The organism is Streptomyces sp. SA15, from assembly GCF_002291145.1.
GTDB lineage: Bacteria > Actinomycetota > Actinomycetes > Streptomycetales > Streptomycetaceae > Streptomyces.
Genome location: NZ_NTGE01000092.1, coordinates 1 through 43,909 on the forward strand (window position 1 = coordinate 1; position 43,909 = coordinate 43,909).

The window sequence follows — 43,909 nt, forward strand, 5'->3', positions numbered from 1 at the left end:
GGGTATCAACATATCTGGCGTTGACTTTTGGCACGCTGTTGAGTTCTCAAGGAACGGACGCTTCCTTTGTACTCACCCGAGAGACTCTCTCGCGGCTTTCCTCCGGGCGCTTCCCTTCGGTCTTGCGTTTCCGACTCTATCAGATCCTTTTCCGATCCGATTTCCTCGGTGCCTTCCAGGTTCCCGCTTCCGCGTTTCCCTTTCCGGCGACTCCGACTTTATCAGAGACTCTGAGTCGGAATTCCCGCCCCCTCGGGGACTGGTTCCGGCGCACGAGGTGGCCGGTTCCCGTTCAGGCGGAGCCGTAAACGTACTGGAGCGGGGCGCCTCGATGCAAATCGAGGCGCCCCGCTCCGGGTTCGCGCGTACGAGGGCCGACGGTCCGTCAGACCTCCACCACCACCGGCAGGATCATCGGCCTGCGGCGATAGGTGTCCGAGACCCACTTGCCGAGGGTCCGCCGCACCAGCTGCTGCATCTGGTGGGGCTCGACCACGCCGTCCTGAGCGGAGCGCTCCAGGACCTCCGTGATCCTCGGGATCACGTCTCCGAACGCCGAGTCCTCGATGCCCGAGCCGCGGGCCTGCACGTGTGGGCCGCCCGTGATCTTTCCGGTCGACGAGTCGATGACCATGAAGACCGAGATGATGCCCTCGTCGCCGAGGATCTTGCGGTCCTTCAGGGCCGGCTCGCCGACATCGCCGACCGACAGGCCGTCGACGTACACGTAACCCGCCTGGACCTTGCCCGAGATCTTGGCCTTGCCCTCGATCAGGTCGACGGCCACGCCGTCCTCGGCGATGACGATCCGGTCGTGCGGGACGCCGGTCAGGGCGCCCAGCTCGGCGTTGGCGCGCAGGTGGCGCCATTCGCCGTGGACCGGCATCAGGTTCCTGGGCCGGCAGATGTTGTAGAAGTACAGCAGTTCGCCGGCCGAGGCGTGGCCCGAGACGTGGACCTTCGCGTTGCCCTTGTGGACGACGTTCGCGCCCCAGCGGGTCAGGCCGTTGATGACGCGGTAGACCGCGTTCTCGTTGCCGGGGATCAGCGACGACGCGAGGATCACCGTGTCGCCCTGGACGATGCGGATCTGGTGGTCGCGGTTCGCCATGCGGGACAGGGCCGCCATCGGTTCGCCCTGGGAGCCCGTGCAGACCAGGACGACCTCGTGGTCGGGCAGGTCGTCGAGTGTCTTGACGTCGACGACCAGGCCCGGCGGCACCCTCAGGTAGCCCAGGTCCCGTGCGATGCCCATGTTGCGGACCATCGAGCGGCCGACGAAGGCGACCCTGCGGCCGTACTCGTGGGCCGCGTCCAGGATCTGCTGGATGCGGTGGACGTGGCTGGCGAAGCTGGCCACGATGATCCGCTTGCGGGCGCCCGCGAAGACCTGCCGCAGGACGTTCGAGATGTCCCGCTCGTGCGGGGTGAAGCCGGGAACCTCGGCGTTCGTGGAGTCGGAGAGAAGGAGGTCGATGCCCTCCTCGCTCAGACGTGCGAACGCGTGAAGATCCGTGAGGCGGTTGTCCAGCGGGAGCTGGTCCATCTTGAAGTCGCCGGTGTGGACCACCATGCCGGCGGGCGTGCGAATGGCCACCGCCAGGGCGTCGGGGATGGAGTGGTTGACCGCGACGAACTCGCAGTTGAAGGGGCCGATGCGCTCGCGGTGTCCCTCCGCCACCTCGAGGGTGTACGGGCGGATGCGGTGCTCCTGGAGCTTGGCCTCGATCAGGGCGAGGGTCAGCTTGGAGCCGATCAGCGGGATGTCCGGCTTCTCCCGGAGGAGGAACGGGACGCCGCCGATGTGGTCCTCGTGGCCATGTGTGAGGACGATGCCCTCGATGTCGTCGAGGCGGTCCCGGATGGACGAGAAGTCCGGCAGGATCAGGTCGATTCCGGGCTGCTCCTCCTCGGGGAAGAGCACTCCGCAGTCGACGATCAGCAGGCGGCCTCCGTACTCGAAGACCGTCATGTTTCGGCCGATCTCGCCGAGGCCGCCGAGTGGCGTGACCCGCAGGCCGCCTTCGGGGAGCGGCGGGGGCGGGCCGAGTTCAGGATGCGGATGACTCAAAAGACTCTCCTCAACCACACGCGCCACGTACCGGTGGGCACGTGGCGCGCATGACGTTCGTGCAGAAGCAGTTGTCGTTGGGGACGCAGGCACCGGTGGCCTGCTTATTCAGTTGTGAAGTCTGGTGGCGCGACGCGGCGCGCGAAGTCTGTTGCTAGAGCTGTACCCCGCCTGCGGCAAGATCGATCTTGAGCTGCTCGATCTCCTCGTGCGTGAGCTCGACCATGGGGGCGCGTAGCGGTCCGGCGGGCAGGCCCTGGAGGGCGAGCGCCGCCTTCGTGGTCATGACGCCCTGGGTGCGGAACATGCCGGTGTAGACCGGGAGCAGCTTCTGGTGGATCTCGGTGGCCTTCTGGACGTCGCCGGAGACGAACGCCTCGACCAGGGCGCGCAGGTCCGGGGTGACCACGTGTCCGACGACCGAGACGAAGCCGACCGCGCCGACCGAGAGCAGCGGCAGGTTCAGCATGTCGTCGCCGGAGTACCAGGCGAGGCCGGAGCGGGCGATGGCCCAGCTGGCGCGGCCGAGGTCGCCCTTGGCGTCCTTGTTGGCGACGATCCGCGGGTGCTCGGCGAGGCGGACGAGCGTCTCGGTGTTGATCGGGACGCCGCTGCGGCCGGGGATGTCGTAGAGCATGACCGGGAGCTCGGCGGCGTCGGCGATGGCCCTGAAGTGGCGGTACAGGCCCTCCTGCGGGGGCTTGTTGTAGTACGGCGTCACGACGAGGAGGCCGTGTGCGCCCACCTTCTCGGCGGCTCGGGCCAGCTCGATGCTGTGGTGGGTGTCGTTGGTGCCGACGCCGGCGACGACGTGGGCGCGGTCGCCGACGGCCTCCAGGACGGCCCGTACGAGATCCGATTTCTCCGCGTCACTGGTGGTGGGGGACTCGCCGGTGGTGCCGTTGATGATCAGGCCGTCGTTGCCTGCGTCCACCAGGTGGGCGGCGAGCCGCTGCGCGCCGTCGAGGTCGAGTGCGCCGTCCGCCGTGAAGGGCGTGACCATGGCGGTGAGGACCCGCCCGAAGGGGGTCTGCGGAGTGGAGGTCGGAGCCATGGGTAACACGCTACTCGTTGCTCAGGGCGGGGTCTGCCCTCGGGGTAGGCGACAAGTCGTGACAAAGATGGAGCCCGGCACTGCCTGCTCGGGGGTTCAAGCAGTGCCGGTCCCTTTGATCAGGCTAGATGAACTTCTCTAAATGCCGCAATACGGACACTTCACGAGGCTGATCCGTACATCTGTGCGCGAGGGGAGAACGGACGTGCGTTATGGCGCCACACGGCCGTTCGCATTGAAGGCGGCGTGGGTGAGCGGCATGAGCTCGGCCCACTCCGCCTCCATCTTCTCGCCGACCATCTCGATCTCCCGCTGCGGGAAGGACGGGACCTTCGCCAGCTCGTGCTGGGTGCGCAGGCCGAGGAAGTGCATCAGCGAGCGGGCGTTGCAGGTGGCGTACATCGAGGAGAACAGGCCGACCGGGAGGACCGCGCGGGCGACCTCGCGGGCGACGCCCTGCGCCAGCATCTGCTGGTAGGTCCGGTACGCCTGGCGGTACGACTCTTCCATGGCGTGTCCGACGAGCTCGTACTGCTCCGGGGTGCCCTCCACGAACACGTACTTGCCCGGTCGCCCCTGCTGGACCAGCTTCCGCGACGTGTCCGGCACGTAGAACACGGGCTGCAGCTCCCTGTACCGACCGGACTCCTCGTTGTACGACCAGCCCACGCGGTGCCGCATGAACTCGCGGAAGACGAAGATCGGGGCACTGATGAAGAACGTCATCGAGTTGTGCTCGAACGGGCTGCCGTGCCGGTCGCGCATGAGGAAGTTGATCAACCCCTTCGACCGCTCCGGGTCCTTCTTCAGCTCGTCCAGGGACTGCTCCCCGACGGTCGACACACGGGCCGCGAAGAGCACGTCGGAGTCCGCCGCGCTGTGTTTGACCAGTTCAACGGTGACATCGCTGCGGAGGTCGATCTTGAAATCGTCGTCGGGGTTGGGGGTCACGATGCGGAGGGTCCTTCCCGTCTTGTCTCTTGGTTGTCTCATGGCTTGTCTCTCGGCGACGCCACTCTACGGCCCACCAAACGGGACGTTCACTGTCGTGCCCGAGTGAAGTTGGTGAAAACGGGCACCTTTTGAGCCGCTCGCTCGTCTGTGTTGGTGACAGCGATTCGTTCGAGTCCCTGAGAGGAGAAGCACCCCATGTTGCGTCGGCGCGAGCCCGTACCGTTCGCCTTCCTCGCCGAAGCCGACAGGTTCCGCAGCAATGTCACTCCCCCACCCCGTGAGCGGGCGTCCATGAGTCAGATAGCCGGGCGCTGGCTCCTGGGGCTCACGATCGTCGCCGCGCTCGTGGGCTCTCTGGTTCTGGGGATGCCGGCGCTCTCACCCGACCAGTCGTCCGCGCAGACACAGCAGTCCCAGGCGTCCGAGGGGCGCTGAGCCGGGGCTGGCTCCATCCGGACCCCGGGAGTGGTGGGCGGGGACACGGGTCGATAACCTCACCGGGCACAGCCCACGCATGGATTGAGTGAGGACCAGCCGTGCCCCTGCCCTTCCTGACGGCCGACCGCGCCTTCGAGGCAGCCGACGACGTCGCGCTGCCCTTCGACGACCGCGACCGCTGGCGGCGCCCCTACCGGCCCGGCCCGTGGCGCGTGGGCGTGGCCGCGATCCTGCTGCTGCTCGCCTCGTACGTGCTGTTCGCGGCGGTCATCATCGCGCTGACGGGCTCGGTGTCCGAGGCCGGTGTGGTCTTCTGCATCGCGCTGGCCGTCATCGCGGGCGCCCTGCGGCTGCTGCGGATGGGCGTGTGGGTCAGCGCCCGCGGGCTGCGCCAGGTGGGGTTCCTGCTCACGCGTACGGTGCCCTGGGAGCGGGTCGTCACCGTGCGGACGGTACAGCGGCCGGTGCGCTGGCTCGGACTGCCGCGCACGGTTCAGGGGCAGGCACTGGTCGTCGTACGGCGGGATCGGGCCGCGGATGACATGCCGGCGCTGCTGACCACGCACAATGCGGACTTCCTGGCGCGTCCCGGCTCCTTCGACCGGGCCGCGGACTCTGTCGAGGCCTGGGCCGCGGAGTGCGGGCGGGGCGTCTGACACCCCGGTTGCGGTGATCTCCCCGCGACCACCGCAACCATCAGTTGAGGAACCACGACGGCGATCAACCAGGTCCGCGAGAGCGGCGCCGGTTCAGGCGCAAAAAGGGGCCTTGCCGTCGTGCAGGGCTATGGCCCGCTGCATCGCTTTGCGGGCGCGCGGGGTGTCGCGGGCGTCGTGGTAGGCGATGGCGAGGCGGAACCAGCTGCGCCAGTCGTCGGGCGCCGCCTCCGTCTCGGCCTTGCGCTTGGCGAAGACCTCGTCGGCCGATGCGCGGTCGATTCGGCCGCTGGGGGTGCGCTTCAGCTCGTCGACGGGCAGGCCGCCCTCGGAGTCGAGCTCGGCGGCGAGCTGGTTGGCCTTACGGACGAACTGAGTGTTCTTCCACAGGAACCACAGGCCGATCACCGGCAGGATCAGCACCGCGACCCCGAAGGTGACGGTGAGGAGCGTGCCGGACTGGATGAGCATGACGCCGCGGCTGCCGACCAGGGCGAAGTAGAAGACCAGGACGGCGGCCGTTATGGCGTAGGAGAGCTTCGCGCGCATGGCTGTCGGGGCTCAGTTCAGGTCGAGGAAGTGTTCCAGACCGAAGGTCAGGCCCGGGGTGGTCACCACGCGGCGGGCGCCGAGCAGGATGCCCGGCATGAAGCTGCTGTGGTGGAGGGAGTCGTGGCGGACGGTGAGGGTCTCACCCTCGCCACCGAGGAGGACCTCCTGGTGGGCGAGCAGGCCGCGCAGGCGGACGGCGTGGACGGGGATCCCGTCGACGCTGGCACCCCGCGCGCCGTCCAGGGCCGTCACCGTGGCGTCCGGCGCCGGGGCGGTGCCGGCCTGACGACGGGCCTCGGCGATGAGCTGGGCGGTGCGGGTGGCGGTTCCGGACGGGGCGTCCACCTTGTTCGGGTGGTGGAGCTCCACCACCTCCACCGACTCGAAGTAGGGCGCGGCGATCTGCGCGAACTTCATGGTCAGGACGGCCCCGATGGAGAAGTTGGGCGCGATGAGCACGCCCGTCTCCGGGGACTGGGCGAGCCAGCCCTTCAGCTGCGCGAGGCGCTCGTCGGTCCAGCCCGTCGTACCGACGACGGCGTGGATGCCGTGCCGTACGCAGAAGTCGAGGTTGTCCATCACCGAGGCCGGCGTGGTCAGTTCGACGGCGACCTGGGCGCCGGTCTCGGCCAGCGTCTCCAGCTTGTCGCCCCGGCCCAGAGCGGCGACCAGCTCCATGTCCTCGGCGGCCTCGACCGCCCGTACCGCCTCGGAGCCGATCCGGCCCTTGGCACCGAGGACCGCCACGCGCAGCTTGCTCATGTCCTTGCTTCCTTACCGATGACGTACCGATGACGGGTGTCAGGTGACGGGTGTCAGGCGACGGCGTCGTGCAGCCGGGAGGCCTGCTTGTCCTTCAGCGGGCCGATGACCGACAGCGAGGGTCGTCGGCCCAGGATCTCGCGGGCGACCAAGCGGACGTCGTCCGGGGTGACCGAGGCTATCCGGGCCAGCATGTCGTCGACCGACATCTGCTCGCCCCAGCACAGCTCGCTCTTGCCGATGCGGTTCATCAGCGCGCCCGTGTCCTCCAGGCCCAGGACCGTGGAGCCCTGGAGCTGGCCGATGGCGCGGCCGATCTCGTCGTCCGAGAGGCCGTGCTCGGCCACGTGGTCGAGTTCGTCGCGGCAGATCTTCAGTACGTCGTGCACCTGGCTCGGGCGGCAGCCCGCGTACACGCCGAACAGGCCGCAGTCGGCGAAGCCGGAGGTGTACGAGTACACGCTGTAGGCCAGGCCGCGCTTCTCCCTGACCTCCTGGAACAGGCGGGAGGACATCCCGCCGCCGAGGGCCGTGTTCAGGACCCCGAGGGCCCAGCGGCGCTCGTCCGTGCGGGACAGGCCGGGCATGCCGAGGACGACATGGGCCTGCTCGGTCTTGCGGCCGATCAGGTCGACGCGGCCTGCGGTGCGCAGGGCACGCCGGCCCTCGCGCGGGGCGACGGGCGTGGCGTCGAGGTCCTTGAAGGCGCCCGCGTTCTCGAAGGCGGCACGGACCTGTCGTACGACCTTGTTGTGGTCGATGTTGCCGGCGCACGCGACCACGAGGTGGGTCGGGTCGTAGTGCTTCTTGTAGAAGCGGCGGATGCGGTCGGCGGTGAGGGCGTTGACCGTGTCGACCGTGCCCAGGACGGGGCGGCCGAGGGGGTTGTCGCCGAACATGGTGTGCGCGAACAGGTCGTGCACGCAGTCGCCCGGGTCGTCCTCGGTCATCGCGATCTCTTCGAGGATCGCGCCGCGCTCGACGTTGACGTCGTCCTCGAGGATCAGCGAACCCGTCAGCATGTCGCAGACGACGTCGATGGCGAGGGGCAGGTCGGTGTCGAGCACGCGCGCGTAGTAGCACGTGTACTCCTTCGCCGTGAACGCGTTCATCTCGCCGCCGACCGCGTCGATGGCGGAGGAGATGTCGAGCGCGCTGCGTCGCGTGGTGCCCTTGAAGAGCAGGTGCTCCAGGTAGTGCGTGGCGCCGTTCAGGGACGGCGTCTCGTCGCGGGAGCCGACGTGGGCCCAGATACCGAAGGTGGCGGAGCGCACAGAGGGCAGGGTCTCGGTGACTACGCGGAGGCCGCCGGGAAGGGTGGTTTTGCGGACCGTACCGATGCCGCCCGCGCCTTTGATGAGGGTTTGGGTACGGGCGACGGCCCGCGCCTCCGAAGAGGTGCGGGCCGTCGCCGTGGAGCTACTGGACGTCACTGGTCGGCGTCGTCCTTCTTGTCGTCGGCGGAGTCTTCCTCGCCCTCGATCACGGGGATCAGGGAGAGCTTGCCGCGCGAGTCGATCTCGGCGATCTCGACCTGGACCTTGGCGCCCACGCCGAGCACGTCCTCGACGTTCTCCACGCGCTTGCCGCCGGCCAGCTTGCGGATCTGCGAGATGTGCAGCAGACCGTCCTTGCCGGGCAGGAGCGAGACGAACGCGCCGAAGGTCGTGGTCTTGACGACCGTGCCCAGGTAGCGCTCGCCGACCTCCGGCATGGTCGGGTTGGCGATCGAGTTGATCGTGGTGCGGGCGGCCTCGGCGGCCGGGCCGTCGGAGGCACCGATGTAGATGGTGCCGTCGTCCTCGATCGTGATCTCGGCGCCGGTGTCCTCCTGGATCTGGTTGATCATCTTGCCCTTGGGGCCGATGACCTCGCCGATCTTGTCCACGGGGATCTTGACGGTGATGATCCGCGGGGCGTTCGGGGACATCTCGTCCGGCGTGTCGATCGCTTCCATCATCACGTCGAGGATGTGGAGGCGGGCGTCACGGGCCTGCTTCAGGGCCGCGGCCAGGACGGAGGCCGGGATGCCGTCCAGCTTGGTGTCGAGCTGGAGGGCGGTCACGAACTCCTTGGTGCCGGCGACCTTGAAGTCCATGTCGCCGAAGGCGTCCTCCGCACCGAGGATGTCGGTGAGGGTGACGTAGTGCGTCTCGCCCTCGATCTCCTGGGAGATCAGGCCCATGGCGATACCCGCGACGGGGGCCTTCAGCGGCACACCGGCGTTCAGCAGCGACATGGTGGAGGCGCAGACCGAGCCCATCGACGTCGAGCCGTTGGAGCCGAGGGCCTCGGACACCTGACGGATCGCGTACGGGAACTCCTCGCGCGTGGGCAGCACCGGCACGAGCGCGCGCTCGGCGAGGGCGCCGTGGCCGATCTCGCGGCGCTTCGGGGAGCCGACGCGGCCGGTCTCACCGGTGGAGTACGGCGGGAAGTTGTAGTTGTGCATGTAGCGCTTCCGGGTCACCGGGGAGAGGGTGTCCAGCTGCTGCTCCATGCGGAGCATGTTGAGGGTGGTGACGCCCAGGATCTGGGTCTCGCCACGCTCGAACAGCGCGGAACCGTGCACCCGCGGAATGGCCTCGACCTCGGCGGCCAGCGTACGGATGTCCGTGACGCCGCGGCCGTCGATGCGCTTCTTCTCCTTGATGACGCGCTCACGGACCAGGGACTTGGTCAGCGAGCGGTACGCGGCGGAGATCTCCTTCTCGCGGCCCTCGAACTGCGGGAGCAGCTTCTCGGCGGCGAGCGCCTTGACGCGGTCGAGCTCGCTCTCGCGCTCCTGCTTGCCCCCGATGGTGAGGGCCTGCGAGAGCTCGTCCTTGACGGCGGAGGTCAGCGCCTCCAGGACGTCGTCCTGGTAGTCGAGGAAGATCGGGAACTCGGCGGTCGGCTTGGCGGCCTTCGCGGCGAGGTCGGCCTGGGCCTTGCAGAGCACCTTGATGAAGGGCTTCGCGGCGTCCAGACCGGCGGCGACGACCTCCTCGGTCGGCGCCTCGGCGCCGCCCTTGACCAGCTGGATGGTCTTCTCGGTGGCCTCGGCCTCGACCATCATGATCGCGACGTCGCCGTCCTCCAGGGTGCGACCGGCGACGACCATGTCGAAGACGGCGTCCTCGAGCTCGGTGTGCGTCGGGAACGCGACCCACTGGCCGTTGATCAGCGCGACGCGGACGCCGCCGATCGGGCCGGAGAAGGGCAGACCGGCCAGCTGCGTGGACGCGGAGGCGGCGTTGATCGCCACGACGTCGTACAGGTGGTCGGGGTTGAGCGCCATGATCGTGGCGACGACCTGGATCTCGTTGCGCAGGCCCTTCTTGAAGGACGGGCGCAGCGGGCGGTCGATGAGGCGACAGGTGAGGATGGCGTCCTCGGACGGCCGGCCCTCACGGCGGAAGAAGCTGCCGGGGATCTTGCCGGCCGCGTACATCCGCTCCTCGACGTCCACCGTCAGGGGGAAGAAGTCGAGCTGGTCCTTGGGGTTCTTGGATGCGGTGGTGGCCGACAGCACCATGGTGTCGTCGTCCAGGTACGCCACGGCGGAGCCGGCGGCCTGCCTGGCCAGGCGGCCCGTCTCGAAGCGGATGGTGCGGGTGCCGAAGGAGCCGTTGTCGATGACGGCCTCGGCGTAGTGGGTCTCGTTCTCCACTAGCGTTTTCTCCTCGTCTTCGTCCCTCCTCGCCCGTGTTGGCGGGGGGACGGTGGCGGAGAAGCGCTCCGTCTGGTGCGGGCCGGTCTTCGATCGAAGCACCCGGGGCTCACTTTCCCCCGGGGGCCACTACCGAGGACCGGCGGCGGCGAGGCGCGCTTCTCCTCGTTCGTCTTGTGATGTCGCCCTGCCCCTGTGGGCTCGCGCCATCACGCTGCGTCGTACGTATTGCGTTGTGCTACCACACTACAAAGCGTCAGTGACACTCCGCACGTTTCGCTTGTGCGGCAGCTGTGCGGCAGCGCTTGAGTGCGGCAGGACTCTGCGTGGGCAGAGCCCGTATGTCCTGCGTGCGAGCCTGTATGTACAGCAATGCGAGCCTGTGTGTACAGCAAAAGGAGCGGTCCCCATACCCCGGGAACCGCTCCCCTCAAGGCGTCCTACTTGGCGCCCGCCGCACCGCGGCGGATGCCGAGACGGTCGACCAGCGCACGGAAGCGCTGGATGTCCTTCTTGGCGAGGTACTGCAGCAGGCGGCGGCGCTGACCGACCAGAATCAGCAGACCACGGCGGGAGTGGTGGTCGTGCTTGTGGGTCTTGAGGTGCTCGGTCAGGTCGGAGATCCGACGCGACAGCAGAGCGACCTGGACCTCGGGGGAGCCGGTGTCACCCTCCTTGGTGCCGAACTCGGTCATGATCTGCTTCTTCGTAGCGGCGTCGAGCGACACGCGTACTCCTCATAGTCTGTGAAATGCCACCGAGTGCCCCCGGTCTGCATCGCGGGGGAGCTTCCGTTACTCGGGAGGCGGGGATCCGCTGGGCGCGGCCTCCAGGGCCTGAGGCTCCGGGGGCGCGTACACAAACGGCCATCGCACAGCTTACCAGCCTGGAACGATGCCTCTGTCCGGGGGCGGGAGCGGGCTGCCGGGGACGGTCGCAGGCGGCGTCTGCACCGTACCGGCGCTGACGTGACGGGACCGTACCGGCGCTGACGTGGCGGGCCTCCGTACACAGCGGCACGGCCGCCCTTGTCGGACGGGAGTTCGACGCGGCCGCCGGTGTCACGGGCACGCATCCGCGAACCCCTGACCAGGAGGAACGACGGCAAGTAGGGTGGCCGCACAGCTCGTTGGCACAGCAGAAAGGACCGAGCCGCGATGGCCGAGGCCGAGGACAAGGAACAGCTCAAGGCGCGCAAGGAGCGGGAGAGGGACGAGCTGTACGCCCTCGACATCTCCGGCGTCGAGTGGCACAGCGCGCCCGGGACCGAGGAACACGAGGAGCGCGTCGAGATCGCCTACCTTCCCGGCGGGGCCGTGGCCATGCGGTCGTCGCTCGATCCGGACACCGTCCTGCGGTACACGGAGGCGGAGTGGCGGGCGTTCGTGCTGGGCGCGCGGGACGGGGAGTTCGATCTGGAGCCAGCGCCGCACAGCGGAGGGCTTGCCGCGGAGTGACGGACGGGGGCGGGTGACCGACAGGGGCGGGACCGGTGGGCGCCGGTTCCGCGTCCGTCGCCCCGCCTTGTCGTCTCTTGTCAGATCCGGTCTTGTCAGATCCGGAGGCCTCGGTACAGCACAGCCGCGTGCCCTGGTCCACGTCACGACGACCGTGGCGCGGACCAGGGCACGCTTGGCGATCCCTTCGCTGCCGGTGGCATTCATCGACCGCCGGGGCAGCTCACGGCAGGGTCAGCTCGTCATCGACCGTGCCGTCGCGTACACGTCGAAGACGGCCAGTGCCAGCGGCACCAGGGTCAACAGCACGAAGCCCTCGGCGATCTCCAGGAAGCGTCCCCAGAACGGGGTGAGGCCGCCGCGGGAGACGATCAGGCCGATCGCCGTGACGAGCGCGGCCACCGCCGCGATCGCCGCGACGAGCCAGATCGTCCGGATGTCGAGGTCGGTGCGGTCGCCCGTGAGGGCGTCGCGGACGATCGAGTGCGGCGGGTTGAGCGCCAGCCCGAGGCCGAGCAGCACGAGGCAGGCGAGACCGCCGGCCAGGACAGGGGCGACCTGGGCGGTGTAGCGGAAGAGGTGGGCGCGCATCAGCAGGGCCACGCCGGTCGCGAGGGCGAGGAGTTGGCCCCAGACGTTCGAGGAAAAGCCGAGGACGGCCGAAGAACCGACCGCGATCAGCGCGCAGCCGCCCACCAGACCGACCAGGAGTTCGTGTCCGCGCCGCGCCTTCGCGGTGACCCGCTCGGCGTCGACCGGCTCCTGGGGGGTGGGGTCGGTGTCGTACGCGCTGCGCGGGGCGGTGTTCGGGGTGTCGAAGCCGATCGGGAGCCGGGCGAAGCGCATCGACAGGCCCGGCAGGAAGGCCAGGCCTCCGACGGCGATCGGGGCGCACAGGGCACCGATCTCGGAGGGCGTCCAGTCGGCGAGGGTCGCCGCGAACAAGGCGAGCAGCCCGATGGCGGAGGCGAAGACGAAGGCGACGAACGGGCCGTCCCCGCTCGGCGAGCACAGGGTGAGCAGGACCGAGGCCAGCAGCACGGCCGCACAGGCGAGGAGGAACTGCAGCTTGCCGATGCCCTGTCCGTCGGCGAGCGGCAGGAGACCCGAGCCGGCCACGCCGACGTTGGGGAGGGCGCCGAGTCCCAGGGCGATGGCCGAGGCCCGGTCGTCGTAGACCCGGGCGCGTACGCACGCGAGGACGACCAGGAGGACACCGGCGACCCCGGCGAGGATGCCGGGCAGGCTGTGCATGTCGTGGAGCGGGTCGCCCATCCAGGCCACGAAGGCGAGCAGGACCGGCAGTACGCCTCCTCCGACGAGGCCCGCGGCGCGCGTCAGGTCGCCGCTCCACAAAGTGCGTTCGCTGGTCACGGCGGAGGCGACCGCTTCGGAGACGTCGTCGAAGACGGCGGGGGGCAGCGACTCGGAGAAGGGGCGCAGCGTGAGGAGCTCGCCGTCGAGGATGCGCTGGGCGGCGAAGGAACGGGAGCTGTCGAGAACGGTGCCGTCCCGGCGTACCAAGTGGTAGCCGACGGGTGCGCTCTCGGCGGGGCTCTGCTGGGAGAGCCTGAGAATCTCCGGATAGATGTCGGCGACGGGGATGTCGTCGGGCAGCGCCACGTCGATCCGGCTGTCGGGCGCGACGATGGTGACCCGGCAGAAACCGAGACCCGTACCCGCCCCGGCAGGAGTTCCCGTACCGGGTCCTCCCCCGGTGGCTGCCGCGGAGGCCGTCATGCTCACCTGCTGCTCCCCCTCAGTGATGATTCTGTGCCTACGGTATGGAAATCCAGCGTGACTTTTCCCGCCCCCTGCGACCGATGAGGCGGCGAGGTGGCGAGAACGGTGCCGTCGTGCCGTCGCAGGGGTTCCGCATCTCGCCAGATCGCACGGAATGCCCCAATACTCCAGCTCAACTCGCGTGTGCTGACGCGAACATCCGGCACCCTACCGCCCCCTTGTGTCAGCTGAAGTCAGTAGGATCGCGCGGCGGCCTGCGTCCGCCTGACACGGGGCGGCGGACGGACTCTCGGGCCGGCCGAGGGAATGGATGACAGTGAGCCACATCGTCGTGAAGCGCCCGCCTCGGGTGCTGCCGTCCGAAGTGTCCACGCAGGAGATCGTCCTGCAGCCTCCGCCCGAACTGCCGCGGGGCAACCAGGACAGCGTGCTGATGCAACTTCTGCCGACGCTCGGCATGGGTGGCTCGGTGGTCTTCTTCTTCACGAGCGGGCAGCCGTTCATGAGGATCATGGGCATGATCATGATCGCTTCGACGATCGCCATGTCCATCGCGATGGTGGTCCGCTTCCGCCGTGGTAACCAGGGCCAGTTGGCGGACATCCGCCGCGACTACCTGAGTTACCTGGCGCAGACCCGGCGCAGGGCCGTCGACACGGCGAAGGCGCAGCGCGACGCGCAGTACTTCCTCCACCCCTCCCCCGAGCAGTTGTGGGCCCTGGTCGCCGAGGGCAGCCGGGTGTGGGAACGCCGCCCCGGCGACGAGGACTTCGCCCAGGTCCGTATCGGCCTCGGCTCGCAGTCCCTGGCCAGCGCCCTGGTCGCCCCCGAGACCGCCCCGGTCGAGCAGTTGGAGCCGCTGACCGCGGGTGCGATGCAGCGCTTCCTCGCCGTCCACAGCACCTTGGACGACCTGCCGATGGCGGTCTCGCTGCGCGCCTTCTACCACGTCACGATCAGCGGCGAGCCACAGTCCGTACGGTCCTCCGCGCGGGCCATGGCCGGCTCGCTGGCCGCGCTGCACTCCCCCGAGGACCTGCTCATCGTGGTCGCGGCGGGCCGCGAGGCCCTGCCCCACTGGGAGTGGGCCAAGTGGCTGCCGCACGTCCAGGCGCCCGGTGCCGTGGACGGCGCGGGCAGCCGCAGGCTGATCGACAGCGACACCCGCGAGCTGGAGAACCTGCTCGCCACCCGGCTGACCGGCCGTCCGCGCTTCCACCCGAACGCGGCGCCCCTGCCGGAGGAGCCCCACATCGTCGTCGTGCTCGACGGCCTCTCCCTGCCGCCGGACTCGGTCCTGGCCAACCCCGAAGGGCTCCAGGGCGTCACCGTCCTCGAGGTCGTTCCGGGCGAGCTGACCACGGGAGGCGGCGAGCTCTCGATCGTCGTACAGCCGGAGGTACTGCACCTGGAGTCGGGGCACGGTGTGGTCTACGAGGGCACCCCCGACGCCCTCTCGTACGAGTCCGCCGAGGCCCTCGCCCGGCAACTGGCCCCGCTGCGGATGGCCTCCGGCGGGGACGACGACGAACCGCTGCTCGCCAACCTGGAGTTCACCGACCTGCTGAACCTCGGTGACGCGGCGTCCGTCGACACCCAGCGCACCTGGCGGCCGCGTTCGCTGGCCGAGCGGCTGCGCGTGCCGATCGGCGTCGGCGAGGACGGACGTCCCGTGATGCTGGACCTCAAGGAGGCCGCGCAGGAGGGCATGGGCCCGCACGGCCTGTGCGTGGGCGCCACCGGCTCCGGCAAGTCGGAGCTGCTGCGCACGCTCGTACTGGGCCTGGCGGTGACGCACTCCTCGGAGACGCTGAACTTCGTCCTCGCCGACTTCAAGGGCGGCGCGACCTTCGCGGGCATGGCACAGATGCCGCACGTGGCGGCCGTCATCACCAACCTCGCGGACGACCTCACCCTGGTCGACCGTATGGGCGACTCCATCCGCGGCGAGCTCAACCGCCGCCAGGAGATGCTGCGCGACGCGGGCAACTACGCCAACATCCACGACTACGAGAAGGCGCGCGCGGCGGGCGCGGCCCTGCAGCCGATCCCCTCCCTGGTGCTGGTGATCGACGAGTTCAGTGAGTTGTTGACGGCGAAGCCGGACTTCATCGAGATGTTCGTGCAGATCGGCCGCATCGGCCGTTCGCTGGGTGTGCACCTGCTGCTGGCCTCGCAGCGCCTGGAGGAGGGCCGTCTGCGCGGCCTGGAGACCTACCTGTCGTACCGGGTCGGTCTGCGGACGTTCTCCGCCGCGGAGTCCCGGGCGGCGATCGGCGTACCGGACGCCTATGAACTGCCGAACGTCCCGGGCTCCGGCATCCTGAAGCACGGCACGGGCGAGATGGTGCGCTTCAAGGCGGCGTACGTCTCCGGCGTGTACCGCTCGGGCACGCAGCGGGCGGCGCTGGGCGGCGGCCCGCTGCCGATGGACCGGCAGCCGGTGCTGTTCACGGCGGCCGAGGTACCGGTGCAGTACGTACCGGTGCCGCAGCAGCGCCCTTCGGCTTCGGACGGTCCGGAGGTCGACGACGCGCTCGCGGACACCGTGCTGGACGTGATCGTGCGCCGGCTGGAGGCGCAGGGCCCGGCGGCCCACCAGGTGTGGCTGCCGCCGCTGGACAGCCCGCCGTCGCTGGACGGGCTGCTGCCCGGGCTCACGGCGGTGCAGGGCCGCGGACTCACCCAGCCCGGCTACGACGGCGCCGGCCGCCTGGTCGTGCCTGCGGGCCTGGTGGACAAGCCGTACGAGCAGCGCCGCGACCCTCTCTGGCTCGACTTCTCCGGCGCGGCCGGCCACATGCAGATCCTCGGCGGTCCGCAGTCCGGCAAGTCCACGCTGGTGCGCACCCTGATCTCGGCGTTCGCGCTCACGCACACGCCGCACGAAGTGCAGTTCTACGGCCTCGACTTCGGCGGTGGCGGCATGGCGGCGGTGGCCGGACTGCCGCACGTCGGCGGAGTCGCCTCGCGCCTGGATCCGGAGCGGGTGCGGCGCACAGTGGCCGAGGTGTACGGCGTGCTGACCCGCCGCGAGGAGTACTTCCGCTCGTCCGGCATCTCGTCGATCGCGGACTTCCGGGCCAGGCGGGCCCGAGGCGACATCTCGGTCACGGACCAACCGTGGGGCGATGTCTTCCTGGTCATCGACGGCTGGGGCAACTTCCGCGCCGACTATGAGGCGATGGACCAGGTCATCCTCGACATCGCGGCGCGTGGTCTCGGTTACGGCATCCACCTGATCCTCACGGCCTCACGCTCGATGGAGGTCAGGGCCAACCTCAAGGACCACCTGATGAACCGCCTGGAGCTGCGGCTCGGCGACACGATGGACTCCGAGCTGGACCGGAAGGTGGCGGCAAACGTCCCGGCGGGCGTGCCGGGCCGCGGACAGGCCCCCCAGAAGCTCCACTTCATGGCGGCGGTGCCGCGCATCGACGGTCTGACCTCCGACACGGATCTGGCGGACGCCACGGCGGCGCTGGCGACCGAGGTATCCCGGCACTGGCAAGCGCCCGGCGCCCCCGAAGTCCGCTTGCTGCCCCGCGAGTTCCCGGCCGAGCAGCTCCCTCCGGGCCATCGCTTCCCGCGCCGCGGTGTCGCCTTCGCCCTCGACGAGGACAACCTCGAGCCGGTCTTCGTCGACTTCGAACAGGACCCGTTCTTCCTCGTCTTCGGCGAGAGCGAGTCGGGCAAGTCGAACCTGCTGCGGCTGCTGATCAAGCAGGTGACGGAGCGGTACTCGGGCGACGAGGCCAAGCTGTTCGTCATCGACAACCGCCGCTCGCTGCTGGATGTCACCCCGTCCTCCCACCTCGCCGAGTACATCCCGATGTCCAACGCCATGGACCATCACATGGCCGCCCTGGCCGACCTGATGAAGCGCCGCACACCGACGGCCGACGTGACGGCACAGCAGCTGCGGGATCGGAGTTGGTGGCGCGGACCTACGGTGTTCGTCGTCATCGACGACTACGACCTCGTGGCCACGTCGAGCGGGAATCCGCTGGCGGGATTGACGGAGCTGTTGCCGTTCGCCCGGGACGTGGGGGTGCGGTTCGTCATCGCGCGGTCTACGGCGGGTGCTGGGCGGGCGTCGTACGAGGCGTTCATGCAGCGGGTGAAGGAGCTGGGGGCGCAGGGGGTTGTGCTGGCCGGTGATCCGGGTGAGGGGGACCTGCTGGGTGGGGTTCGGCCTCGGCCTATGCCTGCGGGGCGGGGGGTCTTTGTTTCTCGGCGGCGGGGGAAGCCGTTGGTGCAGGTGGGGTTGGTGGCGGAGAGGGTTTACTGAGGTGCGGCGGGGGCTTGTTGAGTTTTCGTACTTGGCGTACTTCGCGTCGGGAGGGACGTTCTGATGGTCGGGGTAGGAATCTTCATGCTTCTGCTCGCCCTCTGGCTCGGCGGAATGGGCCTGGTCGACCAGAAAGCACTCTGGTGGCGCTTCCAGGCACGCCGTTTCAGCGACCCGGAGGCGAACGAGCCGTCGGAAGCGGGGTACAGGGCCCGGCGAATTCTGCTGCTCTCACTCGCGGCGGCAACGGTCGTGATGGCCGTGTGGTGGTTCACCAGCATTGACTACATCGAGTCTGGTGGGCTTGATGACTGAGACCAGTGGACCACTCACAAGGGCTTGTAAAGGGTACGAGTAGCAGCTCGAACGGGAGAGTACGTCTGAGTACGTCTGGCTACGCTGACCAGCGCGCGATCGTCCGGGAACAGGCGGAGCGCAATCGTCCGGAAGTCGGCCGGGCGAAGACATGGGGGAAGGGGCACACCGATGGCGTGGGATGAGTGGGAGCAGCTGAAGTCGCAGGCAGCTCAGAACGGGTCGACCCAGATGCAGCTGAACCAGCTGGACCCCGGCAGCGGCGGACGGCCTGCGCCGGATCCCAGCACGTACGGCAACCTGAAGGTCAGCCAGAAGGACCTGGCGAAGATCGGCCAGAGCGCCTTCGATCTGTACGACGACCTGTGGAACAAGGGGCGCAGAGCGGTGCCCAGTAGCGAGAGCGCCGCCGGGACCCTGACGAAGGGCGGCTTCGCCCTCGGCAGCGCCCTGCAGCACGTCGCGCTCCGCTGGGACGAGCAACTGTCCTCCCTCCGGGACGCGTGCGCACACATCTCGAATCACATGAGAGTCACCAAGAACCTGCACGCCGATGACGACGACTACATCCGTCGGCAGATGAGCAGCATCGACCTGCTGGACGCGGGCTTCGACGAGCGTGTCGGTCCTCCTGGCAAGCAGAACTCGATCTACGGCGAGCCGGATGACAAGAAGGGCAAGAACTGATGGATTTCGACGCCCTTCGGAACGCCGACTTCAGCCAGCTCGACGATGCCGTCGACGACTGGTCGACGATGGTCAAGGACCTGGAGACGCTGAAGGAGGAAGCCGAAAAGGGCCTCCGAGGCACCGCCAACAAGGCCGAGTGGGCGGGTGTAAACGCCACCGTCTCCAAGGAGTTCATCGGCAAGACGACCGAGGAATTCAAGGACGCGCATGGCCAGGCAGACTCCATTTACAAGATCCTCATGGACACCCGGAATGAGCTGAAGCTCTACAAGGGGCAGCTTGTCGACGCCATTGAGCGCGGCCGCCAGAAGAACCTGACGGTCATCGGTTACGAGGGCGGCTTCACCGTCACCACGAATGTCCCGCCAGAAGGCCGTGCCAAGCAGGACGAGGACAACAAGGGCGAGATCATCGCACTTCGGGACGAGATCCAGAAGATCCTCGACAAGGCCACCGAGAGCGACAAGTCAGCTAGCACGGTCCTCACGGCCATTGCCGACCAGAGCAAGCTGGGCTTCTCCGACGCCAACTATGGCAGTCGGGACGAGGCAGCCGAGGCGATCAAGACAGCTGACGAGCTGGCCAGGCTGGCGAAGAAGAAGCCCGAGGACCTGACGGTCGAGGAGTTCGACCGTCTCAACAAGGGGCTGAAGGACTACGCGGACGACGAACTGTTCTCGGAACGCTTCGCCACGAGCCTCGGACCGGAAGGAACTCTCAGCTTCTGGACCGGCATCAACGACCCGCACAGCGCCTGGGAACTGGGACAGAAGCGGGTCGACCAGTACGACGACCTACAGAAGAACCTCAGCCTCACCCTCGCCACAGCGTCGCAGAGCGACAACGCCGGTATGACGGAGTGGAAGTCCAGGATGACCGACCTGGCCGACAAACCCGTGGGCCGCAACGGCGGTTTCCCCCTCGGGGCGCAGGTCATGACCAACCTGATGCGGTTCGGCGACTACGACGACCGATTCCTCGTCAACTACGGCGACAAGCTGATCGAGACGGAGAAGAAGTTCACGGACAACGGACGCCACGGCGCATGGACCCGTACGGGTGGCGACCCACTCCTTAACCGCACGGGTACCGACTCGGGTTGGGACCCGATGACGGGCTATCTCAAGGGGCTGTCCAATAGCCCGGATGCGGCAACGGAGTTCTTCAACGGCACCTTCGTCACGAAGGACGAGGATCACGACTTCAAGCAGGATCTCGATGAGGACGGCAAGGAAGCGAAGCGGGAGCTGAGCAACTTCGACTACCTCTTCGAGGAGCGGGACTGGCCGCAGGACGTGGACGACAAGGGCGAGGACAGCATCGCCGGGCGGAACAATCTGGCGCTGGCGTTGGAGGCGGCTACTACGGGGCATCCGGCGGGGGAGACGCCCACAGTGGATACGCCTCCGCACAATCCGGAGCAGGCCAGGCTTATGGAGAACCTGGTGGGATCGATCTCAGAGAACCCCGGGCGGCTGACCGATAACGGGTACATGTCTGACAGCATGGGCCAGATCGCTTCTGAGTACCTGGCTGACATCAACCGTGCTACGGCCGACGCTCCCGAAGGCAATGACAGCGTGGCCCGTCTCTTCCCGATTTCTGGGACACCCGCTGAAATGCAGCACGTTGACGTCACCCGCTTCCTTGTCGCCGTCGGGCAGGATCCGGAAGGCTACGCCGCTGTCGAAGTCAGTCAGAAGACCTACATGGCCAGGCTCATGGACCACCACCTCAACCCAGACCTCCCAGCAGACCAACGCTACGACCAGAGCGCCGAGGCCACGGTGAAGGAGATCGCGCGCAGGTCGGGCGAGATCGGTGGCACGCTCGCGCTCGGACGAAATGAAGCTGTTCTAGGGCCTGCAAAGGAAGCCGATGGCGACTTCGAAAACGCCGTCAACCAGAAGAAGAACTTGATCTCGGGCACTGTTGGCACGCTCGTCGGCGTGGGCACATCCTTCATCGCCAGCCCCGCAGTCGGCGCCGGCGTCGGCGGGGCTGCGGGCACTGCCACCAGCATGGTGTTGGAGCAGTTCTACAGGGATTCCGAACCCGAGTTCACCAAGGAACTGGGTAGGGACATCGGCGAGCGCTGGGAGAACTCCAAGGATGCCAACACGGCGATGGCTCACAACGCAGCTGTCGCGGCGGCCAACGCCCACCACACGCCGTACGCCGACAGCGTGGACGAGTGGACGCGCATCGGCACCGCAGACGGCTTCAACGACGCATCCACTGCAGGCCACCAGATGGCCAGGGACCTTGAGACGGAGATTCCTGACTGACCGGTGCCTTGGAGCCTGGCACGCCGGCTGGGTTGATTCCTGCATCGCACTGACTAAGCGTCTCTCAACGTCCAAGTAAAGGGACCCCGTGAAAAAGATTCGCAACGCCGCGCGGCTGAGAGCTCGCGCCGTTCTCACCCTTGTCACCGCAATGACCGCGTTGCTGCCCATCGCCGGGTGCTCGTCTTCTGACAAGCAATACACGGTCCCCGAGTCGCTCTGCGGGATAAAAGTCCCTCAGAATGCGCTGACGTCAGTTCTTCCGAACGGCGAAGAGCTCACGGAACATCCGGAATCCTCCGGAAGCACCAAGCGCTGCCGCATTCATGTTGACGGCGAGTCAGTCCTTTCCGCCAGCACAGAGCGCTGGGAAGACGAGACGACGGCAAGCGATGTCGCCCAGTCTGCGCTCGGAGTTGACCCGCAGGATCAGCAAAGCGACGGCGGCCGATACATCTACTCGTCGACTGGAGCCGTCGGCAAGGTCGACTGCGCCAAGGCGGAAGAGGCTCACGAGCCGCTGTGGGCTTCTGTCAGGGTCACACATGACGATACGAAGGATACGGACATGCTCAAGCTCATCAGGGCTTACGCAGAGGCTGTTAGCTCTTCAGAGGAATGCACCCAGTGACGGCGCCTTCCTGCCGCGCACGCCGACACGGGTACCTTGCCACTCTCGCTATGCCCTTGACGGTTCTAGTCGGCTGCGGTGGAGACGCTAACGAGGAATTACCCCTCAGCGTGCAGGAAACAACGTCGGTGCTGCCGGACGGCAAAGCCATTCCAGGATGGGATGTTGCGGCCGAGCCTTCGGCCTACGCGCAAAAGAAGGCTCTTGAATTCGGTCTGACCTCTTGCTATACGAAGGAATCCTGCGACAACGTCCACATCGCGGGCCGGTCTATGTTCATGAAGGCACAGAAGCCCGGGATCACATTTTCGATCATGACCTATCAAGACGCAGAGACTGCGCAGTCGGCCTACGACCCGGTATGGGAGGCTTGGAATGACCGCGTCCCTGACGCTAAGAGAGTAGACCTCGGGAAGATCGGGGAACGCAACGACGCAGTGACCGGGATGGATATCTCGGGCGTCCCTGGGTCGAAGTCTGTGCTCTCACAAGTGCGAGTGGGCAGCGTCATTCTGCTGACGCATGGTGCGGCAGTACCGAAGGTCGAGTTGTCGGATTCCCTGATAGGCAAGTGCGCCACCGCCTTCGCCGAACGTGCTCGGCAGGCGCAAGACGGCGAGACGCCGTCGGCCGGCCTTGAGAACGTCTGACGGGATACGTTCCGACGACTGCTGACGGGAGCCCGCGAACAGTCGTCACCGAGCCGTACACGACGAAGTGTCCGCACCCATGGTGGGTGCACCCCTGACCGGTGCCTTGAAGCCACGGCCCCGACCCACGTCTCGACGTAGGTGGCCTCGAGACAAACCGGTGTCCGCAGCGCTGCAGGTTGTGCTTGGACCAGACCGCAGCCGCGAGAACGGGCGCGGGTCGGTGCTTCGCTCGCACCCATTTGCTGAGCGGGACGCCCTCGCCGTCCCGTCCACCGCTGGACAACCCGCCGTCGCTGGACTGGCCCCGGGCACAAGGCGGGTATAGGGCCGCGGGCTCACGCGCCCCTCTAGGAAGGCGACGACCGCCTGGTCGTACCAGCAGGCCTGACCGGGCCAGGCTCTCGGTCACCTGGCAGGGCGCGCCGGTCGCGCTCGCCCCGACCAGTGGACAAGCCGTACGAGCAGCACCTCGGCCCTCCATGCGTCGACTTCTCCGGTGCGGCCGGCACATGCAGATCATCAACGGCCGCAGTCCCGCAAGTCGACGCTACTGCGCACCCGATCTCGACGTTCGCGCTCACGCGCCGTATGAAGGCTCCGAAACTGTGGAGCTCTGATGTGGCCCATGGGCAATTTCACCGATTCTGGTTGCATCCGCTTCACGGAACTGATCGGTTGTACGTCAAACAGGAAGCGGCCCTTCACGTGACGGACCGCGGCGACAGCAACCGGGGGAAGGTGCCGCACGTGGCATGGGACGAGTGGGAGCACCTCAAGGCACAGGCGGCCGAGAAGCAGTCGGCCGGAATGCAGCTCAACCAGCTTCCCGCCGACCCGGGCAGAGGCGGCGGAGCGGGTGCCGGCGACTTGGTGGTGAACCAGGACGACCTGGGTGCCGTCGGCCACGAAGCCTTCATCCTGCACGACCACCTGAGCAAGCAGGCTGACATCGCGGGCGCTGGAGTGAACAAGGACGGCGCCGGTTCCACGATGCAGGCCGCAGCCAGCCTCAAGAGCCATGGCTTCGCCATGGGCTCAGCCATGGAGACGACGGTGGAAGTCTGGACTACGCAGGTCAAGTCCGTGCTGCAGGCGTGCGCGCACATCTCGAACCATCTGAACTTCAGCAAGAAGCTTCACAGTCAGGACGACGCGCTCATCGCTGCTGATCTGCGCAACCGGGACGGTACGGCCGAGTCCGTGTCGCGGCTCAACGACTACTTCAAGTAGGGGCGACGATGACTCTCAAGTACACCGACCTGGTGGACGTCGACCTCGGCAAGCTCGGGACCGCCGTATCGGACTGGAAGAAGGCTGTCACCGATCTCAAGACCCTGGCGGAAGACGCGAGAAGGGGACTGCTGGCGAAATCGGAGTCAGCACGCTGGGCGGGCGTGAACGCCACCGTGACCCGGGAATTCGTCAAGAAGACGACGAAGGAGTTCGCAGACCTGCACTCCGAGGGGAACAGCGTCTTCCAAGTCCTGGACGACGCGCAACAGGAGCTGGCTGAGTTGCAGCGGAAGGTCAGGACGCTGGTCGCGGAGGCCGAGAAGAAGCGCTATGTGATCACCGACAACGGCGACACGACCGTCACCGTGGTCGAATACGTCGGCCCCGGTGAGCCGCCCAAAGACGGCGCGCAGGAGGAAGCGCAGCGTTACGCCGACCAGATCACCGCGAGCCTCGGACGCGCCAACGACATCGACCAGTCGGTGAAACTGGCCCTCACCCGCGCCCACGGCAACGACCCGAACAACGCGGGGCACAACACGTACGAGTCGCTCAACGACGCTCAGGCCGAGCGCGCGGTCGAGCTCGCCAAAAAGGGCGACAAGATGAGCGACCAGGAGCTGGCCGAACTCAACCGCATCATGAAGTTCAACGGCCGCGAGGAAGATGGTGAGTTCGCGACCGAGTTCTACGAGGGGCTCGGCGGACCGGAAAAGGCCCTGGAGTTCTACGGGCAGGTATCCACCAGTGGCACCGAGAAGGAGGCTGGCCAGACCCGTCTCGACGCCGTTCGGGAGCTCCAGAAGAACATGGGCTACACCCTGGCCAATGCCACTGAGCCGGACGCCCCCCACGGCGTGGACAAGAAGTACCACCTGCCCGCCAGTTGGGGGGCAGAATTCCGCAGGCTCGGTACTCAGCAGATCGAGTGGCAGCAAGGCATGATGAAGAAGCCGTATGGCTACCAGATTCTGGGAGGAATCCTCAGGTACGGGAACTATGACCCTAGCTTCATCAATCCCATTGCCGAGCACATCACCCAGCTTCACCAGCAGGACCCGGGTAAACTCCTGACACATGTTGGCAGCGGCGAGGGCGAGAACTACGGATTCAACCCCTCGGGCAAACTCGGCTCAGGCGAAGACCCCATGAACAGCGTCCTTGAGGCTCTGGGGCACAGCCCGGACGCTTCGGAAAAGTTCTTCACCGATGCCCCAACCGCCTACAACGAGGACGGTACAGTCAATTCCAAAGGGAAGGTCGAATTCAAGTCGTATCTCGACCTCTTTACGGATGAGGACTTCCTGTGGAATGCCGACTCGAACAACGCCTACCTCTACGGCGACGAAGACAAGCTGGAGGCCGCTCGGAACATTGGTCCGCAGGCGCTGGGGCACGCACTTGAATCGGCCACCACCGGCCGCCCGTATGACAGCGATGACTCCGGAGACGCTGTGCGCCACACGGCAGAGCGGGCGAACCTGGCCAGTGAGATCGTCAAGAAGTTCGGCGAGAATCCCGAGCTGATCCGGCACAACGAGAACGGGAAGCTTGAAGGAGGGTCGGGCCCCCTCTACGCCATGCGTGAGAGCCTCGGTGACATCACGGCCGAATACATGGGTGACTTCCAGACAACGCTCGCCGGCACGAACAACGACCGCTTCGGCACATTCGGCGTGTCCGCGCAACTGGACCCGACCACCGCGGAGCGGTTCCTTGCCGAGGTCGGGCAGGATCCACACGCATACGCGGCCATCACCAGTGCTCAGCAGGCGTACACGGCGAACGTCGTCAATGACGTCATGAATGGGCACAGTGACTCAACCGTCCCGGCCGCAGAGCAGCTACGCAACGCCACTCGCCCGGGCGGCATCATCGCCGGCATCATGAGCGAGTCCCGGGCTGACGCCGTACTGGACTATCACTCCGCGTCCGACCAGGAGTTCAACGATGCCGCCGCGGAAAAGCAGAAGTGGGTGGACCGTCTGCTCGGCATGGGCGTCGACAAGGCGGCGGAACGCGTGCCGATTCTCGGTGCTCCGATCGGATGGGCTTCCGAAGACATCCAGGAAAGCATCATGAAGAGCATCGAAAGGGATACGTCGGATCAGGCCGAGGGCGATGCGACCCGCACCTATCTGAAGGGACGCGAAGCTGTCATGGACTCCGCGCGAACCGCCGTCGAGGCTGCGGCACGGAACGGCAACTACAACTGGGACACCGTGCAGGACCTTCAGGATTCCGCCTCGAATGGCGCCGATGATGGTCACACCACTGGCGCCAAGATGGAGAGTTCCGGAGACGGGTCATGAGACGAACCGACCTGATGAGCGCGCTTGTCCTCGTCTCGCTCCTCGCCCTCTCCGGATGCTCCGGCGAGGACAAGAGCTACTCGACACCGTCCTCGATTTGCGGAGTATCGGTCGACAAGGATGCCCTCAAGGGGCTGCTGCCTGCCGGCAACAAACTGACTGTGAAGGCATCGGCGAACCACGAAAAACCGGAGACCCGGTTCTGCAATGTGATCGTCGACGGAGACATCGAGCTGTCCAGCGAAGGTGCTTGGCGGAAGGCCGGATACACCGCCAAGGACGCGGCAGAGGACGCGCTGGCCTTCAACTACCGTGCGACCGGCGGGGGGAGATACGCCGTGTGGGACGACGGGGCCGCCACAGTCTTCGACTGCAGGAACTCCGCACAGGACGCGGCGCGGTTCTCCGTCGAGTTCCACGTCGTACACCCACAGGGGAAGATCGAGGGCAAGGTGGAGAGGTTCATCGGCGACTACGCGGAGGCGTACCGGAAGACGGTGTCATGCGAAGAATGACCGTCCGCCCGCAGCGGAGAATCGTAACCGTCTGTGCCGCCCTGGCACTCCTGTCGGCCTGCGGCCAGAGCAGTGCGAACGACAAGGCAGCCGCACCGCTCAGTGAGCAGCAGACCAAGACCGTGGTGCCTGACGCGAAGGCCATGCCAGGCTGGGAGGTGACCAACCCGCCAGATGCGTACTCCTTGGAGAAGGCCCGGTCCGCTGGACCGGATCCGTGTCCGAAGGAGCTACGGAAAGGCTGCGAGGGCATCCGCTACGCGGGATCGTCCGAATTCTCCGGCACGAAGAAGCCGAACGTCTCATTCACGGCCATGGCTTACCAGAACGAGGCGGCTGCCAAAGCGGCGTACGACGTCTTCTGGGCTTCGTACGTCAAGTCGCTCGCGAAGCCCGAGAAACTGGACATCGGCGCGCTCGGCGATCGCCGCAACGCTGTCGTCGGTGTCGGTGGCTATGAAGGTGAAGAGGCCGCAATCGCCCAGGTCCGGGTTGGTACGGTCATCGTCTCTCTTACTGCTGGAGTTGGTCGGAGCACCCGTCTTGACCACGCTCTCGTCAAGAAGCTCAGCGCTGTCTTCGCGGACCGCGCGCGGGAGGCTCAGGCCGGAGAGAAGCCGTCGGCCGGTGTCGATACGGGATGACGGCGAATGGCATTCGCGCCCAGGCGCTGTCGAGCCGCCCCGTACACGATTCTGGCCCGCTGATGACGGGCACCGGCGCAGCTTCGTAGCGCGTCGCGCCGAAGCGGCGAATCTTGCACTGTCAACCCGATCCCTCATAGGTTGATTTCGTGGGCTTCTTCGACAAGCTGACCGGAACCAAGCACCCCGCCGATGGTGTCGCGCCGTGCCCCGCCGACGAGGTTCGGGCAGCCGTGCTCGGCGTCAACCGGCCCGATGCCCCGTTCGTCATCCGCGACGGCGCCCCGGAGGACGCCGACCTGGTGGCGGAGTGGCGCATGGCGGAGCCCGCCTGGCAGGCCGTCTTCGTCGAGTCGCAGCTGACCCGGAAGGTCCGGATTCGGATGCGCCTAGTCCCGGAAGACCATGAGGTGCGCGCCCTCGAGGAATCGTGGGAGGTCACCCGGGTCGGGAATCCGCCGGCTCAAGATTTCAGGGGCGTACTCACGCGGGCCCGACAGGACCGTCACCCGCCACTACACGGTCCAGCGCGGGGAAGGCGGCGGCCTCGAAGCGACGGAGACTTTCCGCTTCAACAGCGCGCACCTGCGCGACCCCCTGCAGAACGCCGTTCTCAAGTCGGGCTGGACCTGGCGAGGTGTGGTCTTCGGCAGCCTGTGAGGTTGGCCAGCCGTTGTTACAACGGCTAACCGTCTGAGCCGAGTTGTCGGTGGGTGATCAGGCAGCTTGATGAAGAGAGCGTTTGGCGGATCTGTAACAGCTCCGAGGCCCCGCAGTTCATGCCGGTCGCCGGTGGAGGAATCCGCCCGTTGCTCCCAGCTGCTTTACCGCATCGCCGTACGGCCCGCACCGACTTCGAACCACAGCAGTTTCCCCTTGCCGCTGTCGAGCAGGCCGTCACCGAGAGCCCAACCACCCCACGAGTCGGCGTACTCCTGGATGAGGAACAACCCACGCCCACCGACGGCGTCCTCCGGGGCACGCGCGACACGGTCGCCGAGCGGCTTGTCGAAGGGGGCAGGGATGTGGCAGCTCGTATCCCATACGCCGACCCGCAGCCGCCCATCCCCAAGCGCAGTCAGCCGCAGGGAGGCGGGGCCCTTGGTGTGCCGGTAGGCGTTGGTAACCAGCTCTGATGTCAACAGCTCGACCGCGTCTAGCACTTCGGGCATGCCGTGTCCGTTCAGCGCTGCTCGTACGGTCATTCGTGCGACGCGTGCGGCGCGAGGGTCGTGAGGCAAGCGGAGGGCGTAAACCCAGGTGTCGGGCGGGGATACGGTGACCATGAAGGGGCTCCTGGAGGAAGAGGAAGGGACTTGGCTTCGCTCAACGGCTGCGCCCAGCGACGGCATTGCCCGGGCCGGTGCACGTCGCGGCGTATGGGCGCGGGCAGTTGGCTGCGTGACACACACCATAGAGCGTGCGATGTGATACTTAACATCGAACGAGCACTAGACTTCACAATTCCCTCCTGTGGGTGACCGCGGGAACGCCATGACGAGAGAGAACCCAGTGCCACCCAGCGCTACCCCCACCCTGCGCCAGCAGCGACTAGGTGCCGAGCTGCGCAAGCTCAGAGAGCATTCGGGGCTGACCTCGACTGCGGCCGCACAACTGCTCGGCCTCAAGCAGGGTCAGCTCAGCAGCATCGAAGCAGGCCGCTACGCCGTCAGCGCCGACCGCGTACGCACCCTGGCCCGTGCGTACAGCTGCGCCGACCCGGAGCTGGTCGAAGCCCTCACGGCGATGACCGGGGGCCGCACTCGCGGCTGGTGGGACGACTACCGGGAATACTTGCCCGTCGGGTTGATCGACCTTGCCGAACTTGAGCACCATGCGACTGCGTTGCGCGTGGCCCTGTCCCTGCACATCCCTGCACTGCTGCAAACTGCGGATCACGCACGAGCCATGCTTCAAGAGGCAGTTCCGCCCTTCCGCCCGTACGAACTTGAGCACCGCCTCTCGTACCGCATCAAGCGGCAGGAAGTCCTCCACCGCTCAAACCCGCTCCGCTATACGGCAGTACTGCATGAGGCGGCTCTGCGCATGCAGTACGGCGGACCGGAAGTTGCCGGCGCACAGCTCGCCCACCTTCTTGACCTGAGCGAGCAGGACAACATCACCATCCGCGTCATCCCCTTCACCTCGCCCCATTTCCCTGGGAACGGGCAATCCTTCGACTACGCTGCCGGGCCGGTCTCCCAGCTCGACACGGTCCAGCTGGACACCCACCACGGCGGGTGCGAATTCCTGGACGCGGAGGCCCAGTTGGCGAAGTACCGCACCGTGCTGGACCGAATGGAGTCGTGCGCTCTTGAGAACTCCGAGTCACGCAAGATCATCGAGAACGTTATGCAGAACCTCTGAAAGGGACGACATGCACACACTTGCCTGGCAGAAGTCGACCTACAGCCCGGACGGCTCGAATTGCGTCTACGTCGCCGCCGCCTCCACCGGCACCATTCACCTCCGTGAAAGCGACGAGCCGGAGGTCACCCTGGCTACGACTCCCGCCGCTCTGCACGAACTGATACGCATATTCAAGACGACACCGAAGCCGCACTGACGCATGGCGCCCGCATCCCGCACCCTTGAAGATATCCAGTGCGATGACGTTGCGAGCCTCGTAATGCAGGCGTTGAAGGCCGGCTGCCGTCGGTCGCCGGATCCACCACTCCGCTGACGGCCGACGATCTGGTCTACCCGTTCCGGGTTGGCCCTTGCCGGTCACGAGAATCTCCTGGGGGCGAACCAGGCCGTAGACACGCTACGTGCTTCGCCCACACCAGGGCGGTCGAGGCGGACACCAGGGTGGCGGACGCCGCAGTGCCGTCTCCGTCTGGTCCTTGGCCGGCCCACTGTCACGGCTGGGAAAGCCTGCCGGAACACGGCCCTGCGGGAGCCCGGGTGCCGGGCACGACACAGGGTGGGCACCTCCCGTGCGTGCCCACCCTGGTTCCGCAGACTGCGCGTTCCTACTGGAAGTAGCTGGCGCCCTTCAGGTCGCCGCCTCGGTAGTCACCGCCGGCGGTGTGGACTCGCTGCGAGATGTTGACCAGCGCCTGGTGGATGCCGCGCGCGTGCGTGTCCCACTCCTTGGACTTCTTCTGGAACTCCTCGAACGCCTCGCCGCCCCAGCCCGAGGACACGTTGAGCACGGCCTGCTTCAGGGCCTCGAGGTCCTCCTCGAGCTTCTTGGCCTGATTGCCGAGCTCGGTGGCGAGCGCATCCATGGTGCCGTAGGTAACGGCAAGTTCGTCGTAGTGGACTCCGGACATGTTTCCCTCGCTTCTGTGAAGATTTCAGCCGGACTGCGCAGCCCGGACAACGGTGCGGCTCAGTGCCGCCGATGGCTCCTCAGTAGCTGTTGAGCGCCGAAGTCTTTCCACCGAGATCGTCTACCGAGATCTGCTTGAGGTCGGCCTCGATCTGGTCTTCGAGGTTGCGCTTGTCGGTCTTGTTCATGTTGATGCCCTCGAGGAAGTCGTCGAGCATCTTGCCGATCGCGACCATGTGCTGGTTGATTTCCGTCTGCTTGGTGTTGAACGCCTGGGCGCCCTGTCCCCTCCAGGCCTTCTCGATCATGTCGATCGTGCCCTGCAGCTTCGCGAGCGATCCCCTGATGTTGTCGTATCGATCGATGACCTCAGTCTGAAGCCTCTGTACGTCGCTGTCATTGAGCTTGCGGTCGACCATTTCGGCACTCCTTTTCGTGAGAGCTGTGGTTCGTTTCTGCGCGCATCACCGCGCCAGAATGGTTGGGTGGGACTGGTCGTGGTGCGTGCGTCGTCATGCGCTGCGCCGTGAACGAACCACCGCGAAGGCGCCGCCGCCGATCACCAACACTGCCGCCGCGGCTCCGAGGGCCACCCACATAGTGGTGTCGTCGGAGGAGTTCGAGCTTGATCCTTCCGCCGAGGCCGCGCCGACTGAAGTGTCCTTGGGTGCTTGTGACGAGGTTGATGCGGAAGGGGACGGTGAGTTGTCGTCGGTGACGCCCGTCGCGTTTTCCTTGGCGAGTGGGTCGGTGTTGGCCGACCCGGGGTTGAAGTCGCTGTTCTCCAGCACCTTGCGGGGGCGGATCAGGCCGTAGCCGAGGTACGTGCTCGGGTCGTCCTTCGCCCAGTCGCGTCCAGCGGTGTCTATCAGGCTGGCGAGGACCTGGTTGGCCGTCCACTTGGGGTGGGCGGACCAGATGAGGGCGGCAGAGGCGGAAGCGATGGCTGTTGCTTGGCTGGTGCCCTTGCCCGTGCAGTACACGCGGAACGTCTCGTCGCACCAACTCGGGATGTTGAGGCCGGGAGACGCCAGGTCTACGTAGTTGCCGTGATCCGAGAACTTTGTGACCGTGCCGTTCTCGTCCGAGGCTGCGACTCCTACGACATATGGGTAGGCAGCCGGATAACCAACGAGACTTCGCCTCTCCCCATCGTTGCCAACGCCGGCAAACATCAGCTTGCCCTTGGATTGGGCGTACTTGATTGCCGCCTCGCCCTCAGAGCTGTCACCGGGACTACCGAACGACATGTTGATGATTTTGGCGTCGCTGTCAGCGGCAGCCCTGATCGCCTGGGCGGACGTCGCGGTCTTCTTTCTCTCCGCCTTGTCCTTCAACTCGTCGAGCCTGATCCGATAAGGAACGATCTTTGCTCCGGGAGCAAGACCTTTCAGACCGTCACCGGCCCCAGTGCCAGCGATCAGCTCCGCCATGGTCGTTCCGTGGCCGTCGTAGTCCTTTGCCGCGCCGTACGCCACGGCCTGCGGTACCTCGTCGACGAGTACCTGCCCCTTCAGAGAGGAGGTGTCAGGGTTGACGCCCGTATCAATAACAGCAACTTTGACGCCCTTGCCGGTACTCGCCTTCCACATCTCGTCGGCCTTCATCGCCGACAGGTACCACTGTTGGGACTGGACGTCTGCCGCTGCCGCACTTGGAGCCAGACCCGTCGACAGGACGGCCAAGGCGCCAAGTGCTGAACAGACGGCGGACGCCCGTCTTCCGATTCGTCCCACGGAAGGCGCGCTCCACCCGCCGCGCCGGCTGATCCCTGACACCATGCCTTTGTCTGTCCTCGCTCTTGTCCGGTCAGTCGGTCGACGACGCCTCGTCACGCCGCTCGTCGCGGCGCGAACGTGTCCCGCCGGAACCCTGGTTGCCCGCAGAGCCCCGCACCGTACCGGGGCCGCCGGGCGTGTTTCCGCTGTTCCTGCTCCCCGGAGCTCGTCCCTTCGGCGTCCCGACCACTCCGTCAGGGCTGCCCACGGGGCGGCGAGCCGCCTGCGCCGCGCTCGTCGTCGAGCCGGGGGCACCAATCACCCCACGCTGGCCGGGCCTCTCGCCCGTCGCGCGCGAAGCGGATGCGCCCTCACCGCCGACGACCGTGCCTCGCGGCAACCTGGAACCGTTGGCGCCAGGTGCGGCCCCGGTGACAGGCCTCCCGCCGACAACGCCATCGCCGGTACGCGCAGCGCCTGGACGCCCGGGGTTCGTGGCGCCCATGCCAGTGACAGGACCTCGCGGGACACCGCCGCCACGTCCGGCCGCCTGTCCCCCCGCCTTCGGCACCCCGCCGACCACGCCTCGCCCCAATGGACCAGTCGCTCGGCCGCTTGCCTGACTCGGTGCGGACGTACGTCCCGCCTGCCCCATGGGACCGGTTCCCGTACGCCCTGCCGAGGTGCCGCTAGGCACACCGCCGACTCGCCCCTGTGCCGAGGTAGGAAGCCTGCTCCCCGGCACGCCCCCGAACCCTGAGGTGCGCCCGGCCTGCCCTCGGAAGGTAGGGGGTACCGAAGTGGGAGCAAAGGGAGGAGTCGTTCCGACCGGAGTTACGTTGGGGCCTGTCGTCGACGGCGGTGTGACGGTCGTCGGCTTCATGGTCTCCTGCGGTGGCAACGTACCGACGCTGTCGATCTCCGTACCAACATGCCGATCCGGGCGGGTGACGGAACCGTCCTTGGCAGATGGCAGAGAGACATCCGACTGTGGTCGCTCGGCAGATACATTCACCGAATGATGACGCAGCGTTTCCGAGTCACTCGTACTCGAAAGCGAGCGCGTCTGCCCGGCAACAGGAGGATCAACCCCAATGCGCCGCTCCGGCTCCGGCACCCCCACATCGGGCATCTTAGGAAACGTAGGCTCCTCAGCCAGCTGCATCATCCCGCCAGACACCGTGTAGAAAGACGACAGCCGATACATCTGGTTGATGGCTTCCTGCCGGTGCTTCTCCGCCGCGACCGCCGCCGTGTAATCGTCGTTGCTGTCGACCCGCTTCGCCTCGGGAATGTCGTCGACCGTCTTGGGGTCGGAGCGGGTGTCGCGCGGGGGCATGGACTTGCGTACGGAGGCGAGGCCGGAGCTTGCCGCCATGACCTGCGTGCCCACCTCGTCGGCGTAACTGGCGAGCGCGAGGGCGGTTTCGGTCAGGTTCATGCCCCAGGTGTAGAACGCGGTGTGGGCCTCGCCCTCCCAGTCGACGTTGCCGAGGTTGCGGCTGAGTTCGTCGGCGGCCTCGTTGATGGCGTCCCGGGCGTCGACGAGGGCCGTGGCAGCGCTCTCCAGGGTCTCCGGGCTCGCCGACTCGACGATGTCGATCATCTCGTTGAGGTCGTGGCCCTCGAAGTTGGTCTTGCCGAAGCCGCCGGGCTTGCCGGGTCCGGCGGGGCTGATCACCGCGGCCTTGTTCACGGCGTCTTCGACGCTGGTGTTCTGCTGGGCGGCGTCCTGGCGTTCCGCCTGGTAAGGGTCCGGCTGCTTCTTGTCGCCGCTCATCAGTACCCCGCGTCAGTGTGGTCGGCGTTGTTGTCGCGCTTGAGATGCTGGTTCAGCATCTCGTCACGTTCCTGGTTGACCTCGGTGCGGATCTCGTGGAACCGGTAACGAAGGTCCTCTTCGAGGTTGTCGAAGGTGACGTCCACGCCGTGGACAGCGATCTGCATCGCCTCCAACTGGAGGCCGAGTGACTTGGAAAGCGAGGTGATGCGCTCGTGCACGCGCTCGTACTCCAGGTGGAGCGCCTTCGCTTCCGGGAAGTTCCCCATGCCGAACGCGGCCTCCGTCAGGCCGTGAGCCGCGACCTTCGACGAGCCACCAGCTGAGTCCTCGAAGGCGGTGAGCAGGTCGTCCACACGCTTCTTGAAGGTCGAGAGCGCCATCAGACCGCGCCGTACGTCGGCGGAGCCTCCGCCCATGTCCGCAGGAAGCACGATGCCTTCCCTCCCCGTTCCCCGTTCGTAAGGCCGTCGAGTGGCGCACCGGCGATGATGTTGATGTAGGGCGACACACGCATCGACCACTGTAGTCGTTGTGTAAATCGCGGCCAACTGAACTGTGTGTTGGGTGAGTTACGAAGTTGTCGAGACATCGTCAGCACAGTAGCGGCCAAGATCGCCCAAAGCGTCCCAAACTTGGCCCGCTCAAGGTCCGGGGTCGAAGGCGACCGAACGAACCCACCGAACGAACTCTTTGCTAGGCCAAAATCAAGCTCCCCTGGACGTACGCTCCTCCAGCCAACGCCGAGCGCCGACTTCGCTCGGATACTCGTGGACCGTGAGCATCGCCGCGAACCAGCCGACGCCCCATGCGGCGATCGCCGGCAGGACAGGCGCCGCGATCAGCAGGGGGAGGACAGCGGCGCGGGCCAGCCCCGGGGCACGGGTGCTGTCACCACGCTTGGCCTCCCACATCTGCTGAGGAGTGGGAGGGTCGAGGAGTTTCTTGCGGTGGTCCCTGCGCTGCTTCACCCATCCCCACGCGACAGCGACGCCGGACGCGACTGCCTGCGTCCAGTCCCACACGGTGCGGGCGGTCGGTGGCAGATCGCTGCGGGGAACGCCCACGTAGAGCCTGAGCGCGATGTAGCAGAAGAAGGCCAGGAGGAGGAGTACAAGGATCGCCGTGCGGACCCGGCGTGCCCAGTAGCGCGCGCCTCGCTCGTACCAACTGGTGCCGAGACCCGGCAACTTCGGGATCTGGACGGGAGCCTCGGAAGCGGGAACGTCAGAAGATGCTCTTGATGCCATGCCAGACGTCGTCCTTCAGTCGTACGAAGTCGTCCCCGGTCTCGGAGAGGACGTTGCCGGTGCCGTGCAGCACACCGCCGACCACTCCGTGGTCGTGGATGTCCTCGCTCCAGTGCTCGTGGAAGGAGTGGTCGAGGACGTCCGTCGCGAGGATCGCCGACCCGACGCCGACCACGGCCACAGCGGCCGCGCCCTCGACGGGCAGGGCGGCCACCATGCCCGCACCGACGGCCACTCCGCCGACGGCGACTCCGACGTCGACGGTGACGGAGTGCTGCCAGGACCAGCCCTTGTCGTGGTCGTCCTTCGCCTCCACCAGCCCACAGGCGGCGGCTGCGGCGACGTCCAGGACCGGGATCTCCCTGAGGAACTCCGGCAGTTTCTCGAGGCCCTTGCCGAGGCGCAGCGCATCCGCGGCATCGGCCAGCTTGACGTTCAGGGCGCGGTCGTACGGCAGGGCGGTACTGCCGTGGTCGGCGCGGGCGATGGCGTTCTCCAGCGAGTCGACCTTCATGACCGCATCGCGGTAGGCACCTTTGGCTGGCAAGTCCTTGGGCAGCGCGCGGCCCGCCTTCTGGTACGCCTTGCGCTCCGCGCGGAGTTCCTTCTTGGCGGCCCGCTCCTCGTCCTTGGCGCCGTCGATCAGCTTCCTGGCCTCCTTGCCGCCGGCTCGGGCGTCCTCCGCGTCGTAGGCGTACAGGCCTCGCAGGGCGTCGGCGATGGTGATCTTGTCGCCCGTCGACACCGGAGCTGTCACCTGCGCGTACAGCCCCCGCAACTTGTTCGCGGCCACCAGACGCGCATGCTGCGCGGTATGCAGCACCCCCTTGCGCACCTGGTCGTACTCGCTCATCGCTGTGATCGTCTTCTGATCCTCCGCGGTCGGCGGATTCGCGGTGGTGATCTCCCGGGGCAGGCCCATCGCGCCCATCGGCACGCCCTTGCGGGTTGCCACGTGCTCGGCGTTCTGCAGGGCCGTCTCGCAGGTGGTCAGGGCGTCGACGAGGTCGGAGAGGATGTCCCCCGTGTCGTGCACGAGGCTGGCGAAGGCGCCGGCGGCCAGCGCGTCCTCGCTCCATGTGCCACGGAAGGTCTCCGCCGCCTCGCCCTTCCAGGCCGCGTCGCCCACCAGCGCCTCGACGGTGCGGCTGAGGGGGGTGACGACGTCGTCGAGCTTGTCCTTGGCGTTCTTGTACGTCTCGGCCATCGTGCGCAGTCCGCCGATGTCGCCGCCGACCCAGCTGTCGGCCATCAGCCGTCATCCGCCATCAGGTCCTCGAACAGGCCGTGTACGTCGATGTCGTGCCGCTGGAAGGAGTCGCGGGCGTACGTCACCTTGTCGCCGTGGTCGTCGAGCCGGTCGGCGAAGCCGATGTGCAGGGCGACGATGAGGTCGGCGACCTCCTTGATGGCGTGGTCGAGCCCGGCGTCGCCGCCGCTGACCAGGGGCGGAGCGACGTCGGCGTGCAGCTTGCGGTAGTTGACGGCCTCGTCGTGGAAGGTCTTGGACATGGAGGTGAGGTCGCTGAGGACCGCCTTGAAGTCGACCGACATCAGCCGGCCTCCCGCGCGTAGACGGCCAGGTCGTCCGGCTGCCAGTTGTGCCGTCCGGGGGCCACTGTCGGGTCGAGGAGGACCGTGACGTCGTACGCGCTGACGCCATCCGCCAGCGGACCGATAGAGGTGGCGACCCACGGCTGGGCCTCGCCGAGGGCGGCCACCAGCCGGTCGAGTGTGGTGAAGGCGAAGGCCACGGTTCCCGTTCCGGCCCAAGGGTGCTCGAAGAGTTCGTACGCGATGAAGGGCACCCGGGCCGTGCGGCCGTCCGCGTCCGTGACATCGGCGTACCGGGGATGGGCCGGTACGAACACGGGCGCGTGGTAGGCGGGGATGCCCGGGCGTTGGGCAGAGGGTGCCGGTGATTCGGCGTCGCCGTGTTCGACGTAGTCGAGAAGGCGCGATCTGCGGGGCTCCGGCGTCGTCGCAGACACCTGGGCCTGGTCTCCGGGCGGCTCCACCCCGACGTAGTCAAGAAGGCGCGAACGGAGTGGTATGCCCACCGCCGTCTCCTCTCCCCCGTGGACCGATGGCCCTTGGACGATGTGGCAGCACCACCGTAGCCAGGCAGCCATCCGGTAAATCACGCTATGTCAGGAGGAGGAGGCGGGGCATGCGCAACCCATACGGCGGTTTGGCCAGGGGCTGGTCAGCGCTTGACCGTGGGATGACCGGAGTGGCCGACACCGGCGAGGTCAGCGGTCACGGTGCAGCCGACCCTCGGGGACGCCCCAGGGCGAGGCCGATGATGTTCAGCTTGGTCAGCGCGTCCCGGATCCGGACTCCAGCCGTCGCGCGTGCCTGCGCCGCGCATCCCGCATCGCCACCGCCGTGCCGCCCAGCCCCGCGACAAGAACCACCGCGCCCACGGCCACATACGTGGCGAGGCGAGCGTTGCGTTCCTCGGCCGTTTCGCCGATCTGGAACTTGGCCGGGGTGGGAGGTTCCTGCTGGCCCAGACCTTGCTGAGGGTTGGGGGACTCCAGGGGGTTTTCGTCCTCCGTCAGGGCTCGGACGGGGTCGACCACTCCCCAGCCGACCAGGCGGTCGTGGCCCGCGATCGTGCGCTCAGCCGTCTGTTCGATCTGCGCGACGATCTCGCGGGCGGTCCAGTCGGGGTGCTTCGCCTTGATCAAGGCCGCGACGCCGGCGACGTACGGCGCCGAGAAGCTCGTACCGTTGTCGGAGCAGTGGCCGCCCTTGGGGACCGTGGAGATCATGTCGACGCCGGGGGCCGCCACGCCGACGAACTCGCCGGACTGGGAGAAGGAGGCGCGCTCGTTGTTGCGGTCCGAGGCCGCCACCGCGAGGACGCCCTTGTAGGACGCGGGGTATGTCTCCTTGACGTTGCCGCCGAGGCCGTCGTTGCCCGCCGAGGCCACGACGACGATCTTCTGGGCCAGGGCCTCGTTGATCGCCAGCTCCAGGTCGGATGTCGGCTTCACCGCGTTCGACGTGTCCTGTGAGATGTTGATGACGCCGGCCCCGGCCTGGATGGCGTAGCGGATCGCCGCCGCCAGGCTGTCGGCGGTGCCGTGGCCCTCCGCGTCGTTCTGCTGGATCGGGATGATCGTCGCCTCGGGGGCCAGGCCCACGAAGCCGGTGCCCTGGACGGGGCGGGCCGCGATGATGCCGGCGACCTTGGTGCCGTGGCCGACGGTGTCCGTGGTGCCGTTCTCCTTGCCCCGTTCGATCGGGTTGCCGTCGTCGTCCTTGAGGTTCTTCGGCAGGAGGTTACGGCCGCTCTTCGCGTCGACCGCGTCGCGCAGCTGGGGATTCGTGACGTCGACGCCGGTGTCGATCACCGCCACCCGTACGCCCTTGCCCCTGGACTGGCTCCACAGCTCGTCCAGGAGGACGCGCTGGAGGGACCAAGGACGGCCCGGGTACTTGCCGTTGGGGAACTGGCACTGGTCTGAGTACGGGAGGTCGGCCGCCGCCGCGGGGGGCGCGAGGAGGACGGGTGCGGTCATGAGCAGCGTCGCGGCCACCACGGTCTTCATACGCCGGGCCACCGCAGTCGTCATACGCCGGGCCACCGCGGTCGTCATGCACGGGAAGGAGGGCACGTGTCGCATGTCCGCGCCCCTCAGGAACCCTGCGGCTGACGTGCCGCCGTCGTCGACAGGCGTGGGCCCGTGGGCAGGAACTCCGACCAGGCGGCGGGGATCGGCGCGGGGTCGACGTCCTTGTAGCCCAGCCGGGTCTGGGCCTGTTCAGCCTCCTGTTGGGCCTGCTCGCGTTCCTTGGCCGTCGTACCGATGCCGGCGTCGTCCGTGCCGCTGTCTGCGTTGGACTGCAGTACGTAGCGCAGGCCCGTGTCGGTGACGAGGAAGACGGGGCCGGCCTTGGTCTCCTCGCCCTGGAACTGGCGGTAGAGCTGGCCGGATCCGGGCGTGACGTAGGCGCTTGAGGAGCCGGTGGGCAGCTTGGCCGGGAAGTCCGTGCCCGCCCAGGTGCTCAGGGTCGTGGCGCCCGAGCCCGCGTTCACGCCGCGCAGGACGTTGCAGACGGTGCTGCGGCTGCCGGCCGCTCCGGAGGCCTCGTTGACGGGCTGGGGGTCCTCGGTCGGCCAGCGGTGCTCGGTGCCGAACGGCTTGCCCGGGACGATCGCGCCGGGGCTCATTCCCTTGGCTTCACCGGCCTGTCCCAGGGAGGCCAAGTCCTCGCTGAACAGCAGGAGCTGGGCCACGAAGGCGGAGATGGGGGCGACGCGGCCGGGCAGCACCACGTAGTACTGGTCGCTGTTGAGGTCGGACGCCTTGAGCACCATGCCGACCCTGTTGGTCGTCTCGTCCAGCTGACCGGGGGCGTCGGCCGCGAGGCCCACCTGATCGGGGATCTCGGGGAAGGAGATCGGGTCGCCCCGGTGCAGGGTCTCCAGCCACTCCTTGGACACCTTCTGCGGCTGCCGGCCGGAGCCGACGACGGCGCGCAGCAGCAGTTCGTCGCTCTTGTCGATGGGATACGACCGTCCGCTCGCGTCCACCACGTAGTGGTTCCCGCCGGGGTCGGCGACGTAGAGGAGTTGACCGCCCGTCAGCTTCTCTCCCTTGCCCTCGGTCGCCTTCATGTCGCGGGAGGCGAGGACCAGGGCCGCCTTCTGGATGGACTCGCCGCCCGCGCTGGGGCGTTCGCAGACCGCCCAGCGCTTCTCGCTGCCCGCCTCGGACGCCGAGGGAAGGCGGTCGGGCGCGTACGGGATGCCGATGGTGACGCCGTGCGGGATCTTGCCGTTGTCGAGAACGGACTCGGCGACGGTCACCACCTCGCCCTCGCCCTCGTTGAGGAGCAGCTTGGCGGAGGCCATGTTGAGGACCGGGTGCAGTTGGACCTGCTTGCCGGTCTTCAGGACGACGTAGCGCGTGGTCGAGTCGCTGGCGACGATCACCTTGGCGTTGGGGTCGTTCCAGCCCTTGGGCGCGGTGGGCTTGAACATGCCCCACGCCCCGAAGACAGCGATGACGATCACGCCCACGATGATGCCGGGAAGGATCGAGCGCAGTGGACGGGGCGCCCCCTCCTCCGAGCCGTCGGGCGAGGACTGCAGGAAGGCCGCGAGCATGCGGCGCTTCGCGAAGGTGTAGGCATTGAGCTGGTCGCGCCGAGATGCCATCTGTGCCTGTCTCTCCCCGTGTTCACATGGGCCGCGCCCGCCGGGTGACGTGGGTCCCCCGCCTCCGATGTCAGAGCGGCCCCCTACTATGCCTGGTATCCGCGAGGACTTGTGGAGCGGGTAGGGTACCCGGGCCCTCAAGGGCCCTGTGCGGTGCTGAAATGCCAGCGAGTTGTGAGCAAAACGGGGGGATGGAGTGATGGCTTCCGGAACGCGCGCCCGGTCCCGTGACCGATCGCGGACGCGGGGCTCTTCGGCGCCCCGGCAAACGACGGAAACGCCCCGGCAGACACCGGCGCAGCGGTCGGCCTCGCCGGGCGCGCTCCATCTCCGGGTGCGTTCGGGTCAGGTCGGGGCATTCCGGTTGCAACGCTTCGTCCTGTTCGAGATCGCGGCCGCCATCCTGCTCGTCGGATGGGTGATCGATCCCGTGGCCCTGGTGCCCGCGGCCGTCGTCGCCATCTGCCTGGTGCTGCTCTCCTTCTTCCGCCGCCGTGGCCGCTCCCTGCCCGAATGGCTGGCCACGGCAAGGGCGTTGAAAGCGCGGCAGCGCCGGGCCGCGAGTACGCCGATACCGCAGGGCACGGAGCCGGGGCTCGCGCCGGCCGTGGAGTGCGACCCGAGTCTGCGGACGTACACGTACGCCGGCCGTGACCGCCGGCCCGTCGGAATCATCGGGGACGGCACGTTCGTCACCGCGGTCCTGCAGGTGGAGGCCGACGCCACCGCGCTGCGGGCCGAGCGGAACCGGCAGCCGCTGCCGCTCTCCCTGGTCCACGGCGCCCTGGACGTGGACGGGATCCGGCTGGAGTCGGCGCAGGTCGTGCTGCACACCCAGCCCGCGCCCGCGATTCATCTGCCCCAGCAGTCCGTGGCCGTCGCCAACTACGCGCCCCTGCAGGAACAGACGGGTGCACCGGCCGTGCGGATCACGTGGATCGCGTTGAAGCTGGACCCGGAGCTGTGCCCGGAGGCCGTGGCCGCGCGCGGGGGCGGTCTCGTCGGGGCGCAGAAGTGTGTCGTGCGTGCCGCCGATCACCTGGCGAGCCGGCTGACCGGGGCCGGGTTCCGTGCGCACCTCCTCGACGAGGACGAGCTGACCTCCGCCATCGCCACCTCGGCCTGCGCCAACCCGCTGGTGACGGCGGAGGCCGGGCGGACGGAGACGCGCGAGCGGCGGACCGAGGAGTCGGCCCGGAGCTGGCGCTGCGACAACCGCAGACACACCACGTACTGGCTCCGTCGCTGGCCCGCGCTGGGGGGTGAGAGAGCTCCGTCGCTGCCGCAGCTCCTCGCCCTGGTCACGGCCGTCCCCGCGCTCGCGACCACCTTCAGCCTCACGCTCACGTGCGGGGAGCGGCAGGAGGAGGTCTCCGTCTGCGGGCACCTGCGGGTGACCGGGCGCAGCGACGACGAACTCGTCGCCGCCCGGCGCGCGTTGCAGGGCGCGGCCCGGCACACGGGCACGGGGCTCGCCCGCCTCGACCGGGAACAGGTACCCGGCATGCTCGCCACTCTGCCCCTCGGAGGTGCCCGGTGACGTCGATGACCACGCGCGTGGGACAGGCGTCCGCCGGTCGCGGCGAGCCACAGCCCTCTGTCCCCGAGCGGGCGCGCGAACTGCTGCGCACCGGCCTCGGGTTGATCGGCCCGCGGCACGCTCGGCACTCCGTGTCCGTCGACCAGCTGGACGCCCTCACGCTCCCCATCGGCGACGACGGCGTCGTCATCGGAGTGGACGCGGAGGGGCGGCCCGCGGTGTTGGGGCTCAATCGGCCGACCGCGTACGACGTCGTCCTCATCGGCGGGCTGTGGACCGTGCAGGTCATCGCGCTCAGGGCGGCGGCGACGGGAGCGCGGGTGGCCGTGGAGACGGGGCGTCCGCAGGCCTGGATGCAGATGGTGCATGCCATGGGGGGCGGACAGAACGGGCTGGCCGTGTATGACGTCGGGCGCGTGCCCCCGCAGGGCACTTCGGCCGGTACGCCTGTCTTGGTGGTGCGGGACTGCGGTATGCGGCCGCCGCGCGGTCGGGTCGTCTCCGGGCCCTGGCAGTCGGTGCTGACCCTGCTGCCATATCTCAGCCCGGTGGCTCCGCGGCTCGTGCGGCAGGCGCGGCTCGTCGGGGTGCAGAGAATCTCGCCGGACGAGGCGACGGAGCTGGGCCGCACGATGGCGCTGCCGCGGGCCGAGGTGGAGGCCCTGCCCGGGCTCTCCGACGGCCTCACCCTCTGGTGTAGCGATCGTGACCGGCAGTACGTGCTCACACAACCGACCGACGCCGAGATCGGATTGTTGGGTACGCCGCGCAGGATGGACTGAATCGGACGCCGCTCGACGCGAATTGAGCATTCGGGGGCTTTCTTGCGCTTTGTCTTGCGGCTTCACACCTGTTATCGGGCGGTTTGTTCATCGGAAGTGGTGACGTGTACGACACCTGCGGGCCCGTTGTGAAGCAGTGCGCGGGTCGTGATGGGGTGGATGGGCCTGCCAGGGTGGGGCACGTGGTGATTAGGCTGGGACGGGGCGCGATGTCAGAACCCGTGGACCGGGCGTCGGCGCCCCAGGGGGAGCCGGTGGACCGGACGACCTCGAACGACCAAGGCCGACAAGTAATGGTCGCCCCGGCACGGCATGAGGGTGCTCGACCACACCAGGAGGAACTGTGAGCAGCGATCGGGACGGGATCCGCGGGGGCTGGGCCTCACCCGACGATGACCAGCCCGACGCGGAGTCCGCCATCGAGATGACGGGCGAGTTCACCATCGACTACGCGCCGCCTGCCTGGTACACGCAGAACGCGGGTGGTGGGGGGTCCGGGCAGTCAGGACAATCCGGGCCGTCCGGGCCGTCCGGGCCGTCCGGGCAGGAGACCGGTGCGCCCGGTGCCTCGGGTGCGCCTTCGGCTGCTTCGTCTCCGCCGGACCCCGCGTTTCCTGCAGCGGCTCCGGCTCCCGCGCCCGCTCCTGCTCCTGCTCCTGCTCCGGCCACGCCGCCGACGGCGGATCCGATGGGCGTGCCCAGGCCGCCTGCCCGGAGTGGGTTCGAGTTGCAGCAGCCGCAGGCACCCGCCCCGCACCAGGCTCCCGCTCAGCCGCAGGGGCAGTGGGCTCCGGCTGCCGCGCCGGCTGCTCCTGAGGCCCCTGTTGCGCCGCCTGCCCCTCCTGCCGCCCCCTCCTACCCGGCTTCCGGCGAGGGTGAGTCCGGAAACGGCGATCTGGAGAGCGGCGACACCATGCGGTTCTCCGCTGCCTCCCTGAAGCGGGAGATCGCGGAGCTCGCCGCCGCGGCTGGGACTGGTGGGGCTGGGCAGTCGTCTGCCGACGAGAGTGAGCGCTCGGTCGACGATTCCGCCGCGAAGGCTTCGGCGCAGGCCGGTGGCGGAGACCGCGCTGCCGACGGTACGGCCGCGGACTCGTCCGGTGCCGGTGCCAGTGCCAGTGGCCGTACGGATGACGGCACGCACGCCTCAGCCTCCGCCGACGCTGCCGGCGACTCCGCCTCAGCCGACGTAGAGAGCGGCGACGCCACTCCGTCCTCCACGGCCGACAACGCGGACGAGGACGCCGGGGCCTCTGCGGCCGAGGAAGACGCGAAGTCCGCTCCTGCAGACGGCGAGACCGACGACACCCCCGCGCAGGAGGCCGGTAGCGCCCCGGACGAGTCGTCGGAGGCGGAGCCCGCCCCCCAGTCCGGCTTCCCCTCCTGGACTCCCCCTCCGGCGCCGGAGGGGGACGTGCCGCCGCTGCCGCCGTCGTACCAGCCGGCCGCCCCCGCACCGGCGGCCCAGTGGCCCGCAC

Annotated in this window: 39 protein-coding genes and 1 pseudogene; 19 read left to right on the forward strand and 21 right to left on the reverse strand. The window is 67.7% G+C overall.

Features of this window, described 5'->3' with window-relative positions; all coding sequences use genetic code 11:
• Positions 1-385: 385 nt before the first annotated feature.
• From CLM62_RS16690 to thyX, 3 genes are all read right to left on the reverse strand, one after another.
• Positions 386-2,071, reverse strand: coding sequence for a ribonuclease J (locus tag CLM62_RS16690; RefSeq protein ID WP_095750665.1), 1,686 nt, complete (start codon positions 2,069-2,071; stop codon positions 386-388).
• A 154-nt stretch (positions 2,072-2,225) separates the two neighbouring features.
• Positions 2,226-3,125, reverse strand: a complete 900-nt coding sequence (gene dapA, locus CLM62_RS16695) for a 4-hydroxy-tetrahydrodipicolinate synthase (RefSeq protein WP_095750666.1) — start codon at positions 3,123-3,125, stop codon at positions 2,226-2,228.
• A gap of 210 nt (positions 3,126-3,335) precedes the next feature.
• Positions 3,336-4,076 (reverse strand): FAD-dependent thymidylate synthase, encoded by a 741-nt coding sequence (gene thyX / locus CLM62_RS16700; protein ID WP_095750667.1) that lies wholly within the window; start codon positions 4,074-4,076, stop codon positions 3,336-3,338.
• Between the two features lie 198 nt (positions 4,077-4,274).
• Between thyX and CLM62_RS16705 the strand changes: the two genes are divergently transcribed.
• Together CLM62_RS16705 and CLM62_RS16710 are read left to right on the forward strand one after the other, a co-directional pair.
• The gene (locus CLM62_RS16705) at positions 4,275-4,514 is read left to right on the forward strand and encodes a hypothetical protein (protein WP_095750668.1); all 240 of its coding nucleotides are present in this window, start codon (positions 4,275-4,277) and stop codon (positions 4,512-4,514) included.
• Positions 4,515-4,615: 101 nt separating this feature from the next.
• A complete protein-coding gene (locus CLM62_RS16710) occupies positions 4,616-5,173 on the forward strand; it encodes a hypothetical protein (RefSeq protein ID WP_095750669.1) in 558 nt (185 codons plus the stop codon).
• A gap of 93 nt (positions 5,174-5,266) precedes the next feature.
• Here CLM62_RS16710 and CLM62_RS16715 read toward each other — a convergent pair whose 3' ends face one another.
• The 5 genes from CLM62_RS16715 to rpsO form a co-directional block, all read right to left on the reverse strand.
• A complete protein-coding gene (locus CLM62_RS16715; protein WP_095750670.1) occupies positions 5,267-5,722 on the reverse strand; it encodes a hypothetical protein in 456 nt (151 codons plus the stop codon).
• Positions 5,723-5,734: 12 nt separating this feature from the next.
• Positions 5,735-6,487 carry a 4-hydroxy-tetrahydrodipicolinate reductase gene (gene dapB, locus CLM62_RS16720; protein WP_095750671.1) on the reverse strand — a complete coding sequence of 251 codons (753 nt, stop codon included), beginning with the start codon at positions 6,485-6,487 and terminating at the stop codon, positions 5,735-5,737.
• Between the two features lie 53 nt (positions 6,488-6,540).
• Complete coding sequence (locus tag CLM62_RS16725; RefSeq protein WP_095750672.1) at positions 6,541-7,920, reverse strand: pitrilysin family protein; 1,380 nt, start codon at positions 7,918-7,920, stop codon at positions 6,541-6,543.
• Positions 7,917-10,139, reverse strand: coding sequence for a polyribonucleotide nucleotidyltransferase (locus tag CLM62_RS16730; RefSeq protein WP_095750673.1), 2,223 nt, complete (start codon positions 10,137-10,139; stop codon positions 7,917-7,919). The genes CLM62_RS16725 and CLM62_RS16730 overlap by 4 nt, the downstream gene beginning before the upstream one ends.
• 440 nt (positions 10,140-10,579) lie before the next feature.
• The gene (gene rpsO / locus CLM62_RS16735; protein WP_030753863.1) at positions 10,580-10,867 is read right to left on the reverse strand and encodes a 30S ribosomal protein S15; all 288 of its coding nucleotides are present in this window, start codon (positions 10,865-10,867) and stop codon (positions 10,580-10,582) included.
• A gap of 429 nt (positions 10,868-11,296) precedes the next feature.
• On the opposite strand from rpsO, the gene CLM62_RS16740 reads away from it, so the two are divergent.
• Positions 11,297-11,596 carry a DUF397 domain-containing protein gene (locus tag CLM62_RS16740; protein ID WP_095750674.1) on the forward strand — a complete coding sequence of 100 codons (300 nt, stop codon included), beginning with the start codon at positions 11,297-11,299 and terminating at the stop codon, positions 11,594-11,596.
• A gap of 234 nt (positions 11,597-11,830) precedes the next feature.
• Here CLM62_RS16740 and eccD read toward each other — a convergent pair whose 3' ends face one another.
• Positions 11,831-13,342, reverse strand: a complete 1,512-nt coding sequence (gene eccD, locus CLM62_RS16745) for a type VII secretion integral membrane protein EccD (RefSeq protein ID WP_179382122.1) — start codon at positions 13,340-13,342, stop codon at positions 11,831-11,833.
• A 313-nt stretch (positions 13,343-13,655) separates the two neighbouring features.
• Here eccD and eccCa point away from each other — a divergent pair, with 313 nt between their 5' ends.
• The 11 genes and pseudogenes from eccCa to CLM62_RS51545 all read left to right on the forward strand — a co-directional run bounded on the left by eccCa (position 13,656) and on the right by CLM62_RS51545 (position 27,571).
• Entirely contained in the window at positions 13,656-17,630 is a 3,975-nt protein-coding gene (eccCa, locus tag CLM62_RS16750; RefSeq protein WP_179382123.1) for a type VII secretion protein EccCa, read from the forward strand.
• Positions 17,631-17,714: 84 nt separating this feature from the next.
• Positions 17,715-17,945: a hypothetical protein gene (locus tag CLM62_RS16755; protein ID WP_143659094.1), complete on the forward strand. Its 231-nt coding sequence runs from the start codon at positions 17,715-17,717 to the stop codon at positions 17,943-17,945.
• Between the two features lie 171 nt (positions 17,946-18,116).
• Positions 18,117-18,632, forward strand: a complete 516-nt coding sequence (locus CLM62_RS16760) for a hypothetical protein (protein WP_095750678.1) — start codon at positions 18,117-18,119, stop codon at positions 18,630-18,632.
• Positions 18,632-20,923: a hypothetical protein gene (locus CLM62_RS16765; protein ID WP_095750679.1), complete on the forward strand. Its 2,292-nt coding sequence runs from the start codon at positions 18,632-18,634 to the stop codon at positions 20,921-20,923. Before CLM62_RS16760 ends, CLM62_RS16765 begins: the two co-directional genes overlap by 1 nt.
• A gap of 88 nt (positions 20,924-21,011) precedes the next feature.
• Positions 21,012-21,554: a hypothetical protein gene (locus tag CLM62_RS16770; protein WP_143659095.1), complete on the forward strand. Its 543-nt coding sequence runs from the start codon at positions 21,012-21,014 to the stop codon at positions 21,552-21,554.
• Between the two features lie 110 nt (positions 21,555-21,664).
• Positions 21,665-22,204 carry a hypothetical protein gene (locus tag CLM62_RS16775; protein WP_143659097.1) on the forward strand — a complete coding sequence of 180 codons (540 nt, stop codon included), beginning with the start codon at positions 21,665-21,667 and terminating at the stop codon, positions 22,202-22,204.
• 750 nt (positions 22,205-22,954) lie between these two features.
• The gene (locus tag CLM62_RS16780) at positions 22,955-23,437 is read left to right on the forward strand and encodes a hypothetical protein (protein ID WP_095750698.1); all 483 of its coding nucleotides are present in this window, start codon (positions 22,955-22,957) and stop codon (positions 23,435-23,437) included.
• 8 nt (positions 23,438-23,445) lie between these two features.
• Entirely contained in the window at positions 23,446-25,752 is a 2,307-nt protein-coding gene (locus CLM62_RS16785; protein WP_095750682.1) for a hypothetical protein, read from the forward strand.
• Entirely contained in the window at positions 25,749-26,267 is a 519-nt protein-coding gene (locus CLM62_RS16790; RefSeq protein WP_143659098.1) for a hypothetical protein, read from the forward strand. Before CLM62_RS16785 ends, CLM62_RS16790 begins: the two co-directional genes overlap by 4 nt.
• Positions 26,264-26,911: a hypothetical protein gene (locus tag CLM62_RS16795; RefSeq protein ID WP_095750684.1), complete on the forward strand. Its 648-nt coding sequence runs from the start codon at positions 26,264-26,266 to the stop codon at positions 26,909-26,911. The genes CLM62_RS16790 and CLM62_RS16795 overlap by 4 nt, the downstream gene beginning before the upstream one ends.
• A 149-nt stretch (positions 26,912-27,060) precedes the next feature.
• Positions 27,061-27,571: pseudogene (locus CLM62_RS51545) on the forward strand (hypothetical protein).
• Between the two features lie 164 nt (positions 27,572-27,735).
• On the opposite strand, the gene CLM62_RS16805 reads toward CLM62_RS51545, so the two are convergent.
• Complete coding sequence (locus CLM62_RS16805; RefSeq protein WP_095750685.1) at positions 27,736-28,197, reverse strand: ATP-binding protein; 462 nt, start codon at positions 28,195-28,197, stop codon at positions 27,736-27,738.
• A gap of 226 nt (positions 28,198-28,423) precedes the next feature.
• Between CLM62_RS16805 and CLM62_RS16810 the strand changes: the two genes are divergently transcribed.
• Entirely contained in the window at positions 28,424-29,278 is an 855-nt protein-coding gene (locus CLM62_RS16810) for a helix-turn-helix transcriptional regulator (protein WP_095750686.1), read from the forward strand.
• Between the two features lie 10 nt (positions 29,279-29,288).
• A complete protein-coding gene (locus CLM62_RS16815) occupies positions 29,289-29,477 on the forward strand; it encodes a DUF397 domain-containing protein (RefSeq protein ID WP_095750687.1) in 189 nt (62 codons plus the stop codon).
• A gap of 409 nt (positions 29,478-29,886) precedes the next feature.
• On the opposite strand, the gene CLM62_RS16820 is transcribed toward CLM62_RS16815, so the two are convergent.
• The 11 genes from CLM62_RS16820 to eccB form a co-directional block, all read right to left on the reverse strand.
• The gene (locus CLM62_RS16820) at positions 29,887-30,189 is read right to left on the reverse strand and encodes a WXG100 family type VII secretion target (RefSeq protein ID WP_095750688.1); all 303 of its coding nucleotides are present in this window, start codon (positions 30,187-30,189) and stop codon (positions 29,887-29,889) included.
• 79 nt (positions 30,190-30,268) lie between these two features.
• The gene (locus CLM62_RS16825; RefSeq protein ID WP_095750689.1) at positions 30,269-30,607 is read right to left on the reverse strand and encodes a WXG100 family type VII secretion target; all 339 of its coding nucleotides are present in this window, start codon (positions 30,605-30,607) and stop codon (positions 30,269-30,271) included.
• Between the two features lie 93 nt (positions 30,608-30,700).
• Positions 30,701-31,795 (reverse strand): S8 family serine peptidase, encoded by a 1,095-nt coding sequence (locus tag CLM62_RS16830; protein ID WP_257003883.1) that lies wholly within the window; start codon positions 31,793-31,795, stop codon positions 30,701-30,703.
• Between the two features lie 202 nt (positions 31,796-31,997).
• On the reverse strand, positions 31,998-33,686 hold the full coding sequence (locus CLM62_RS49355) for a hypothetical protein (RefSeq protein ID WP_143659100.1): 1,689 nt from the start codon (positions 33,684-33,686) through the stop codon (positions 31,998-32,000).
• Complete coding sequence (locus CLM62_RS16840) at positions 33,686-34,120, reverse strand: hypothetical protein (protein WP_257003884.1); 435 nt, start codon at positions 34,118-34,120, stop codon at positions 33,686-33,688. The genes CLM62_RS49355 and CLM62_RS16840 overlap by 1 nt, the downstream gene beginning before the upstream one ends.
• Before the next feature lie 273 nt (positions 34,121-34,393).
• Positions 34,394-34,936, reverse strand: coding sequence for a hypothetical protein (locus tag CLM62_RS16845; RefSeq protein WP_095750693.1), 543 nt, complete (start codon positions 34,934-34,936; stop codon positions 34,394-34,396).
• Positions 34,914-36,188 carry a WXG100 family type VII secretion target gene (locus tag CLM62_RS16850; RefSeq protein ID WP_095750694.1) on the reverse strand — a complete coding sequence of 425 codons (1,275 nt, stop codon included), beginning with the start codon at positions 36,186-36,188 and terminating at the stop codon, positions 34,914-34,916. The genes CLM62_RS16845 and CLM62_RS16850 overlap by 23 nt, the downstream gene beginning before the upstream one ends.
• Positions 36,188-36,490 (reverse strand): DUF6317 family protein, encoded by a 303-nt coding sequence (locus tag CLM62_RS16855; RefSeq protein WP_095750695.1) that lies wholly within the window; start codon positions 36,488-36,490, stop codon positions 36,188-36,190. The genes CLM62_RS16850 and CLM62_RS16855 overlap by 1 nt, the downstream gene beginning before the upstream one ends.
• Positions 36,490-36,996: an SAV_915 family protein gene (locus tag CLM62_RS51550; protein WP_257003885.1), complete on the reverse strand. Its 507-nt coding sequence runs from the start codon at positions 36,994-36,996 to the stop codon at positions 36,490-36,492. The genes CLM62_RS16855 and CLM62_RS51550 overlap by 1 nt, the downstream gene beginning before the upstream one ends.
• Positions 36,997-37,254: 258 nt before the next feature.
• Positions 37,255-38,520, reverse strand: coding sequence for a type VII secretion-associated serine protease mycosin (mycP, locus tag CLM62_RS16865; RefSeq protein ID WP_095750700.1), 1,266 nt, complete (start codon positions 38,518-38,520; stop codon positions 37,255-37,257).
• 62 nt (positions 38,521-38,582) lie between these two features.
• Positions 38,583-40,109 carry a type VII secretion protein EccB gene (gene eccB / locus CLM62_RS16870; RefSeq protein ID WP_095750696.1) on the reverse strand — a complete coding sequence of 509 codons (1,527 nt, stop codon included), beginning with the start codon at positions 40,107-40,109 and terminating at the stop codon, positions 38,583-38,585.
• 199 nt (positions 40,110-40,308) lie between these two features.
• On the opposite strand from eccB, the gene eccE reads away from it, so the two are divergent.
• From eccE to CLM62_RS53065, 3 genes are all read left to right on the forward strand, one after another.
• Positions 40,309-41,649: a type VII secretion protein EccE gene (gene eccE, locus CLM62_RS16875; protein ID WP_095750697.1), complete on the forward strand. Its 1,341-nt coding sequence runs from the start codon at positions 40,309-40,311 to the stop codon at positions 41,647-41,649.
• Between the two features lie 5 nt (positions 41,650-41,654).
• A complete protein-coding gene (locus CLM62_RS16880) occupies positions 41,655-42,431 on the forward strand; it encodes a hypothetical protein (RefSeq protein ID WP_257003886.1) in 777 nt (258 codons plus the stop codon).
• Between the two features lie 343 nt (positions 42,432-42,774).
• Positions 42,775-43,909: SCO5717 family growth-regulating ATPase (locus CLM62_RS53065; RefSeq protein ID WP_373559150.1), on the forward strand; the 1,135-nt coding region annotated here is incomplete at its 3' end.

Coding starts and splice junctions, on each gene's coding strand:
- dapA (WP_095750666.1), bottom strand. CDS start 3,125: ATGGCTCCGACCTCCACTCCGCAGACCCCCTTCGGGCGGGTCCTCACC.
- CLM62_RS16705 (WP_095750668.1), top strand. CDS start 4,275: ATGTTGCGTCGGCGCGAGCCCGTACCGTTCGCCTTCCTCGCCGAAGCC.
- CLM62_RS16715 (WP_095750670.1), bottom strand. CDS start 5,722: ATGCGCGCGAAGCTCTCCTACGCCATAACGGCCGCCGTCCTGGTCTTC.
- dapB (WP_095750671.1), bottom strand. CDS start 6,487: ATGAGCAAGCTGCGCGTGGCGGTCCTCGGTGCCAAGGGCCGGATCGGC.
- CLM62_RS16740 (WP_095750674.1), top strand. CDS start 11,297: ATGGCCGAGGCCGAGGACAAGGAACAGCTCAAGGCGCGCAAGGAGCGG.
- CLM62_RS16755 (WP_143659094.1), top strand. CDS start 17,715: ATGCTTCTGCTCGCCCTCTGGCTCGGCGGAATGGGCCTGGTCGACCAG.
- CLM62_RS16760 (WP_095750678.1), top strand. CDS start 18,117: ATGGCGTGGGATGAGTGGGAGCAGCTGAAGTCGCAGGCAGCTCAGAAC.
- CLM62_RS16765 (WP_095750679.1), top strand. CDS start 18,632: ATGGATTTCGACGCCCTTCGGAACGCCGACTTCAGCCAGCTCGACGAT.
- CLM62_RS16785 (WP_095750682.1), top strand. CDS start 23,446: ATGACTCTCAAGTACACCGACCTGGTGGACGTCGACCTCGGCAAGCTC.
- CLM62_RS16790 (WP_143659098.1), top strand. CDS start 25,749: ATGAGACGAACCGACCTGATGAGCGCGCTTGTCCTCGTCTCGCTCCTC.
- CLM62_RS16795 (WP_095750684.1), top strand. CDS start 26,264: ATGACCGTCCGCCCGCAGCGGAGAATCGTAACCGTCTGTGCCGCCCTG.
- CLM62_RS16805 (WP_095750685.1), bottom strand. CDS start 28,197: ATGGTCACCGTATCCCCGCCCGACACCTGGGTTTACGCCCTCCGCTTG.
- CLM62_RS16815 (WP_095750687.1), top strand. CDS start 29,289: ATGCACACACTTGCCTGGCAGAAGTCGACCTACAGCCCGGACGGCTCG.
- CLM62_RS16820 (WP_095750688.1), bottom strand. CDS start 30,189: ATGTCCGGAGTCCACTACGACGAACTTGCCGTTACCTACGGCACCATG.
- CLM62_RS16825 (WP_095750689.1), bottom strand. CDS start 30,607: ATGGTCGACCGCAAGCTCAATGACAGCGACGTACAGAGGCTTCAGACT.
- CLM62_RS16830 (WP_257003883.1), bottom strand. CDS start 31,795: ATGAAGGCCGACGAGATGTGGAAGGCGAGTACCGGCAAGGGCGTCAAA.
- CLM62_RS49355 (WP_143659100.1), bottom strand. CDS start 33,686: ATGAGCGGCGACAAGAAGCAGCCGGACCCTTACCAGGCGGAACGCCAG.
- CLM62_RS16845 (WP_095750693.1), bottom strand. CDS start 34,936: ATGGCATCAAGAGCATCTTCTGACGTTCCCGCTTCCGAGGCTCCCGTC.
- CLM62_RS16850 (WP_095750694.1), bottom strand. CDS start 36,188: ATGGCCGACAGCTGGGTCGGCGGCGACATCGGCGGACTGCGCACGATG.
- CLM62_RS16855 (WP_095750695.1), bottom strand. CDS start 36,490: ATGTCGGTCGACTTCAAGGCGGTCCTCAGCGACCTCACCTCCATGTCC.
- mycP (WP_095750700.1), bottom strand. CDS start 38,520: ATGACGACTGCGGTGGCCCGGCGTATGAAGACCGTGGTGGCCGCGACG.
- eccB (WP_095750696.1), bottom strand. CDS start 40,109: ATGGCATCTCGGCGCGACCAGCTCAATGCCTACACCTTCGCGAAGCGC.
- eccE (WP_095750697.1), top strand. CDS start 40,309: ATGGCTTCCGGAACGCGCGCCCGGTCCCGTGACCGATCGCGGACGCGG.
- CLM62_RS16880 (WP_257003886.1), top strand. CDS start 41,655: ATGACCACGCGCGTGGGACAGGCGTCCGCCGGTCGCGGCGAGCCACAG.